We start from the raw sequence: 57,671 nt of genomic DNA, 5'->3' as shown, positions 1-57,671 counted from the left end.
ATGTTTGGGTGAACTGGTTTGAAGGAGAAGAAAACGGTTATAATGTGTGTTATTTTCATGAATGGCGGAAAGAGGACAGAATTGAATTACTGGATCAGGTTCCTGTTTTTTACATAACAGAAACGTTGTATAATTATATCGAAAATGACATGCACGATATTCCGAAGGCTTTGCTGGATTCCATTTATAAACGCACCTATACACGAAAAGGACACGAAAAGTCTGCACTCGATTATGCATGTGTAATAACAGATGGTAGTGATATGATGGTATTTGATACAATTGGTTATTCGATTCCAATTCGTAAAAGCAGAATCATTCCGAGACAGGAACAGCTTGTGTTCGATATGATTAAGGATACGAAACGACATCATTACAAGATAGAGAATAACAGCTATGAAAAAGAATACCATATACTATCTATGCCACCAGAGCTTATTTTTGGATTAACGAGAAGAGAGCGACAGTTAAAGCATTTATTGATGATGGGGCTTGATCAGCTGCGCACAACTAATAATTTGGAAGAATTGCGTTATTGGTTAACTGAATGGGATCCAAAAAGCTATCCATTTATTCGTTTTATGAATGAGGATGCAGTCTGGGATGCACTTTACAGTGGTGTGAAAGATGGCTGGAGTATCAATCATGAAGATTTATGCGGTAAGTTAATCAAAGGACAGCCTTATTTAGAGCAAATGTGGCAAGCGGAAAACAAAGAGCAAAATGCTTCTAAACAACAATAATGGAGTGGGAACGTTACAAAAGCGCGAGAAGGAGATGATCCCTCTCGCGCTTGTGTCATTTTCACATCAATAATGGATAGCCAATAGTTTCGATGAGAAAACTTATAAATCCTTACACAGGGAACTGCGTTTTTATTTTGGTCACTACAACATTTTTCAGATTATTTCAAATGCCAGTGTAGCATAATGTGTGCTAAAACCGTTGATTTCCACTGCAGGCGGACGCTTTCCGCGGGCATGGCTTGAGCCTCCTCGTTCGCTTCGCTTACTGTGGGGTCTCAAGGCTCATGCTATTCCCGCTGGAGTCGCCGCCTTCCGTTCCAATCAACGATGTAGTGCTTGGATTTAATGAATGATTAAATGATAGTGTATACTTCGGACTAAGTATAAGTTGAATGTTTATTAATTGACTTCGATGAATCAAAACGGTAAAGCAAACCACCGAAAATAAAAAAACATCCTAGCAACTGGAATACGCGAGACTCCTGCGGGAAAAAGGCCTCGATGAGACCCCGCAGTGCGTTAGCACAAGGAGGCTCATTAGCCGCCCGCGGAAAGCGAGTGTATTCCAGTTGCGGTAATAGAAGAGAATATTTTTTCTTCACACCTTTTTCCAAATATACAATTTTTCATTTCAAGATTCTGGAAAAGATTTTTGAAAGGTTGCACTAGCTTAATAAAATTACATCCCTGTTTTATTTTAGAATAACAATAGGGTTTGTAGTGTGCTAGTTACTCTTTTTTGATGAAAAATTATTCCGAAAGTCGAGATAGCAAGCTTAAAGTGAAACTTCATTCAATGGGAGTCTTGGACGTACCCGGTCAAACTGCGATAAAAGGTGCCCCATTCAGCGGGGCACCTTTACTATTTGCGTTTTTTTACTCTGCCAAGACCGACAGCTTTTTTTGCTTTGGCTAGTGTTTTGTTGGCAGTGTGCGCGGCTTTTTCTGCGCCATTGTCTAAGATATCATCTAATTCCTCAGAATCGATAAGTGCGTTGTATTTATCCTGGATGGGCTTCAACACACCAATGACTGCTTCTGCAACCCCTTGTTTGAAATCACCGTATCCTTTGCCTGCATATTTTTCTTCAAGCGTTTCAATCGATTCGCCTGTACAGCTGGAATAAATGGTTAAGAGGTTAGAAACACCAGGTTTGTTTTCTTTATCATATTTTACAATACCTTCCGAATCGGTTACAGCACTTTTTACTTTCTTTTCGATCTTCTTTGGTTCATCCAGCATAGAGATAAATCCTTTTTCATTTTCGTCTGATTTACTCATTTTCTTCGTTGGTTCTTGTAGTGACATGATTCGTGCACCAACTTTGGGGATACTAACTTCCGGAATTGTAAAGATGTCATTGTGTTTATTATTAAAACGTTGCGCAAGATTTCTTGTGAGCTCCATATGCTGTTTTTGATCTTCGCCAACAGGAACTTGATCTGTGTTATAAAGTAAAATGTCAGCTGCCATTAATGGTGGATACGTTAATAAACCAGCAGAAACAGCATCTTTTCCAGTCGACTTATCTTTGAACTGTGTCATCCGCTCCAATTCACCAATATAACTGATGGATTGTAATATCCAGCTCAATTGTGTATGCGCAGGAACTTCTGATTGAATAAATAATGTTGCCTTTTCCGGATCAATTCCTGAAGCAAGATACAATGCCGCCAACGAACGAATGTTATGACGCAGTTTTAATCGATCTTGTGGAACCGTAATCGCATGCTCATCAACAATACAGAAATAGCATTGATGATCATCCTGTAAGGGTACGAAATGCCGCATCGCACCTAAATAATTACCAATGGTTAGTGTGCCACTTGGTTGTATACCTGAAAAAATTGTCTTCAATTTAGCCAACTCCATTATTTATTTTTATTTTTTCATTAAAAAAAGCCCATTTATCCCTTATCGTAGGGACGAATGAACCGCGGTGCCACCCTGATTATCTTACAAGTTTGTAAGATCACTTTATGTTAACCTAAAAAGCTCCAAAGTCCACTTCCAATATACCTTGTTGCTTGTTCACACCAACCACAAGCTCTCTCTAAAACAGCGGGTTATTGTACTTCACCTTTTTCATTGCTTTTGTATAATTCTGCCCTAATTATACACGATATATAATACCGAACGCAAATAAATCCTTAGCACTGATAGGATATCTTAAAAATCCATGTTTTCTAATCCGTGCTTAAAAAATAAATAAGTGACAAATCTTTACAATATCATTCAAAAAACGATGCTTTTACTATATACTAGATGAATAATATGGAAATGGGAGTTTGATAGTAATGGGGGAAAAAAGATACAAGCTGCTTAGCTTCCTGGGTTTTATGCTGTTTTGTTTCCTGGTACCAATTACGATCAGCGCAGAGGAAACAGATGAACCGGAAGAAGGAGCGTTTCATCAAGAAAGAAAAACAAGTATTGAGCCGTTTGATACAGCGGTGACAATGAAACGTTTCACATATGATTCTGGCTACAATTTCGAGTATCCGGATGCAGTCAGAGGGATTTATCTTACTGGTAACTCAGCAGGTGGTAGCCGCTTTGATTCACTGTTGGATTTAGTCGAAAAAACGGATCTAAACACCATGGTCATTGACATTAAAGATGATAATGGGAATTTAACATTTAAACCGGAGAAGGGTTCCCCATACGAGGAATTTTCTAATAATTATATCGATGATCCGAAGAAAATGATGAAAAAATTGGAAGAGAAGGGCGTTTATCCGATCGCAAGAATTGTCGTTTTCAAGGATACGGAACTGGCAAAGAAACGACCTGACCTGTCTTTTAAAGATAATGGGAAAGTATGGGTGAACGGAAAAGGGGATGCATTTGTCAGTCCTTTTGAAAAAGAAGTATGGGAATACAATGTGAATGTTGCTAAAATGGCCGCAGAAATGGGTTTTCAAGAAATCCAATTTGATTATGTTCGTTTCCCGGAAGGATTCGAAACGAGGGATGACGATTTGGAGTATACCCTTGGAGATTATAAGGACGCTGATCTTAGTAATACGAAAAAGCGGGTACAGGCGGTAACAGACTTTGTTGCCTATGCACGAGAAGAATTAGGCAATTATGGCATTGATGTATCTGTGGATATCTTTGGCTATGCTGCGACAATCGAAGAAACACCTGGCATCGGGCAAAACTTTTCTAAGATTGCAGATAATGTAGACGTGATATCCTCCATGATTTATCCGAGTCATTGGACTTCTTATTTTGGCATTGATGTGCCTGATAAAGAACCATATAAGCTCGTAACGGAATATGCGAAAGTAGAAAATAAAGTATTGGGCGCGCTCGATACGGCACCCGTTTCGCGACCTTGGCTGCAAGACTTTTCAGCGCCGTGGTTGTATAGTGGTGCAACCTTTGAATACGGGAAACCGGAAGTAGAAGCACAAATCAAAGCATTATATGAAAATGGAATAGATGAATACTTGTTATGGAATGCAGGAAACACGTATACCAAGAATGTCGATTACATGATCGGAAAAGATTAAATGAAAAACGGAGCGCTTAATTGATAAAAGCGTTCCGTTTTTTTGACAGACAGGAGTACAAAAAGAAAGCGATTTAACAAATCAGGATTTATTCGTTATAATAAAGAAAGATTATGCAAGATGAAGGAGTCGAACTATGAATTGGTATGAAAAGTTAAATGAATACTTTCCAATCGAGGAAATGAAATCGAAAGCGCATATGGAAATGTTGTTGGAGGAAAAAGGGGATGTCTATTATAAAGACGAGAGTCCACTGCATGTTATGATGTATGCTGAATTCGATACATTTATTTTTATTGATTATGTCTGGGTATCAACAGAAGCAAGGGGTCAAGGAACTGGACATAAACTAATTGAGAAATTAAAACAGCGGAATAAACCGATTATTTTAGAGGTTGAACCAGTGGATTATGAAGATACAGATACAGAGAAAAGATTGCATTTCTATCATAGAGAAGGGTTTAACCATGCACATGCTATTGGTTATAATCGCCGTTCATTGGCAACAAATGAGGAAACACCAATGGAAATTCTTTACTGGTCTCCAAATGATGATTCTGAAGATGTGATTTTTGAACAAATGAAAAAGATGTATGAGCATATCCATACATATAAAGATGAAGAGCTGTACGGCAAGTCCTATCAGCCTGTCGATGAAGTATTAAGCTATGATGAAGAGAGCGGGAAAAAGAACATTTTAGATGATTTAAATAAAAATAAAAGATAATTTTTTCAAATAAAGTGTTTAACTGAAAATGAATAGGGGTACATTATATTTAGACGATAACATTTGGTTTTGTAAACATTTAAGAAAATGTTACATCTAGATCAAACTACCCCTACCTTTTACTTGACAATTGTAGTATAATTAAATTATAGGTTATTTAAACTTATTGTTATTTAATAAGTGCTTAAATGTTTAAGAAATGACCAAACACATATTTCAGAATGAGGAGTGAAGTTTCATGGTAACACTTTATACCTCACCAAGTTGTACATCTTGCAGAAAAGCAAAAGCATGGTTAGAAAAACATGATATCCCGTTTAAAGAGCGCAATATTTTTTCCGAGCCATTATCGTTGGACGAGATAAAGGAAATATTACGGATGACGGAAGATGGAACAGATGAGATTATTTCAACACGTTCGAAAGTCTTTCAAAAGTTAGACGTTAATATTGAACAATTGCCTTTAAAAGATTTATTCAGCTTGATCCAAAAAAATCCGGGTTTATTAAGAAGACCAATTATTCTTGATGAAAAACGTCTGCAAGTAGGGTATAACGAAGATGAGATACGTCGATTTTTACCAAGAACAGTACGTACTTTTCAACTACGAGAAGCGCAACGGATGGTTAATTAATTGCTGTACTGTATTTAACAGTATATGATTATATTTAAATAAAAACGCAGAGCCCGTGTCATCACAGGTTCTGCGTTTTTATCTTCTTTATATTATGAAGTGCGTGACAAACATAAAGAAATGGTTTACAATATCATATTAATATCATATTTGTTTATTAGATGCATATTTTATTTAATTGTCTTTTTATAGGCATATTAATTTCCAATTTGTATTGTGCTATCATACAATAGTAGTAGAAAGAAAAATGGATATGGTTAGTGAAGCAAAATAATGGGTAAGTGAATAATAATAGATAAATATATATTACTAGATAGCCAAGGTGAAGCCTGTCTCTTCTACCTAAATGTGAGTACTTTTTTAAGTATGAAACACCTAGACAAATGTATAAGGAAAACAAAATATCCTGTTTTTCTCATGAGAAGGGAGAGATTGAAGATGGAAATAGAGCGAATTAATGAAAATACAATCAAGTTTTATATTTCCTATATTGATATAGAAGATCGCGGATTTGAACGTGAAGAAATCTGGTACAATCGTGAGCGGAGTGAACAGCTTTTTTGGCAGATGATGGATGAAGTGAATTATAAAGAAGATTTTAATGTGGAGGGTCCATTATGGATCCAGGTTCAGGCTTTAGAAAAAGGTCTAGAGATTATTGTAACGAAAGCACAAGTATCCAAAAATGGAGAAAAACTGGAGTTGCAAACAGAAGAAGGCAATAAATTAGATTTACCTGTCGATAAGAAAGTGGAAAGCATGCTGGAAGATAAGTTTGGTAAATCCAAGGATGATGATGAAGCGGCGGAAGATATGATAGAGGAAAATATGTGGATCATTGTAAAATTCGATGACTTTGAAGATGTGATTCAGTTAAGTCATTACTTCCAAAACCTTGTAGAAAATGCTGAAGAAACACTTTACCATTATCGCGACGATTACTATCTGTATATGGAATTCTCGGAAGAAACATTGGATGATAATTTGCAGGAAGACATCATCAGCCAGGTTTTTGAATTCGCAACAGATTCTAATGTAACCATTCATTTATTGGAGGAATACGGTAAGAAGATATTTGAATCCAATACGTTTGAACAGGTCAGGTCATACTTTCCAGTGCAAATAGGCAACCCGAAATAATGGTTGCCTATTTTTTTGCGCTTTTTTTATTATCGCATTTATATAAACTGCGACATAAGAGCTGGTGTTTTCCGCTGCGTACCGTTGCTTTCCGCGGGCACGGCTTCAGCCTTCGACGCACAGGACGTTCTAGTGTAGGTGTTGCGACGGGACGTCGCGTACTTAACCTACCTCGAGAAACCCACTCTGTGGGGGCTTCAGACTCGTGCTATTCCCGCAGGAGTCAACGGCCCTCCGCTCTAAACAACCATCATAATAGTTGAAAGCAAACTAATATTGTACTGTTGTCACACCACCAAGTTAGCGAAGGAAATACACACAGACTCCTGCGGGACAGCGAAGACGATGAGACCCCGCAGCGTTCTTTGCGAGGAGGCTCAGCGCGAGCCCGCGGAAAGCGTAGTGTATTTCCAAAGCGAAGATAAGGCATATTTTATTATGTCGCAGTTTTACCTTATGTGTAAAAAACAACCCTTATTTTACAAGGTTGTCAAGCGAAGTTTTAGAAACATTCTAGGTTTAACTCGTCCAACTTTTTGAACGTATTTTATTGGTTAAAAAGTTTGAGTAAATAAAAAGGAATTTGTCCATCTCTGTCGAATATTGTTATTACGGAGGTGGTTTTTTGTTGCAAGCAAAATCAGATAAAGGAAAATTTGTTACGCTTGCCAGGTTAACGAGGACAGAAATTGATAGGATCAAACAAGAAAAGGAATTATTTTTCTGTCCAATATGTAAGGATCAGGTGATTATCAAAGCGGGGAGCAAAATGATTCCGCACTTTGCTCATCTGTCTATTAGTAATTGTCCATCACACGAGGGTGGAGAAGGCACCTATCATGAAAAGGGGAAGCTGCTGCTGTATCAATGGCTCCAGCATCAGCAGTTGGATGTTACATTAGAGGCTTATATCCCGGAAATTAACCAGCGTCCGGATATGCTCCTCCACTTGAATGGAAGGCGAATCGCAATTGAATATCAATGTGCACGCATACCGGTCTCACAAATCAAACAACGGAATGAGGGGTATAAAAAGGCAGGTATCATTCCGATCTGGATCATCGGCGCGAACCGTTTCAAGCGGCAGACAAAGCATCATATCAAGTTGGATCAGTTTATTACCCACTTCATTCATCAGTTTACTCACGCATTCCTACCGACATTGTTCTTCTTTTGCCCTATTTCCCTCCAGTTCATAACGATACAGGATTTATACTATACAAACATTCGGCAAACCATTGGTAGGATTAGCGCTAATTATCTCACACAAATGCATTTTCCGGATATATTTCGTCAACAGCCCTTTTTGCCAAGGGAAATATTTCAATTATGGAAAAGGGAAAAGCAGCGATTTCGTTTAAGGCAAAACAATCGTCTATATGGCAGAGAATTGGCATGGCACCAGTGGTTATACATCAAGGGCACGAACCGGGAATATTTACCGCCCATTATCCATCTTCCTGTCAAAGCACAATACTGGATGAAAACCCCTACATGGGATTGGCAAAGTAGACTCTGTTTGGAATTGCTTCATCCCATGCCAACCGGTCAAGTCTTTTCACTAAAGTCGTGTCAACGGCTCCTCCAACGACATCTATTCCACAGACATGAATTTCCTTTAATATCATCCGCTACAGATCCGATTGAACAATATCTTCAATTGCTAGTTCAATTAGATATCCTTCAACAATGCGCTTCCCACACTTTTAAAAAAATAAATACGATACCTTTCTATAAACATATTGAAGCAGCTTTAATTGGCGATGAGAGGCTGATGAATCAGTTAATGATGAAGAAGGAACAAAATACGAGCATGTTTCACTAATAATTCGTTATACTAAAGAATGTAGTGTATTTTTGCAGGAGTTTTTTTAAAATTCCCGAATTAACTTATAGGGAACAGAACAAAGGGAGGAATTAATATGGCACAAGGAACAAAAGCATTACCAAAAAGAAGCGAAGTACCAGAGGAGTATACCTGGGATTTGGAAGCTATTTTTGCAACGGATGAACTGTGGGAGGAAGAGTTAAAGGCATTAAAAGCAGCATTTCCAAAAGTGGAGGCATATCAAGGAAAACTGGCAGATTCCTCACAAACATTATATGAATTATTTAAGCTTCAAGATGAGCTTGCGGAGCGATTAGGTAAGCTGTTTACTTACGCACATATGCGATATGATCAGGATACGACGAACGATTTCTATCAAGGTATGAATGCGCGGGCTGAGAGTCTGCTTACATTGGCGTCCAGCTCGATGAGTTTTATCGTACCGGAAATACTTGCGATAGATGAAGCGAAGGTAGATGCTTTCCTGAAAGAAAACGAAGCGCTACAATTGTACAAGAAAACCTTGGATGAGATTACCCGTCAAAGACCACACGTGTTAAGTGAAAAAGAGGAAGCATTATTAGCGGAAGCATCTGAACCGATGTCGAGTCCTTCACAAACATTTAGCATGCTGAACAATGCGGATCTTACTTTCCCAACGATTAAAAATGAAGACGGGGAAGAGGTAGATCTCACTCATGGCAGATATATCGGCTTCCTCGAATCAAAGGATCGTGATGTTCGTAAAGCGGCATTCAAAGAGATGTATAACACGTATGGGAGCTTTAAAAACACATTTGCATCCACTTTGAGTGGCGATGTGAAATCGAATAACTTCTTTGCGAAGGTGCATAACTATGATTCCGCCAGACAAGCTGCACTGGATAATAATAATATTCCGGAACAAGTATATGAAAATTTAGTGGAAGCGGTAAATGAGAAACTACCATTACTGCATCGTTATACAGCATTGCGGAAAAAAGTGCTAGGACTGGATGAATTGCATATGTATGACTTGTATACGCCGCTTGTTCAGGATGTAGATATGAAGATTTCTTATGAAGAGGCAAAGGAATATGTCGTTGATGGTTTAGCTCCTTTAGGCGAGGAGTACATCAGCATTATTAAGGAAGGTTATGCAAACCGTTGGATTGACGTGGAAGAGAATAAAGGCAAACGCAGTGGCGCTTATTCATCCGGTGCATATGGCACCAATCCATATGTGTTACTAAACTGGCGGGATAGTGTAAATGATACGTTCACATTGGCACATGAATTGGGCCATTCGTTGCACAGTTATTATACGAGAAAATCACAACCATTCCGTTATGGAGACTATTCGATCTTTGTTGCAGAGGTTGCATCTACGTGTAATGAAGCGCTTTTAAATGAATATATGTTAAACAACTTGGAGGATGAGAAACAAAAGCTCTTTCTTTTGAACCACTTTCTGGAAGGATTCCGTGGAACTGTATTCCGTCAAACCATGTTCGCTGAATTTGAGCATGATATTCATGCGAGAATGCAAGATGGGGAAGCAATGACTGCTGATAAGCTTACGGAAATTTATTATAACCTGAATAAAAAATACTTCGGTGAAGCAGTTGTTTCTGACGAAGAAATCGGATTGGAATGGGCTAGAATACCCCATTTTTATATGAATTATTATGTGTATCAATATGCGACAGGTTATTCAGCAGCAACCGCGCTTGCAAATAAAATTCTGGATGGCAGTGAAGGGGCAGTTGAACGCTACCTTGACTTCTTAAAAGCAGGAAGCAGCGATTATCCGATTGAAGTACTGAAAAAAGCAGGCGTTGATATGACATCCAAACAACCAATTTTAGATGCGTTAGCAGTGTTTGAAGAAAAACTGAACGAAATGGAAAAAATGTTATTGAAATAAATGACAGGGGAAAACAGGATGAACCATGTGTGCATCCTGTTTTTTTATCGCAGTTTGGCGGGCAGTAAAACTCCCAGCTCAAAATAGGAACACCGAAAATTTAGGTGGGGGATAACTGCCCGCACAAGCCCTACAAGCAGGGAACAAAGACTAAAATCACCACTTCCAGTGGCACCGTCTTTGAAACCCACGTCGTGTGGGCCTCAACTAACATTCAGTGGAAAAACTCCCACTGAATGAAGTTTCACTTTACCTCATTCTTCGGTATACGCCTCTGTGTGTGAATGTATAAATGGCTAAATAGATAGAGATAAATAATAGTGGTAGCGTGAAATAAAGTGGGATCAGATTCATAAGCCCAAGGATATTTAATATAAAGGCAACAATAACAAGCAACAAAAACAGCACTGGGTATAAGCTTTGCAACCTTATTCACTCCTGTCTACGTTTGATTATATGTTAAGATATGTTTCTAAAATGTGAAGTAGAAGTGAATTTTTTGTGAAAACATGCACAAACTTATTGTCTTTTAATAATATCCCTGTTATATTTAACATGTAAGTTAAAACAAACAAAACCCCTTTGTTTGATCATGAACTTTCTCCCATCCCCCTTTGTATAAATACAAAGCGTGAGAATAAAGAGGATATACACTGCCCTGTATATCCTCTTTTTATTTATGTAAAAAAAATAGCCCTTTGCAAGGCTATTAGTATTACACTGATCTCTTGAAATAATATTTTATTGAAAATCAGTATAAGTGCAACTACACCTCTGTCATCGCCTTCCAGGCTTGTCACTCGGCTAGTTTTCTTTACACTGATTTGGAAAAAATATTTTATGTGAAATCAGTATAAGTGCAACTACACCTCTGTCATCGCTTTCCAGGCTCGTCACTCGGCTAGTTTTCTTTATATTTCCAGAAGGATCCGTATTTGACTGGGATTCTTTCTGCTTTTCGTTTTAGTTGTAGCTTTTTCATTTCTTTATCTGTCTTCGCAAGTGACCAATCATAGACAACGGAAATTTCCTTGTTTCCAACAACACCGTAAAAGGCCAGAAAGTCTTCCAGTGGCGGTTTTTCAGAAGGAATCGGATTTTTCTGTAGCATCTCCATTAATACACGTACATAAATGTCATAAGGATAAAGACCGGAAACTTTGATGCCTTCTTCCTCTGCCACTTGGTTGAAAAATACAATTGTAGGGATGTAATCTACTTCCATCTCCATTGTTAATTTTAAGTCACATTGTAAAGCTTTCTTTGCAGAAGGGGAGAAGAGATCGTTTTTAAATTCTGTGATATCCAAATTCGCTTCCCTTGCACAATCCACTAATACGTCTCTATCAGAAACATTTTGTTTACCAAGAAATAAATATTCCTGCACTTTACGCAAGAAAACCCTGCCCGCTTTCTTTCCTTGCAATTCAGCAGCTTTTATTGCTAAGGAAGCCTTCCATGGAAGGGAAACAGGATTATCAATCCACAGATCGCCATCACAGCTCATCCCTGTACGTTTTGCAGTTTTTTCCCAGATCTCTTTTAATTTTCTTGGTTCATGAAATTGATCTTTATTTAATGTATTTAAATGACCAGTTACAATCGGCCGTATTGTAAAAAATCGACCATATTCGACCGAAAGCTTCTTTAAGTATGGCTCTAAAGACCAGCATTCCGGACAAAGAGGATCAATAAAAACATAAACTTCAATTGGCTTTTGAACAAAATCAAAAAAGCTATATCCCGACGATGTGTTAGTACGATTTGAGCGATTTAGCCCAGTTTGATTACTCACATCGATTCTCCTTTCTCTTATTCCGGTGTATTCATCATATGATTTGCAGTCATGGATAATTTATCAAATATAGCTGTACGATAAGGCTCTTCAATCTCTGCTTCAATTAAAGCTTCTGACATACAATCAAGCCATGCATTCCTTCTTTCAGGTGTGATCACAAAGGGTAAATGTCTTCTTCTTAGCATTGGATGACCACGATCTTCATTATAGAGCTGTGGGCCACCAAAAAACTGTGTTAAAAATAATCGTTGTTTTCGTGCTGTCTCTGTTAAATCATCGGGAAAAATAGGAATTAATTTTGGATGCTTCCCAACCCGCTTATAAAATGCGGTAACAAGTCTATCTATCGAATCAAAACCACCAATGGCTTCAAATATGGTTCCAGGTTTTGTCATTATGATTGCTCCTTGCTTATTCAGTTATATATATTGTAGCAAGCCAGCGATAAGGGAGCAAACCAAATGAACTTTGGTGGATGACTATTTACCTATTGTTTGGAGCTAAAAAAGCGTTTAATTTTATTTGGTGTATGTTTTTTTTCGATCTGGTAGGTTTCTAGTAAGGAATGAAATGCCTTGATACCAATTGCTTCGCTAGGTGCTTCTACCTCCAATTCATAATCGGATTTTCCATTATACGTACTATAATCCAATACGACGAGGACATCATGGTGATGCAGCTCGCGACGTTCGGTAGTTAGGCTCCCGTAATAAATCAGATCGGCAGTTGAAATGCCCTTATTTGCTAGTTGTTTGGCAGTATTTTCTTTTTCATTGATATTTCCGGCTATCCAATCAAGGGCTTCTTGTTTCGTTAAGGCATCATGCGTCTCAAGTAAACCTTGTGGATGGGGCTCTTTCAATGTTAATTGATACTTTCCCTGCTTTTCTCTAATCCTTAGCGCACAACCATTTTGTTTGAGGAAAAAGTCCTCCGTTTCAAAATAATGATTTGTTTGTGTGATACCATTCTCAGGGAAAGGCAGTCCTTTTAAAATATGATTAAATTCTTCTTTTGTTAATAAATTTTTATATTCAATTTCAATTTCCTGTGTCATGATTAACCTCCGAATGGGACTTGCATCGTTTATTTATGAATATAACGGAGTTTATTTTAATATGCAAAGGTTAGCCATTATAATGAGATATGGTAAAATGGTAGTAGTAATTCCATGAAAAGAGAGTCGGGTGGTGTTGATGATGAATTGGGGAGCAATTCTTGCACCTTATGAGCAGGTAGTTGATGAATTAAAAGTGAAGTTAAAAAGAATGCGCGCACAATTTGAGAATGAATCCAGACATTCCCCAATTGAGTTTATAACTGGGAGGGTGAAGCCCATTCCGAGTATTTTAGAAAAGGCTGAGAAAAAGGAAATCCCATTTGAATACATAGAGAGAGAAATTCAGGATATCGCGGGACTGCGTGTCGTATGTCAGTTTGTAGATGATATATATACGGTTGTAAATATGCTGCGCTCGCGTAAAGATTTGAAGATTATGGATGAAAGAGACTATATAAAAAATGAAAAAGAGAGTGGCTATCGGTCGTTCCATATGATCATTGAATATCCGGTAGAAACCATCCACGGTCAAAAGACGGTGCTTGCTGAAATCCAAATTCGTACATTAGCCATGAACTTTTGGGCAACCAATGAGCATTCATTAAATTATAAATATAAAGGTCGCATACCAACTGCAATCAAAGCACGATTACAACGGGCGGCAGAGGCAGCTTTTAAATTGGACGAAGAAATGTCTACCATAAAAAAAGAAGTGAATGAAGCGCAACGAATTTTTCATCGTAAGTAGCGATGGGATTCCTACAAACAAAGCAGTATACAGCATAATGAGGGGATGAATCATAGTGAAGTTTGCAATTGTATCAAAGGGTGATGAGCGCTCCAATAATTTAAAGGCAACCATCAAGCAATATTTAACCGAATTTGATCTGGAATATGATAAGGAGGAGCCAGAACTCGTTATTTCTGTTGGTGGAGATGGTACATTTCTGGAAGCATTTCATCGGTATATTGGTCGATTGAGTGAAACAGCTTTTCTGGGTGTGCATACCGGGCATTTAGGATTTTATGCGGATTGGCTACCTGAAGAAATAGAAAAGTTGATTATTGAAATTGCTAAAACTCCGAGTCAAATTGTTGAGTATCCATTGCTGGAAGTGACGATTCGCCCGAAATCAGGGGGCGAGGAGGATCGCTTTCTTGCGCTCAATGAGACAACCATTAAAACGGCGGAAGGCTCGGTTGTATTTGATGTGGACATCAAGGGAGAGCATTTCGAAACTTTTCGTGGAGATGGGTTATGTATTTCAACGCCGTCGGGAAGTACTGCATATAATAAAGCACTGGGAGGCGGCATTATACATCCGTCTTTAAATGCGATTCAGTTAACTGAGATGGCATCGATTAATAATCGGGTTTTCCGTACGATTGGTTCCCCATTAATTTTGCCAAAACACCATACCTGTTTTTTGAAACCAATTGTAAATCGAAGTTTTCTGATTGGGATCGATCATTTTACAACAACTTATACGAATGTAAAATCAATCCAATGTCGGGTAGCAGACGAAACCATTCGTTTTGCCCGGTACAAGCCATTCCCTTTTTGGAAGCGGGTACGTGATTCGTTCGTTGCTGATGATGATATTTGATACGACAGTGCAGGTGAATGTTACATGAAATGGGTCATTGAAAAAAAGCATACAGGTATGCTGGTACGTGAATATTTGAAAGAAATCCATGGTTTCTCACGTCGGATCATAAAAGCGGTGAAATTTGATGGTGGGAAAATTATGGTTAATGGGGTCTCGCGAACTGTCCGATATGATTTAGCGGAAGGGGATATGCTACAGGTATTGTTCCCGCCGGAAAAGATTGGGCCTGGAATGGTACCGGAAGCGATGGATCTTAATATTATCTTTGAAGATGAAGATGTGATCGTTATTGATAAACCTTCTGGTATAGCGACGATTCCATCCTGTCATCATCCATCAGGAACCATTGCAAATGGGGTGTTGGCACATTACGAAAAAAATAACATTCCTTATACGATTCATGTGGTCTCGAGGTTGGATCGGGACACGTCGGGATTAGTTTTAATTGCTAAACATCGGTATAGCCACTCCTTGTTAGCGGACTTGCTCCAGGCTGGTAAAGTAAGCAGAACATATCAAGCGATCGTAGAAGGTACGATGGACAAGGTCGAAGGAGTGATTGATGCTCCGATAGACAGGAAGGAAGGTTCCATCATTGAACGCGCTGTTTGCGATACAGGCAAAAGAGCGATAACCCATTATCAAGTACTGCGACAATTTCAGCACTATTCGCTGGTGGAAATTAAACTGGAAACAGGCAGAACACATCAGATCCGCGTTCATTTTTCCCATGTTGGACATCCACTGGCAGGAGATGATTTATATGGTGGTTCTAAATCACTGATCACACGACAGGCTTTGCATTGCAGTGAACTTGTATTCCAACATCCGACATCGGATAAAATGATCAGATTACAATCACAACTGCCGTCTGACATTTTAGGAATGGTGTAGGGCTTCTAGGTCTCATCATAGATCGTAAATTTTTCTTCAAGCAGCGGTTGTTTTGATGGAACGTTCACGATCTTCTCCTCAGGTAAACGGAAGGCAGTTAAGGCATTGCCAAATACGCACCCTGTGTCAATGTTCACGGTTCTATGAACGAATCGAGGCGTTTTCACAGGCGTATGCCCATATACAATCCAGTCTTTTCCCTGGTAATATTGTGCCCAGTCCCGGCGAATTGGGCGTCCATCAGGGTGAAACGCACCGGACACATCCCCATAAAGGACAAAGCTTTCCACTTTCTTATCTGTCCGTCCAATTAAAGATTCCTTGATCCCCGCATGCGCCACAACAGCTTGTACTTCTGGTAGCTGTAAATACAGTGGCGCTTGCTCATATAATGTCATGAACATATGCCTGATTTCTTTTTGCTCCCGATTAGGAAGGGCAGTATATTCTGCGACCGTTGTTTCCAGCCCATGAAGGTGCATGACCTTGTTTCCGAGGAAATAACGATATAATTTATTGCAATGGTTTCCAGGTACATAATAGGCTATTTGTTTGTGTACAACCATATTATAAACAAGCTGAATCGTTTGTAATGAATCGGGGCCACGATCCGTTATATCGCCCAGGAATACAGGAAATCTACCACCTGGATGGACGTAGCTGTTTTGCTTTTTTTGATAGCCAAGTTGCTGTAACAGATTACATAATTCATCAAAGCATCCATGAACATCACCGATTATATCTACTTTCATTATTTTCGCCACCTTATTAGAAAACTTTGCATTCGCCTAGCTTCTGGGCGAGTTGCCTTCGTCTGCGATCATCGCCCTCGCAATGTCTTTATACATTTAAGACATTGCTAAAATATACGTTTTCATTAGTATACATGAATCGTATCATTTTACACCAATAAGTAAATAAAACCTTTACCCGTGATTGGGGAGTGAATTTTTCGGAAGGTGAATAAAAGTTTAACTTTGGATGAATTTGACAAATGTCTGTGTCTTGTTATAATGAGGGATGTGTTTCAAACAACTTAAATTACACCCTCGTTAGGTGAGGCTCCTATATGGAGGTAAGCTACTGCCCAGAAACGTCGAGAGACACCAATGGGTCAGCAGGAACTATCGACTTAAGGTGGTTTCTAATGTAGCCGGATGAATACAAGTTCATTCAAGCCATATAGTGCTAAAACTCTACGATGCAGGTTTATTTATTCATGACTTTAATGATAAACATCCTTCTTCGTGGAGGGTGTTTTTTATTATTTATCAATAACTCAGGAGGTGATGGGAATGGATAGTTCCCCTGACTCGAGAAGGATCAAATGTTGGAATTATAATTTAATCATCAACCGGGAAAAACAGTCCCATCCCTTTAAGCTGATTAGAAAATATTAGTTTTATTCAAGCGGTATTGGGTACATTATTAATAGAGACTCGTCTTTTTTGGTTGGAGAGGAAGTGGAATCGTGGAGAAGACAAAGGAGTATCAAGATCACTTAGTAAAACTGCAAACAACATTAGAAAATGAACAAATGGAGTCGTTTCGGGAAGAATTTCTGGATTTGCATCCGTACGAACAGGCAATGTTTTTTATGGATCAGCCGAAAAAGACACGATTAAAAATTTATGCTTATTTGTCTCCTGAAGAATTAGCTGACATCATGGAGAACATTGAAATTGAAGATACTGAAAAATTTATCACGGAAATGGATCCACGATTTGCATCAATGATATTTTCCGAGATGGCAGCGGATGATGCTGTAGATATTTTAAATATACTGGATAAAGAAAAAGTAGCCAGTTACCTGACGATTATGGATCAGGATGCAGCAGATGAAATTAAACAATTGATTCATTATGAAGAGAAAACTGCTGGTAGTATCATGACAACGGAATTTGTCGCCTTATATAAAACCCAGACTGTCAAAGAGGCGATGCGTGAATTAAAAACAATTGCACCGGATGCGGAGACCATTTATTATTTATATGTTTTGGATGATGCTAAGCGCTTAGCAGGTGTGCTTTCTTTACGTGACTTAATCATCGCGGCTGAAGATACAAAAATTGCAGATGTCATGAGCGAAAAGGTTGTAGCTGTTTCTGTTGCTAAGGACCAGGAAGAAATTGCGAAAATGATGCGGGATTATGATTTCTTAGCTGTTCCGGTGGTTGATTTTCAAAATCATTTATTAGGGATTATTACAGTTGATGACATTCTTGACGTTATGGATGAAGAAGCAAGTGACGATTATTCCAAACTAGCTGGGGTTTCAGACGTGCAAAGACCGGATGACAGCCCGCTTTCAGCTGCAAAGAAGCGGTTACCATGGTTAATTATTCTATTGTTTTTAGGGATGTTTACTGCAAGTTTAATTGATCAATTTGAAGAGACACTGGAGCAAGTAACACTTTTGGCTATATTTATTCCATTAATCGCTGCGATGGCAGGTAATACCGGAACACAATCACTTGCGGTTGCTGTAAGAGGATTGGCAACTGGTGATTTTGGTGGCCAAGGTAAAATGAAATTGATGCTTAGAGAGGCGACAACCGGATTGATTACAGGAACAACCTGTGGTGTCTTAATTACGATTGTAGTTTATTTATGGAAAGGCGAACTGTTTTTAGGATTTCTTGTTGGTATCTCTATCATGGTGACACTGACGATCGCAACCTTGTCCGGTTCAGTCATTCCAATTGTGATGGATCGGTTGAAAATTGACCCGGCAGTAGCTTCTGGGCCGTTTATTACAACCATCAATGACATTATATCGATTTCAGTTTATTTTGGTATTGCAACATCGTTTTTAGACTATTTACTGTAACAGATTGTAAGGGGCATCAGAAATGATGCTCTTTTTTTGATGGCATTTCACTTTACACACTTATAAAATGGGTTCATATACTAGGCTGAGGAATTGAATAGGAAGGAGATATTTTAAATGGGAAAGAAACAATTTGCCAGAGACCCATTGCTTTATATTCATCAGCCATCTATAGGAACACCAGAAGCGCCAATGCAATCGGATTACAGGTCTCCAAGGACCATGCAAACAAATGCACCTCTCAAAGCTAATACGGCTCCTACAACCGTAGCAGAAAGCAACACGAATAAACAGGACCCGATAAAGAAAGTGCCCAAACAGCCGATCAGAAAAACAGCATTTGAAAAACAATTTAATAAAACAAAACAGGAAGACAATACGGCAGAAGCAACCCAGGATGATGAATCCATTCTAACAGATGCAGCAATGTTAACCGAAGATGCAACTAATATCACCGAACCGGTAAAATTTAAAGACAGGTCATTAAAAGATAAAATATCTTATTTTGCTGATGCACCTGAATTCGCGCCGAAAATGCGATGTGAAGTAAAGACAGAAGCAAGAACATATCGTGGTTACATTGTTGATAGGCAAGAAGATATTGTTTATATGCGCACAGGGAAACGGACCTCGAATACAAAAATACCCGTGGAAAAAATCATAGATATTCGGATGTTGGGGTTCTAATTCTTGTTTATTGTAGAAAAAACACCGGGGAGTGTAATCTTAACCCCGGTGTTTTTTTAATGAATTAATTGAAAGCATCAATTGCTGGCAGGCACGTAATGTGACAGAAGCAATTGGCATCGACAGTAATACAAATACCAGTAGCACGTAAACAGCCGGTATATTGATCTACCGGGTTATGGGGATTGTTATTGGCATCTTCCGGATCTCTTAATAATTCCAGAACTGCACAGCAATCATCCATCACCTTTTTAACTCGGAAATAGTAACTTCCCATCACATCTGAAATATTACTCGGATGTGCACCATATCCTTTAAACGGCGAACAACCCTCCTGACAATATAACAGGACTGGAACAGTGTCTAAGCCGTTACCATTATCTGTTTCACCTAACAAATCACTGATTGACTGCTCACAGCTCGAATCACAGCAATTCTCGACGACATCGCTTTGAGCATTTGCGATTTCTTTTAAAACATCGCAAACACAGCTACCAGTATCATATTCTTTTCCACAACTACCCATGAATTATTACCCCTTTCAAAATATATTGACTTAGTTGTCTTTAATACAATATGTGCGAATGGCCAGTTTGTGTAGGCGTTCATGGATAGAATTTTGGAATATATTTAAAGTTTTCCGGGCGAATGACTATACGAAAGTCAGATCTGTACATAGGCTGATAACGACCCAACTTACAAAAGGAGTGATAACAAGATGTCTGAAAGAAAACAGGTTATCCACGTAAAAGATCTCATCATTCAAGCGGACCATGTTTATGTAGAACGTGGCAGGAGAGGGAATGAACACCAACACCAGGAACACGTTCATGGGGAGCATGAGCATAGGGAATCATCCAATGAACATCATCACCATGATTATGAAAACAAGGAATATGATCGGAGACGAAGCGGACCGTTTGGCTGGTTTTAAATATTCATCATACGAGGCAGCTAGCTGTAGCTGCTTTTGTTTTTTCTAAAATAGGATTATTTTAATGAAAAAAGGGTATAGATAGTAGGACAGAAAATAAGCATTGCTTCCGAATAGATATAGTATTACTAATTATCTGATGATTGAGGAGGGGACTTTAATGGGATATATATTGCCTGTACAACCGTTTCAATACAATGATTATCAAAATCGAATCATCGAAACAAAGCAAAACCCGCAATTTATTGATAAACCATTTAAAGTAATTTTAGAAAAACAACATCAGGAAATAACAAAAGAATATGAACGAATCAATAAAACAATGTATCGAAATGTACTTCCCAAAAAAAACGATCAAAAAGTGTTTGCGAGTCTTACAGGAAAAGGCAGTAAATTCAACGAAAGTGTATAGAATCGGTTCTAAAAGGGAGCAATGCGCTGAATATGATTAAATTAATTTTTATTCTTTCTTTCTCCCTTGTTTTTCAATAAATGACTGTAAAAAAAGTGGTTTATCTTTCATATATTCGGCGTAAAATACATCTTCGGGCTTCTCATAACCCTGTTTTTTTAATTCATTGTAAAGCCAGTCGATAGATAAATGAAGTTCCTGTAGGTTGTCGTTAATGATTTCACCATCTGAAATTAAAGTTGCTGATAAATTTACATCTGCTGATGGTGCCTTTATATCCGCTTTTGTTGTTGGTTGATATTCGGATTTCTTCAACACGGACAAGGTACCATTAGATTCCATAATGGCATATTCAACTTCCTGTATTGAAAAAGTGTCTTTTGCCCGTAGTAAATGCAACACTTCACCAATATCAATTTTATTCTTCCTCATTTCTTCCCGGATTAATTTCCCTTTATGAATAATAATGGATGGTTTTCCTTCTAGTACAAACCGTGTGCCTTTAAATTTTTGTGTGATGATCTCGACCATGTATAACAAAACGCCCCACACAACAACAACATAACCAATTTCGAACAGACCTGCTTCCTTGTCAAATAGGGCATTACCGACAAGTTCACCCATAACGATTGCAGCAATAAAATCAAATGGTGTTAATTGGGACATCTGTGTTTTTCCGAGGACTTTCGTTAATATAAATAAGGCTGCAAATCCAAATAGTGTTTCGAATAACATTGGCAGCATACTTTCCATTTGCATGATCCCCTTTTTTAACATTTACTTTTTAGGATAACCTTAAAAATAAATGTCATGCATAGGATAAATGGAAAAAAATAAGGATTCCCCGTGAAATAGGGAAACCTTATTTTACAATTGCTTTATCATTGTCACATGTGGAATACCTGCATCCATAAATTCACCGGATACGACTTCATAGCCGAGTCGCTTATAAAATGCAATGGCATGTGTTTGTGCGTTCAACTTAGCTTTTGTATAACCTTTTTCTGTAATGGCTGCTTCCATTGCTTCTATCATATGAGAACCATGTGATTTTCCACGATGGTCTTTTAATATACAAATGCGTTCCAATTTACCATAGTCATCAGCAAAGCGCAGACGGCTTGTTGCAATGACCTCGTTTCCTTCATAACCAATGAAATGGGTAGATGTTTTGTCATACTCGTCGAGTTCTTCTTCCGCTGGCACTTTCTGTTCTTCAACAAAAACAACCATTCGAACGTGATAGGCTTGCGCTAATTCCTCTTTTGATTTTACCGTTTTAATGTTCACATGAATTCCTTCCCAAATACGAACGTTTCATAAACAGTCCATGAACCATTCTCTAACTGATATAATAGTTGGAAACGATCAATCGCATCTTCATATTTATTGTCTCTCATCTTCAAGCTACCAAAAACATCTGAATACTCGTCATGCTCTAACGCTTGTGCAAGTGTAATGTGTGGTACAAAGTTATACGCACCATTTCTCGGGAATTCTCCCTGGTTTAATTTTTCATTCAAATCGATTAATGCCTGGATAGGCTCAACCTTCAAATAAATCGTATTGGTTACCGGAGCAAAGGTACTTACTTTATTAATATTGATGGTAAAGGGCCTTGTTTCGTTTGCGATTTTCTTAAGTTCCGGGACAAGCGCTTCAATCAGCTCATCTTCGGCTTTAAAAGATTCCTTCAATGTAATGTGCGGCGGAATTAACGCATAATGGGGATCATAACGTTTTCTGTATGAGTTCGCTTCATCTTGTATTCCTTTTGATGGAAATAATACGATGCCGTAGTTTGTCATTAGTAAAACCTCCTAAAGATATTTTTAACATGTTATCTGTATAGTGTTTAGTGATGATGGATATAAGTACAAGATTTACTCTTCATTATAACAAATATATCAGATAAATAGGAACAATTTAATAAAAAACATTAGAAAAATTGGCATTCGCCAAGCCTTGTATGGTGAATGCCTTCGCCTGTGCTTAAGCAGATAGGGAAGTTATTCGAACATTGTCATTAAAACATTTGGTAAATCTTTTTGCCAATACTTCCAGGTATGTGTGCCATCTTCTAATTCCCGATAGGTATAGCTCGCACCTTTAGCGGTTAACGCCTTACTTAGCTCCCGGTTAGGTGTAACAAAATCAAGCGTCTGTCCGTTTGTTGTTTTGACAGCCGTTTCCGCTGTACCGATCGTATGATAAATATCAATCGCATGAATGTTTGACGTCTGTTCCACAGCATCGATCACGGTTTGATCAACATAAGGAGATTGCATCATCACTTTACCGAATGTGTTCGGGTATTTCAATGCCGTCATTAATGCTAATGTGCCAGCTAGCGAGTCACCGATTAGTGCTCGTGATTGCCCCATATGATAGGTAGGGAGTATATCATCAAGCAAAGGTACCACCTCATGGACAAGGAATTTGATATAGTCGGCTTGTTGCTCCCCATTCGGATGGTACTTCTTGCTGCGGTCAAATTTATCTCGATAGTGTATGCCGACAAATACGGTATTTGTTATTTCGTTATTGGCGTGCAGTTTATCACTTAGTGTTGCAATGCGCCCCATTTGATAATAATCATTTCCATCCTGCATTATACAAATATTATATTTGTATAATGGGGAGAATGCCTCTGGCTGATATAATGTTAATGTAAGGCTTTCAGCTAAATATTTACTTTCAATGATTTCTTCCACCATTTTTCCTTTTCTTCCCATTAATATACACCTCAGGTTCGCCATAATTATTCAATTCATATTATATCATTAATTTGCTTGCTCTAACAATTGCTTGGTTTGCAGCTGGTAATAGTCACCTTTTAATTTCATCAGCTCATCATGGCTTCCTTGTTCGATGATTTCCCCATGGTCCAGCATAATAATCTTATCCGCTTCCTGGATCGTATTGAGGCGATGCGCGATAACAAAGCTTGTTCTACCGTGCATCAGTCGTTTTAATGCTTCCTGAATTTTTAATTCGGTGATCGTATCAATATTACTTGTTGCTTCATCTAAGACAAGGATGGATGGTTCAGCAATTAATGCCCTTGCGATTGTTAACAATTGCTTTTGTCCCTGACTGATACCACTGCCATGCTGATCGAGAATCGTATCATATCCGCTCGGCAGTTTGATAATGAAATCATGTGCATTGGCATCTTTTGCTGCATGAACCACTTCCTGATCTGTCGCATCCAAACGACCATAGCGAATGTTATCCCTGATGGTTCCTTGAAACAAAAAGGAATCCTGTAATACAAATGCCATATGTTGCCTTAAACTGGACCGTTTAATATCCTTCAAATCGACCCCGTCTAGTGTCAATTTCCCACTGTCATAGTTGTAAAAACGGGCAATTAGATTAATAATCGTTGTTTTGCCTGCCCCGGTATGCCCAACAAATGCCACCGTTTCACCAGGGTGCGCTTCTAAACTGAGATCCTTCAAAATCGTTGTTTCCTCGTAACCAAAAGAAACATGGTCAAAGACAAAATGCCCCGTGGTGTCAGACAAGTCCACTGCTGTACTCTCATCGGTTTCCTCTTGTTCCTCATTCATGACATGAAATACCCGCTCCGCACCCGCGATTGCCGAAAGCAGGACGTTGAATTGGTTGGAGAGTTCATTTAACGGTCTAGTGAATTGTCGTGCATATTCGGTGAAAATAACAATAACCCCAACCGTAATGTGTCCGTTGATCGCCAAAATACCACCAACTAACGCAATCATTCCAAAGCTTAAAAAGTTCAGCATGTTCATTACTTTAGGGATAAATCCGGCAATTGTTTGCGCCCAGAAACCCGTATGCTGCAGTTTGCTGTTTTTCTCTTCAAACTCATCGATAACACGTTCTTCCTGTGAAAAGGTTTTGACAATATGCTGACCGGAAACGATCTCTTCTACATAACCATTCAGATCACCGAGATCCTTTTGTTGCAATTTGTATAAGGGACCAGTACGCTTCGTAATCCACCTCATTCCGAGAAACATAAACGGAATCACACCCATGGTTACCAACGTTAAAAGGGGACTTAGTATCAGCATGACTACAACGGTTCCGATTAGTGTAATCACGCTGGAAAAGATTTGGATAACCGATTGATTCAATGTGTTATTGATATTATCCACATCATTTGTCACCCTGCTCATTAATTCTCCCTGTTGTCGTTTATCAAAAAAGGAAATCGGCAGGTGATGGAAATGATGAAATAAATCATGCCTTAAATCGTATACCGTATTTTGTGCAATTCCAACCATCCAGAAGTTCTGCAGGAAAATGGACAGGGAATGGAATAAATAAACCATTAGTAAGCCAAGCAATAGCATACCTAATCCGGCTGTCTGCTTCGTCACAATAAAATCATCAATCGCCATTCCAATTAAATAGGGTCCAAGCAGTGCCAGACCAGAACTTACGATCACCATCAAAATGACGAGGAAGAGCTTGGCTTTTTCTTTTGCCATATAAGACCAGATTCGTTTAATGGTTCCCGCGGTGTTTTTCGCTCTCTTTTTTTCTTTTTTATCGATGTTTTCTAAAGGAATCCGTTGATATTGAAAAGGTTGTTTTAATTTATTGAACGGCATTGGTATACTCCTTTCCAAATTGTGATTCCACAATTTGCACATAAAGGTCCGACTGTTTAAGCAATTCATGATGGGTGCCGGTTTCCAGTACTTTTCCTTCATCCATCAATAAAATTCGGTCAGCATTCATCGCAGTGGATACTTTTTGTGTAATAATGAATGTTGTACAATGATAGTCCTGAATGGCATCTAGCAGCCTCGATTCTGTCGTCAGGTCCAGCGCACTTGTACTGTCATCGAGCATTAATATTTTTGGTTGACGAATCAAGGCGCGGGCGATTGAAATGCGCTGTTTTTGTCCACCTGACAGGTTAACCCCTTTTTGTCCGACCTTCGTATCATATTGCGCGGCAAGTTCTATAATTGTATCATGAATTTGCGCATCTTTAGCCGCTTGGATGATCTCGTCTTTTGTTGCATGTTGCTTTCCCCAAGCGATATTATCGGCAATCGTGCCGGTGAACAACAGGGGACTTTGAGGGACATATCCAATGCTTGCTCGAAGCTGTTCCATTGTATAATCCGTAATGGCTTTTCCATCAATCATAATGGATCCTTTGCTCACCTCATACAATCGGGGGACGAGCTGGAACATCGATGTTTTTCCAGATCCTGTCGCACCAATGATCGCCAATTTTTCCCCGGCACCTACACGAAAAGAAATATCTTTTAAGATTGTTTCGTTCGTATTTGGGTATTTAAAGGAAACGTGGTCATATTCCACATCTCCATGTTGCACTGCCATGTGTTGATCTGCCTCGAAACGGTCATTTTTGTTCACCTTGACTGTAAGGACATTGCTGATCCTATCCGCGGAAGCTTTCGCACGAGAGAAGCCCATAATAATGAATGTGAACATCGAAACCGACATGGATACCCTTAATGCATAGTTAACAATCGCAACCACGTCACCGACAGAAGTTTCTCCGGCAACCGATTGGATGTTACCGAACCAAATAATGAAAATCAGGCTTAAGTTCATGACAAATAAGAGAATGGGGGAGGACGCCTCGACAAAGCGGAACGTCTTTTGAGTAATATCTGCCAAATTTCTATTTGCTTTTGTAAACCGGCTCTCTTCATGATTTCTACGCAGAAATGCCTTGATTAACCGCATACCAGCAAGGTTCTCTTGCATTACACGGTTCACATTGTCCACACGCCGTTGTACCTTATCAAATAAAGTTGTTGAAACTTTGAGTACCCAGAGAATAAAAGCAACCAATAACGGTACGGTAATAAGGAAAATAAGTGCAAGTTTTGCATTCACAATAAATGCCATTACCACACCACCAATTACAATCAGTGGTGCCTTAGACATAATCCGGAGCACCATGAAAATCGTATTTTGAATCTGTCTGACATCATTTGTAAACCTTGTAACCAGTCCGGAAGTCGGATACTGATTTAAATTCGCAAACGAAAACTGTTGAATCTTACGAAATAACTTTTCCCGGATATCATAAGCAAATCCGAAGCTTACATGTGAAGCAAAGAACGAATTTAATATACCTGCAATAAACGCCAGAAAAGCGAGGCCAATCATAATGCTGCCCCACATTACAATGTTATTGATATCCTGATTGACAACACCATCATTAATCATCTTTCCGAGGAAAAAAGGAAGGAGCAGTTCGACACCAAGTTCAACCAGCATTAAAGAAAAAGCCAATACCATGTGGAGTTTATATGGTTTTAAAAATGATAATACAAGCTTCACGTTATACCTCCATATTAAAAAAAGAACGATTTTAGTACCTTTATAATAGCAAATGTAGCTTGGTTTATCCAATAACTGTTTCGGAATTCGAAATAGTTTGGGGTCTGTCCCCTGATGCTCTAATGTGTTAAAGTGCTGGGGTGGATTTGTGATATTAATAAGAGAGTGAATCAAGGGCGAGGGAAAATATTCTATATGAAGACAAAAAGCGCCAAACGCTGATCAACAACGTTTGGCGCTCTGGCTATGATTCCGATTGGGCTCGAACCAACGACCTCTACCCTGTCAAGGTAGCGCTCTCCCAGCTGAGCTACGGAATCGTATGTAATAACGACAATACTTACTATATCCAATCTACCTGGTTCTGTCAATAGAAAAAACAACAAAATTCGCAAGGTGCTCATGAAGATGCAAAGCGAACGAAAAAGGTGCTCTTGTATGTTATCGATGTAGGGATATGTACCAACGGATCAAACAAAACTTATAATGGTCTGACCCGAGATTTATCGGGAAAGGGCAGCCTATCCTTTCCCACACCAACAATCAATTGAAGAAAGTCTTATATATGGCGGTTTTATATGGAGTGTTGCATGTAATATTGAAATTTACGGTTCTTATTTTAGTAGATATTCCCGTTTTTTATTTCATCCAACGCGTTTGTCAACGTATCGATTTGGGCTTGCATTCTTTCCAACTTCTGATCCAATTCTTTCTGTTCCTGCTGTTCTTGCTTATCTTCAATTTTTTCTTCTTCAATCGCTTCTAATAGCGCTAAGATACCAAGCGCTTCGCCTATAGTACTGAAAACAGACGCTATCAGTTCGAGTTTAATACTTAAATCTAATGGCGACTGCTCAGTTTGTTGTTCAGCACTCTCATCATTTTCCCCCATCTGATCGCCCCTCTGTATCAGGATTGATGAGCTTCATACTAAATATATGCTGAAGCGAAGTATTCATACGTATTTTTTGACGGGGGAACTTATTTAATAAGTAGACCAGCAGCATCCAAATCATGACATGCTGCTTCGATTTTATCGTTTGAATCTGCTTCCAGTGTGTGTAAATGAATACCTGCTGTTAAGGCAGATAAATAAGTGGCTTTGCTATCATTTATTTTCTTGACAAATTGGTTTACTTCCGCACGATTGCTTACCCTAATCGACGCCGTTATATCACCATATACCGCATGTTCCACAATGACATCTTTCACGGTAACGCCATGATCGACAATGATTTGTAATTCTTCCAGCGTTTGCTCGGCTGTATGATTACAGACAATGACACTGCGCCGTACATCCACTTCGTTTTGGTTTAGTAGCATGTATCCTTGACTTGTCGCAATAATGGGTTCATTTTTAGCTTTTAAAATAGAAACGTCCTGGACGATAACTTGTCTACTCACATTTGTTTGCTTTGCAAATTCACTGCCGGTAATCGCGCGGTTGGTTTCTTTTAGTCTATCCATAATTAGCCTCTGCCTTGCTTCAGAGGACATTTTCGTTTGGTCTTTCATCATAATCCTCCTCTTGATACTTTCATCTTTCAACAAAATTTTCCACCATTCGAAAAAAATCTGCTTGCTATTATAATAGTCTTATGTAAATATAGATGTCAAGACACCTAGATAGATATCTGTAAATGTTTAGTCGTTTTAATGTGAATATTTTCACGAACTATGCATTCCTATACCACATAAAAATAATATAAGGAGTTATGATGATGAATCAATTAAAATTACGTACACAGCTGGAAACTTTTTTGTTAGAGGATATTGGAGACCAGGATATCACCAGTCAAAGTATCTTTCCGTCTGATAAAGCAGGAAAGGGCGTATTTATCGCAAAAGCGGAAGGCATTATTTCCGGGTCAGAAGTGATCAAAGCGGTCTACCACTTATTGGATCCATCGATTGAAGTTGTTGCTCATAAAGCCGATGGGGAACGGGTTACCAGTGGGGAGAAAATCGCTGATGTGGCTGGACCAATAACGCATTTACTCACAGGTGAGCGGGTGATTCTGAATATCATACAGCGGATGAGTGGAATTGCGACGATTACGAATCAGTGTGTAGAAGCGCTGAACGATGCTACGATCCAGATTTGTGATACTAGGAAAACAATGCCTGGGCTGCGCATGTTTGATAAATATGCAGTTACCTGCGGTGGTGGGAAAAATCACCGGCAGGGATTGTATGATGGTGTCATGATTAAGGATAACCATATTTCTTTTGCAGGATCGATTACGGCAGCGGTCGAATCTGTTCGGGGGCAAATCGGTCATATGGTAAAAATAGAAGTGGAAACAGAAACAAAAGAAGAAGTACTTGAGGCAGTTGCCGCGGGAGCCGACGTGATCATGTTTGATAATCGTTCACCAGAGGAAGTCAGGGAATTTGCTACATACGTTCCGGAGACAAGCGTAACCGAGGCTTCTGGAGGAATTACGCTGGAAAACTTGGCATCTTATCAGGACACGGGGGTCCAGTATATCTCGTTAGGATTTTTAACCCATTCTGTACAGGCATTGGATATTAGCTTTCAAAGAGGGCAATAAAAAATGAGTGGATCAGCAATTAGTTTGTTAGGTTGGAAGTTTAGCAGGCTTAGCGCATTGTTTTTAGGGATATTGTTTTTGACTGCATGTGGGAACGAAGCGGCTTCTGGTTCGACAGTAAACGATTCGATTCAAACCACAATCATTGGTGGTCGAACGGGTGGCGCGTGGTCTGTGTTTACAGAGGGCGTTGCAGAATCGGTCCGGCGGGAACATGATGGAGCCATGATTACAGTGGAACCCGGCGGAATCGTGGAGAATCCGCCAACAGTAGGTACAGACACTGTTCCATACGGCATGTCTTATGCCATGACTGCATACGCTGCTTATCGCGGTGAGGAACCGTATGATAAATCCTATGAAGATATCAGGGCTGTCAGTGTGGTTGTCCCAGCTAATTATTATCAATTTATCGTCAAAGCAAACACGCCATATGATTCTTTCGAGGCGCTCATTGAAAATAAGGCAGCCCTTCGTTTGTCTGTGGATCAAAAAGGATCAGCGGGTGAGATTATTACCCGATATATTTTAAAGGAATATGGGATTACTTATAACGATATTATCTCCTGGGGTGGATCTGTTGATCATTTAGATGATGCCAAGACATTTGAACTGATGGCTGATAACCGGATTGATGCGACGGGGGACGCTGTGTCCGTGCCTTCCAGTGATATTATCGAAGCATCGACAACCATGGATCTTAAACTGTTCTCCATCAACCCAGAGATAATGGAAGCAGTGTCAGACGATCTTGGAATGGAGACAGGTACGATAGAAGCGGGGAGTTATCCGTTTGTAGAGGAAGATAAAGATACAGTAAATACACCAGCTATTTTAATTGTACATAAAGATGTACCGGATGAAGAGGTTTATGAGGTAACCAAATCGATTTATGAAAACCTCGACTATTTGGGGACGGTACATAAAGAGTTTAAAAACTTAACAGAACAAAAAATGATGGATGTGGGACAGGTTCCACTACACCCAGGGGCGGAAAAGTTTTTCCGAGAAAAGGGGTTCATCGATTAAGCGAGTCTATTTCATCCTACTTTAAAAACAATAAGAGCACTTGCCGGAGAAAGAAGGTTTTCGAGTCGTGGATTTTTTTAAAAATAGTGTAACCGGATGGTTTACGGAAGGGGATAAACGTGAATTATCCGGGATTTCTTTTAAAATAGTTGGCATTACTGCATTTGCTTTATCGATATTTCAAATTTGGGCCGTTGTCTGGGGAAAATTAAATCCAATTAACCAAATGGCGATACATCTGGCGTTTATATTAGGATTAACCTTTATGATATATGGCTATTCTAAAAAAACAGGATCCAGTCGCATGCCGACATGGGGCGATTATGCTTGTACAATCCTTGCCTTTGGGGCAGGAATATATTTCACAGTCCATGCCGAGCGAATTGCGGAAAGAATTCCGATCATGCATCCTCTAACCTATCTTGATCTATTCTTTGGGGTGGTGTTTGTCCTTTTAAGTATTGAAGCAGCGCGTCGGGCGATTGGTTTTCCAATTATCGTTATTGTCTTTATCGGTATCGCTTATGCTTTAGGAGGCCATCATTTAAACGGACTATTGGCACATCGGATGTTTCCGCCTGTAGAAGTTTTGGATGATTTAGCCTTTAGTTTTAATGGACTATGGGGTTCACCAATTTCAGTGGCAGCTTCTTTTGTGTTTATGTTTATGTTGTTTGGAGCATTTTTAAATCATGCAGGAGCAGGAACTTTTTTCTTCCAGCTTTCAACCGCAATTGCAGGTAGGTCGAAGGGAGGGGCTGCCAAGGTAGCGGTACTGGCCAGTGCATTGTTTGGTTCGATATCCGGAAGTCCGACAGCAAACGTGGTGACGACTGGAACTTTTACAATTCCTGTAAGCAAGCGCACGGGCTATAAGCCATCATTCGCTGCAGCAGTAGAAGCTGCTGCTTCTACTGGGGGAAGTATTTTACCACCGATTATGGGGTCATCTGCCTTCCTAATGGCAGCTGTAACCCAGATATCATATGGGGCGATCGTCATTGCTGCGATTATTCCAGGTGTGCTTTACTATGTTTCCTTGCTTATTATGGTCCACTTTGAGGCATTGCGATTGGATTTACCGCGTGCGGCCAGGGAAGACATCCCGCGTATTGCTAATGTGTTGAAGGAAGGCTGGTACTATTTTATTCCTTTAATTGTTTTAGTCTTGTTCCTTGTTCAAGGTTACAGTCCTTCTAAAACGGGGCTTTATGGGATATTATCCGTTATCATGGTTAGCTGGTTTAACAAAAATTCACGAATGGGTATCAGGAAAATCATGATTGCGATGGTCGATGGCGCCAAGTCGTCGATACCGGTAACAACAGCTTGTGCAGCGGCAGGACTCGTTATAGCCGGTATTATGTCGACTGGGCTTGGTGGGAAATTAACCAGTATTGTCCTTGGATTAACGGAAGGGATGCTGCTGCCTACATTGGTATTCGTGATGCTCATTTGTATTATTTTAGGCATGGGGATGCCAGTTGCGGCCGCCTATATATTAACAGCAATGTTAGCGGCACCAGCATTAATGGAATTAGGGGTTTCTGGCCTGTCTGCCCACTTGTTTATTGTATACTTTTCCATATTTTCAGCGATTACGCCTCCTGTTGCTGTGGCCGCGTTTGCGGCAGCCGGGATTGCCGGCAGTAACCCTAACCAAGTAGGACTGGAGGCTGTTAGGTTGGGATCAGTCGGTTTTATTGTTCCGTTCCTATTTGTGCTGGAACCAGCCTTGCTGATGGAAGGTTTGGTCGTCGAGATCGTTGTATCGATAATCACTGCGATCATTGGTGTGATCACACTCGCAGCAGGTGTGATCGGTTGGCTGGTTACAAGTACCACTATTCTGGAACGAATCCTTTTACTAGCAGGTGGTTTATTAACCATGTATCCTGGTTTCGTGTCAGATGGTATTGGTATCGGATTGGTCGTTTTGGTCTTAGCAATGCAGCGGAGGCGGATGGGTATGATTTCCCGGGAAATTTCGCGTGATGAACGTGTGCTGGGGGAAAGGACCAGTGAAGGGTAGTAGAGAAAAAAGGGTCAATAGCCATCTATGAATATTTGCCTATTGACTCTTTTCTTTTACAATTGCTTCATCTTTTTCAATCGGATGGATGGCAAGCTTATCTGTTACCCTTAAATCAATATGACAATAACCATTCGGGTTCTTTTCCAAATAGTCTTGGTGCTCATCATCCGCCAAATAAAAGTTATCTAAAGGCTGTACTTCGGTGACAATCTCATCTTCATAGGAAGCCTGTTGCCTATTGACAGCTTTTTTAATGATGGTAGCATCTTTCTCATCCTGAAAATAAATACCGGTGCGATATTGGACGCCAACATCATTCCCTTGTTTATTTTTTTAGGTCGGATCAATGACAAGAAAAAGGTCATCCACTAATGTTTCCAAGTCAATCCGTTCAGGGTCATAGGTGACTTCTACAGCTTCAACGAATTTGTCATCACCTTTGATTACATCCTGATAGCTGGGATTTTCTTTGGTTCCATTGGCATAGCCTGATGTGACGTCAGATACACCATAAATATTGTTCTAATGATTGAAAAGTAATAACTCCATTTGAAAGCCTCATAAGTATCCATTCAATAACCTCATACCAATACATAATGATGTAAGAGTTAAGGCAGAATATATGCTAGGAGGTGTTTTTATTAATGGGTAAAGATAAGAAGCATCAAACAAATAACGGGGTCAGTGATGAACAAGCAGTACGAAAAAATCTAACTAAGGAATTTGATCATGAATTCGCCAATGAACCGTTAACCCCAGCTGAAAAATATAATAATAAGAAAACAAAAAAGCGGCAGTAAATCTTCATTTTCAACGATAGAAATATGGACTCGGGGTATGTATAATAAAAATGAGTTTGGGACGTTAACCCAAACTCATTTTCGTCAATGGAGTACTGTGAACTTGTTGCTTGCAATTTTACTCCACAGCAGCATTTTTCTCCGCTTTTTTGGCCTTTTTATTTTCCATTGCCTGAATAATAACGGCTCCGGAAGCATCACCTGTTATATTTACCGATGTTCGGAACATATCCATAAAACGATCAACGCCCGCGATGACGGCAATCGCTTCGAGTGGTAAATTGACAGTCGTTAAAACCAATGTGAGCATCACCAGTCCGGCACCGGGGACTCCTGCAGTTCCAATGGATCCCAGCGTGGCAATAAGCACGATCGTCAGCATTTGTACAAATGATAAGTCAATGCCATAGGCTTGTGCTGTAAAAAGTGCGGCAACACCTAAATAAAGGGAGGTGCCATCCATATTGATGGTTGCACCTAATGGTAAGACGAAACTTGATATTTTTTTCGAAACGCCTAATTGATCCTCAGAGCATTTGATCGTAACGGGTAAGGTCCCACCACTGCTTTGTGTCGTGAACGCGACTAGGCTTGCAGGCAGAATCCCTTTGAAAAATCGTAATGGACTCATTCCTCCAAGCACTTTCACACCGATGGAATAGGTGATGATTGCATGCACAATACAACCGACAGCGACTACGGTAACCAGCTTAATTAAAGGAAGCAACACGGAAAGCCCATATTCTCCTATGATTGGTGCCAACAAGCCAAATACACCAATTGGAATTAGTTTCATGATGATCCAGGTAATTTTATACATAATTTCTGCTAGGCCATCAAAGAATTGATAAACAGGTTCTGCCTTTTTTCCAACCATCGTAATACCAAGACCGATAAATAGAGCAAAGAAAATAATTTGTAGGATATTACCGCTTGATAGACTTTCCAGCGGATTTGTTGGAATAATCTCCAATAATACATTGACAACACCGCCAGTTTCAGCAGTTTCTGGAATGTCGCCTGTCGTGGAAATATCAACGCCAGCACCAGGCTGGAATAAAACCCCAGCAAGTAGACCAATGCCAACAGCAATAAAGGTGGTAACTAAATAATAAACAATCGTTTTCCCGCCAATTCTTCCAAGTGTTTGCATATCACCTGTACTGGCAACCCCCACGATAAGTGAAGAAACAATTAATGGAATAATAATAAATTGAATAAGACGTAAAAATAGGATGCCAAGCGGCTCAACAATTCCAATACTTGGTCCAAATAAAATTCCAGCTATGATAGCGATTACAAAAGCAATCAGGATTTGCGTCAGGAGACCTATTTTTGGAATTCGTTTCACAAATGTTTTCCCCCTTCATAAATATGAATGTAAATTTTTTTAGTCTTGCTATACCTCCTTCCTAAAATTGTAAAAAGATGTATAACAATAGCGTCTTATTAAATAAATATGAGGTACAAATACAAATAAGAACGTATTAATATTCTGTACAAAATGTCTTTTGCCAGATATAAAAAAGATAAATAACCATCAAAGCAGAAAATTTCGACATGATACATACATGAATCATTCCCCCCGTTTTTCAAATAAGGGGTTTACATTACTATCGGCATGCGATATAGTATGTGTATTATATCGTAAGACGATATAACGTATCGCGATATTGGTTGGAAGGAAGAGATATCATGGAGGATAGGGAACATATCCCATTAACAGAAGCAGTTTATTATATTTTACTAGCGCTTCAAACTCCAATGCATGGTTATGGAATCATGCAGCATGTAAAGGAGATTAGTAATGACCGGGTAAATTTGGGACCAGGTACACTTTACGGGGCAATTAAAACGCTGCTAAAAAAAGAGTGGATTCAATTAGTAACGCGTGAGGAAGCGAGTCGGAAGAAGGAATATGAACTGACAGATACAGGAAAGGCAATTGTTTTTGCTGAAATCGATCGGTTGCAGGAACTGCTAAATAACGGAAAAAGAATCATGGAGGGTAAGGAAAATGACCATTAAAAAGATAAAGTTCTTCAATAACTTTCAAAAGGAAGAAAAATGGATTAATGAAATGGCTGCAAACGGTTTTCAGTTAATTGGCTATTCATTTTGTCGTTATACTTTTGAAAAGGGGAGTCCTGGAGAATACGATTATTGTATTGAATTACTTGAGGAATTGCCTAACACTGAAAAGAGTAAAGATTATCTGGAATTTATGGAGGAAAATGGGATTGAATGTGTGGACACCTACTTTCGTTGGGTATACTTCCGAAAAAAGGCAACAGGTGAACCGTTTGAGATTTACACAGATAACGAGTCGCGGATCAAACATTTGCAAAGAATCGTTAATTTGATAGCAACAGTTGGGATGGTAAATTTGGTCATAGCAATTTTAAATTCTTTTATTTCCATGTTTAATCTATATGTTTCCATACTGAACTGGTCTGTTGTCATTATTCTTGCACCGTTCCTCTTAGCATATATGAGAAATATGCGTGCGCTGAAGCGTGATATGGAATTATATAATAAATAGCTATTTACTAGGTTTGACCCGAATCAGTAATATGGAATACCTTTTTCGACCCGTGTATTTTCGTAGTTATATAACTAACGATATGCTATTAAAAGTAAAAAGTTTTTGACATTATTCATAAAATATGATATTACATTTATGAGATTAGCACTCTTGCTGATAGAGTGCTAAAATAGGAAACAGAATAGTAGAAAAGGGGAGTATATAAATATGGCGAAAAAGGAATTTAAGGCTGAATCGAAACGCTTATTGGACATTATGATTCATTCTATCTACTCACAAAAGGAAGTATTTATACGCGAATTGATATCAAACGCAAGTGATGCCATTGATAAAATCTATTATCAAGCATTGACAGATGATAGTATGAATTTTGATAAAGAAAACTATTATATCGAAGTGATTCCTGATAAAGAAACACGTACATTAACAATAAGAGATACAGGAATTGGAATGACCAAAGAAGAGATGGAATCAAATCTTGGTACCATTGCGAAGAGTGGTTCTTTAGCATTTAAAAAGGAAAATGAAATAGAGGATGGCCATGATATTATTGGACAGTTTGGTGTAGGCTTTTATGCGGCTTTCATGGTTGCTGACGTTGTTACTGTTAGAAGTCGGTCACTTGGAAGTGGTGAAGCATATAAATGGGAATCTGAAGGGGAAGACGGCTATACAATAGACCCCGATACGAAAGCAGAAGTTGGAACTGAAATTATATTAAAAATGAAAGCAAACACTGAAGAGGAGGATTATGACCAATACTTAGAAGAAGAGCGTCTTCAAGGCATTATTAAAAAGTATTCCGATTTCATCCGCTATCCAATTAAAATGACAATTACCAAGAGTAAGCCAAAAGAAGATAGTGAAGAATACGCAGACTTTAAAGAAGAAGAAACAATTAATAGTATGGTTCCTATTTGGCGTAAAAACAAAGATGAACTGGAAGATGAAGATTATGAGAACTTTTATAAAGAGAAACATTATGGTTTTGATAATCCATTAAAACACATCCATACAAGGGTGGATGGCAACATCCGATATGACGCCATTTTATATATTCCTGAAACAGCACCATACGACTATTATTCCACGGAATATGAAAAAGGACTTGAATTGTATGCTAATGGCGTGTTAATCATGGATAAATGTGCAGATTTGCTCCCGGATTATTTTAGCTTTGTAAAAGGTATGGTAGATTCTGAAGATCTATCATTGAATATCTCTCGCGAAATGCTGCAGCACGACCGTCAGCTGCAATTAATTGCCAAAAATATTAATAAAAAGATTAAGCAAGCACTTAAAAAGTTGCTTCAGGATGAGCCGGAAACCTATGGAAAATTCTATAATGCTTTCGGACGTCAATTAAAATATGGTGTTTACAGTGAATTTGGGGCGAACAAAGAAACATTGCAGGATTTACTGCTATTTTATTCCTCTATAAAGAAGAAGCTGGTCTCTTTAAGTGATTATGTTTCCAGAATGCCCGAGGATCAGAAATATATTTACTACGCTGCAGGCGAATCTAATGAACGGATTGAAAAGTTGCCACAAACAGAAATGGTTGCGGATAAAGGATATGAAATTTTGTATTTCACAGATGAAATTGATGAATTTGCGATTAAAATGATTAACGAATATAAAGAAAAAGAATTCCGCTCTGTTTCCAGTGGTGATCTTGGAATTGATACAGAAGAAGAGGATAACAAAGCAAAAATGGAAGAGGATGAACATCAGGATATGTTCAAGGAAATGAAAGACCTTCTTTCCGGTAAGGTAACCAATGTGAAAGTATCCAAACGGCTTAAATCCCATCCCGTTTGCTTATCAACTGATGGACAAATTTCATTGGAAATGGAAAAAGTGCTGCAATCCATGCCTAACAATCAAAACGTGAAGGCAGATAAGATCCTGGAGATCAATAAAGACCATGCAGTTTACGATGCATTGAAAACAGCATATGACAACGATCAGGAGAAGTTCGGACTGTATACAAGTCTATTGTATAACCAAGCTTTATTAATCGAAGGATTGCCTGTAGCAGATCCAGTTGACTTCACGAATGATATTTGTAAAATTATGGCTTAATCAATCAAGAAGCTATCCTTTATGTTATAAAAGAAGCATGAAGGATAGCTTTTATTTCAGTCAAGGAATGATTCAGACAATAAAAAGGACTGAACAGCAATGAAGCCATTCAGTCCTTATTTAAAAAATTACTTGTTTATTTAAAAGATTTTGCACCGATATAATGATCTTGCCAATAGTCATAGCCCATATTGGTTACTTCTACACCAGTTTTCTCAGTACCAGCATGAATCATTTGATTGTTACCGATATAGATACCGCTGTGTGAAACGCCACTTTTATATGTGTTTTCAAAGAATACAACATCACCAACACTTGGATTGTCTACAAATGTTCCATTGCTAGCCCACATGTCAGCATGGGTTCTATTTAAGCTAATACCCTCTTGAGCGAATACATAATTGATAAAGCCACTACTGTCAAAACCTGCAGTAGTTGTCCCACCGAACGTGTATGGTGTACCTACCAAGCTTTGGGCAGTAGAAACAATATCAGAATTTGAAACATTTGATGCGCTCGTAGTTGAAGCTTTTGTTTGCTGTTTAGGAGCATCTACAATTGTCAGATCCTCTTTTTCAGTAGTAGAAGTTTTTATTGCTAGTGCTTCTTTAGTTGCTGGTCCTACTTTACCATCAACTGAAAGACTACTATCTTTCTGGAAATCTCTCACTGCTTTGTCTGTTTCTTGACCAAAGATACCATCTGGATTGGCTGTATAGCCTTTATTGTTTAATGTTGTTTGTACATTTTTAACTGTTTCTCCACGATCACCAGTTAAAATGGTGCCCGAATTTACAGTGGGAGTTTCCTCTTTTTCAACTTGTTGGGTCACTGGAGCGTTATTTGAATTGTTTTGACTTGCTTCCGAATCCGGACCACCATGAGCGAAAACACTTCCAGACAATATCGGTGTCAGCGCGATTGCCGTTACGAAAGTTGTTGAAACAATATATTTTTTTACAGAATGATTAATCTTAAACATTATGTATCCCCCTATTTGAAATTTTATCAACGCTTTCTATTCTAGCAAAATAAATACATTGTGAGGTTAGAGTAAGGCTACAATTCAGCGACAAACTATTACAAAGTATGACAAAGTGTAATCTTTTTTTGAATCTATCTTTGAAAATAAAGCGGAATTTAGTTGGAAGTGATTGGTTATATAGGAGGTTTTGGATATATAAAAAGAAGAGACAGAACATTACCCAATATTACATATAGGGGACAAATGTAATGTTGGGCCATGTTCTGTTATAAATCAGTCAATTAGGATAGTTCCCAATTGACTTCTTCTTGCCCCGATTCTCTTAACATCGCATTCGCTTTCGAAAATGGTTTACTGCCAAAGAAGCCCCGATAGGCTGACAATGGGCTTGGATGAGGGGATTTAATCACATAATGTTTGGATGTATCGATCAGTTCCTGTTTCTTTTGTGCGGCACTGCCCCACAATATATAGACGACTGGTTTATCTTTCTTATTCAATGATTCGATAACCTGATTCGTGAAATTTTCCCAGCCCTTACCTCTATGTGAATGTGCTTGTCCTTGTCGTACAGTTAGAACAGTGTTTAATAGAAGAACACCTTGTTTCGACCAATCTACTAAATATCCATGGTCAGGAGGGGAAAATCCTAGATCATCCTCTAATTCTTTAAATATATTTTTCAGCGAGGGTGGTTGTTTTACACCTGTTTGTACGGAAAAGCTGAGTCCGTGTGCCTGTCCAGGACCATGGTAAGGGTCTTGTCCTAATATCACCACTTTCACATCATGAAAAGGGGTGTAATGAAGCGCGTTAAAGATGTCATCCATTTTCGGATATATAGTATGTGTTGTATATTCATGCTTTAAAAATTCTCTTAGTTTTAAATAATAGGGCTTCGTAAATTCATCCTCCAGAACAGGTTGCCAATCGTTTGTTAAAATTTGTTTATGCATTATATCCATCCTTCCTTCACGATGATGTTTATTCTATTCATATAAATCTAGCTTATCATATGAAACATTCAGCAAAAAATCCGAATGAAAAATGGTTTTAGTAATTTCTAAAGTCATCTCAATAAAAGCATAGCATATTTTAGTTTACTTCTCTTTCCGTTTCAAGTTGCTCGAGGTACAATAGAAATATATTTTATATAAATACTGCGATTAATCTCAGGTATGTTTTTGAAAAGGGGAAAAATGTAATGTTAACGAACGTAACGGGCAATATACATAAATTAGTAATCCAGTTTCCTGATGGGATGGGGGAAGTAAATTGCTATTTAATAGAAGGAAAGCACGGGTATACAGTAATTGATACGGGTACGGATTCGAAGGAAGCAAAGGATGGCTGGGAAAAAGTACTCGCATCCGGAATAGCAATCGAAAAAGTGGTGCTGACACATGCGCATCAAGATCATATTGGGCTTGCAAAATGGTTCCAACAGGATGTAGGTGTACCTGTAATTGTATCTGATTTGAGCTACGAAGAAATGAAGAAAAATCGTGTTTCAGGTCTTAAAGATAGATTAAATCAATTGGTGATCAAGCACGGGGGACAAGGTCTGTCGGATCATATGAAAGACGAAGCATCTATTTATGATTTCGAACCGGATGGATTGTTTGAAAACAATCAGGAAATTCAATTGGGAGACGATTTTTACCAAGCGATTTGGACACCGGGGCACGCACCGGATCATTTCTGCTTTTATCACAAAGAGAAAAAAGTGATGATCATCGGCGATCATATGTTAAAGGATATTAATCCAGTGATTGGTCTTTGGTCAGGGGAAGAACAGAACGTGTTAAAGGATTACTTTGCGTCTTTACAAGTAATCAAAAAATATCCTTCCGATATTGCCTTGCCTGGACATGGCGATCCGATTCTCCATTTAAATGACAGGGTAGAGGAGATAAAGCATAAACATGAGCACCGTCTTGAACAAGTTTTAGCGTCCGTGAAGGACAAAGCTAAAACTGCGAATGATGTATGCTACGAAATTTATGGAACGGTCAATATTATACTTAATTTGAGTTCTTTTATGGCTACACTTACTAGATTATTGTATTTGGAATCGATAGGAAAAGTTGTCCGGAAAGAAGTAAACGGCAAAGTTTCGTTCGAATCCTGTTAATGCACTGTAAGGTCAACCATCAAAGGAGGGCTTTTACCCATTTACATTTCCTTAAAAATGTATTACAATAAGTCTTACTATTAAAGGTAAGTAAATTCATAGGGATTAGAGGGAATGTAAATGGAACAAGTTGCACATACACTTCATGATCGGAATCTTAAACAACCAACAACGATCGTAACAAAGCTTAATCCTATCCAAAAGCCTTTTGTATGGATTGGCGCGATCGCCGCGATTATATTATTTGCAATGATCTTGGCTACTTCAGGTTCTGTTCAAGCTATTCTATATTTGCTCGGTATTGCTTTAGGTGTCACATTGCTGCATGCGCGCTTTGGTTTTACCTCCGCATTCAGGAGGCTGGTATCCGTCGGGAATGTGCAAGGATTACAGGCCCACATGATTATGCTGGCAGTTGCTACAACACTATTTGCCATTATATTGGGTACTGGTTTCAGTTTTACAGGAGCAACACCGACAGGATTCGTATCGCCAATAGGTGTCAGTATCATTGTTGGTTCATTCATATTTGGTATCGGGATGCAAATGGGGAATGGTTGTGCTTCCGGTACACTGTATAATTTGGGTGGCGGTAAATCATCGATGATTTTAACATTGATTGCCTTTATTGCGGGGTCTGTCTTAGGCGCTTATCATCTCGGATTTTGGTTGGATCTCCCATCACTACCACCGATCTCATTAGCAGAGTCAACGGGCTTAGGTTATTTTGGAGGGTGGATCGTTCAGCTTTTAGTGTTCTTTGGAATTTATGGGGTAACTGTTAAAATTGCTAGAAAGAAAAACCCACCACAAATGAAGCCGCTCGCTACGACAAGCGGGTTCAAGAAAATATGGCGTGGGGCATGGCCATTAGTGACAGCTGGTGTTGTACTTGCTGTACTCAATGCACTGGTACTATCTGTACGGGGAGAGCCATGGGGGATAACGTCAGCTTTCGTACTCTGGGGATCTAAGTTTTTACAATTTTTTGGCATGGATGTCGCAAGCTGGTCTTATTGGCAAGGGGATACACAAACGCTGAAACAAACAGTACTTGCGGATTCCACTAGTGTCATGAACTTTGGTATTATACTTGGTGCATTTATTGCTGCATCTTTCCAAGGTAACTTCAAACCAGGAAAAATCAAACCAGGTGTTGCTGCCTCATCGATTATCGGTGGACTGCTGATGGGGTACGGTGCTAGACTTGCATTTGGTTGTAACATTGGGGCATATTTCAGTGGGATCGCTTCATTCAGTTTACACGGATGGGTCTGGATGGTAATGGCACTTGCTGGATCTTTCATCGGTTTATATTGCCGGAAAATATTCGGCCTAGGTAATCCAAGCAAGAATGATTCGTTCTGTTGATGGGCTTTTGCCATAAATACGATTTTAATAATGATGCGTCGGTGCTGATTAGCTACCGTCGCATTTTTATGAGATCTTATATCGTCTGTTTGAAGGGAATTGAATAATTCCGCTTCCAGATCAAAGATGTTCGTGCAATCTTTTTTTAGATAGTCTATTATAGAGAAACATATACATAACAAAGGGGAAAGAAATTAAAGATGAATACCTTAGAAAAACAGCTCAATGACCAACCTAACCCAAAACGCTTTAATAAGGTATGGATGGTTCTGATATTAGGATCACTCACCGCGTTTGGGCCATTATCAATGGACATGTATTTACCTGCGCTTCCGATTGTAACCAATGACCTGCAGACCACTGCATCGCTTGGACAATTAAGTATAACTGCCTGTTTATTAGGATTAGCAATCGGACAACTGCTGTTTGGACCGTTAAGTGATATTCAGGGCAGGCGCCGTCCACTCGTGGTTACATTAATTATTTATATCATTGCATCCGTTCTCTGCGCATTTAGCCCTAACATTTGGATGTTTGTCGGTTTACGATTTATTCAAGGCTTTGCGGCAGCAGCGGGAATTGTTATTGCCCGTGCATCTGCACGAGACATGTACTATGGTAAAGAGCTAACGCAATTCATCGCATTGCTTGCGTTAGTGAATGGGGCTGCCCCCATTCTCGCTCCAATATTTGGTGGTGCGGTTTTAAATTGGGTCTCTTGGCCTGCGGTATTTCTCATTTTGGGTTTGATAGGGTTTCTCATGTTTCTTGCGGTCATCTTTTCTTTACCTGAGACGCTTCCAGTAGAGAAACGATCAAAAGGTGGCATATTAGCGACCATTAAAACGTTTCGTGATCTATTGAAGGATCGTGTATTTATGGGAATTGCGTTGGCGCAGGCTTTTGTTACCATGAGTATGTTTGCTTACATAGCTGGATCGCCATTCGTTTTGCAAAATATTTACGGGGTGTCGCCACAACAGTTCTCCTTGATATTTGCGGTGAACGGTGTAGGTATCATTATTGCTGCTCAATTAACAGGGAGATTAGCGAATAAAATCGAGGAAGCGAAACTATTATTGACCGGCATTATCATTTCATTTATTGGTAGTTGTTTGTTGTTACTTGTTGTTCTCTTAAACCTCTCATTTTGGATTTTACTTCCAGCGTTATTTCTTGTTGTGTCTAGCGTTGGAATGGTGAACACGACTTGTTTTTCGCTTGGTATGCAACGCCAAGGAAAGGCAGCAGGAAGTGCTTCGGCATTTCTTGGCATCCTTCCTTTTGGTGGTGGCGCCCTCGTTTCACCACTTGTAGGAATGGGCGGAGATCATACAGCCGTCCCAATGGGAATTGTTATCTTTGCATGTAGTATGATGGCTGCTGTGATTTATGTAACGATGGTGAAAGTAAAAGAGAAAATTTAATGATAGGGACAGTCCCCCATCGCTTTAACGCGTTAGCGTGGTGGGGGACTGTCCCCGTTATATCGTCCGTAGCAACAGTTTCTTCAACAGTGGTGCGAAATGTTCTGGGAGTTCTGCGACACTTGGAATCATCAAGCGTTCTTTTCCGTAAATGTTTTTCATCGTGATATCTTCCTGTTCATCGATTTCGCCATCTGCTAAAAACATGCCGATCACTTCGATGCCTTTTTTGCGTGCTTCTGCAACAGCGACGTTTGTATCTACAATGCCATTCTGATCATAATTGTAGGCGGCAGGTTCCCCGTCTGAAAATACGAGCAGGAACTTATTTTTTTCTCTTCTTGCTGCCAGTTCTTTGGTTGCGACGCGTATGCTAAAGCCATCTCGGTTATCTTCCTCTGGTTCCAGCTGCATGATGTTGGCTCCGGTGTTTTGATAAAGGGAGTCATTGAAATCATGAACAATATGAAAAAAGTTTGGCTGGTAATCGTCCTTTGCATCATTGGCGTCTTCCCAGAACCCGACGATGGAGTGGGGGATGTTTAATTTGGTTAACACTTCATGAAATAGGACAATACCGCGTTTTGTTTCGTCCATTTTATTGTGCATGGACGCGGAACAGTCAACAAGCAGCGTGAAAACAGCATCAATGTCTTTTGATTCCTCGGATTTTTTGTAAAACACTCTTGGATTTTCGTCGAGGACGAGTGGAAGTAGCTTCTTTGATAAGCGACCAATAATTAAATCTTTACGTGGCGCATTCTTTTTATGCTCCAGCGTTTTTTCTATTGTAGTTGCGAGCTTTCGTTTGTAAGCATCGATACCATTGACGTACTTTTGATAAAGTTGCCGATCCGCTGTAGACGGGGTCTGTGCATGTTTGACAATCTGCTTAGCATTTTTATTTTCTTCGCCATAACTAGTCTCACTGTGATCTTTGCTTTTCCTACCTGCTTTCTTTTCGAGCGACGGCAGTTCGGAAAAGTCATTTTGATCACTTTCACCTGAAGTGCCTTGTACAGTTCCCATGGCTTCATTGCCGTCCTCGGTTTCCCTTGTATCACCACCCATGATGGATGTTTTGGTCCCGGATTCGAGTTCGAATTGCAGGAACATTTGTTTTCGATCGCTATTTTCATTTTCCCGATGCCAAGTGGAAAAGCGCTCATCAATGAATTCATCCTGATCATTGATATCTTCTTTATCCTCATTTGCTAGTTCGTCGGTTCGTGTGAGCTCATCAAACAATGTATTTTCCTCAAACCGATTGATTTTAGAAATAGGGAAAGTGAAAAAGTCATTCATGTTATCTTGATAGTTTGACTCTAATTGGGATACAATTTGCATAGCAATCTTCGTAATATCCGCCGTTCTTTTCGCTTCGAATATTTCATAGAGGAGCGGTTTTAATTTTTCCAGCTCATTAAGCTGTTGTTTATGCGCCTTCGGGAAACGTGGATCTGGTGTATCTGCCTGAAGCAGTAAGTAAATCAGACAAAACAATTCACCAAGCTGGTTATCTCGTTTCAAGCTTGTAGCGGCGATTTGGTTCGTGAAAAAATGCTTCAGATACCTTTTCCGGTTAGTGAAATCTCTTTTCGTACCGGGGCGGTCTTTTTTTATGATTTCTTCCAGACGCAAATCTTCGAGTAACGTTACGAGCTGCGCAGCGAATTTCGGCAAACTGGATTCATCGATATCCTGCAAATAGGTTTTCAAGACCTGGACATCTGAATAATGAAGTGTGCCAACGGTTCTGAGGAAAAGATCTGACTTATATCCGGATTCCTTGATCACTTGGTTCTCTACATCCCACATGCTGCTGCCGGTTACAATATTATTTGTTATATCGATATAGGAGCCAAAGGAATATTCGAATTTCAAATCCGGGTTACCGGACAGGACGGTGGACAGATCCTGTAGTAATAAAAATAAACTTGTATCCACACTGGTATCGATCCACTGGTTGAACCTCATATAGCCTCCTCCTTTCTAAAAACGAAAACATGACTTCTTTTTGTTATAAGCATTTCCTTTAAAAATAGGTTTCTGCTAAATTGATTACAAATTCCTTTTCCCGTTCTTCTTCCAGCTTGTCCACAATCGATCGTAAAATGGCACGTTTTGCTGGAATGAGTTGGCTTAAATCACATGCATCAAGCAAGGCGCGGATTGAGGCGGCGTCTTCTGACAGCTTTCCTTGGGACACCGCACGAATAAGGTCAGTGGACAATTTTACAAAAAGATTGATGGTCGTTTCGTCGGTTAGGGTTGTGTTTGTCTGAATCAAATGCTTTAATTGTTCCCCCTCAATATATGGAACGTCAATCACAATAAAGCGGTTTTTCAATGCTTCATTCAGCGGGACCGTACCAACATATCCCTCATTGATCGCGGCAATGACATTAAAGCCTTCCTTCGCCGTGATAATTTCATTTGTAAACGGATTGGTAACCGTTCTGCGGTAATCTAACACACCGTTAATGAGTGGCAATGTCTCCGGTTTAGCCATATTGACTTCATCAATATATAAGAACGTGCCATTATTCATTGCACTTGTTACGGGACCAGGCACAAATTCGATGACTTGTTTTTCATCCTCATAGGCCAATGTTTTAAAGCCAAGCAAACTCTCTGCGTCCAGATCTACCGAACAGTTCACACTGAACATTGGCTGTTGAAATAAATGGGATAACGTCTCGCCAAATTTCGTTTTTCCTGAGCCTGTTGGTCCCTTGAGCAGAATATTTTTCCCCATGCTTAAGGCGACAATCGCATCGATTAGTAATTCTTGATGTGGCGGCACGTAACCACCTTCTCGGATTAATGTTGTAAATGTATCATCATTTTTTCTTTGGTTTGCATTTAGAATTTCAGTAATGTTTTCTGGTAAGTTGTAGTTTGTATTCATGGTGATCCCCTTTCCTCATAACAATTGTAAGGGTTATATGCGGGTAAGGCAAAAGATTGGGGGCATATACTTATTCTTTATTTTTTATATATTTTTTTATGTTCGATGCCACCTTTTATAAATTCATTTCGATTGTAGCTATGAAGTATAACTTTTTAAGGAGTGGCGTGGAAATGAATTCAAGAACTATTAGCCGAGTATGGAAAGAGCACTGCTTCACTACCAGCTAGGTAATGGATCCGTTATGAGGGACCATGGTGAAGTGCAAAAGTGTTTTGCAAAATTTTACGCCTCTAGCAAGGCTCCAATCGCTCCGACATATGCCCCTTTATCCAGAAATAGGGGGTTAAAGTCCACCAATTCTTGGAAAGTCTTGATGCATGTTTTTAACGGTTGGTTGCCGTTCAATGTGCTACCTGTAAACACCATGCTCTTTAACTGATGCGCAGTAGTGGCCTGAGATGCAAGCAGTATGAGGGTTTCGCCAATCATCCTAATCAGACTTGCGATATGATCTGCTGTAGACGCATCTTCATTGAGGTGTGCTTTTCCGAAATTAGCTGCAGTTAGACTGCCTGTTAGGGGAGATGGACTTGGTGCATAGATATCTCTAATTAACAGATCACTGTTTTGGGATTGTCCTTGTGCAGCCAATTTGAGCAATTGGTTAAAGTTATTTTCTCCAGAAATAAGTTTCCCCAGACCCATCAATGTGCCACCACCAATGCCACTTCCAAGCAAGCGCTCAAAGGAATCTGGCATCACATGAAAAATAGAAGTTCCTGTTCCGATATGAACTTGGATAAACTGATCAGGAGCATGTTTTCTTTCTTTTGTTAATAAATAACGCGTTCCAACTACAGTCGCCTGAAATTCATCAACATGTTGATGTTTCTGTTGCAGCTTCGATTGTACATGTGCACTTTTGCCACCGGCCAGCATCAGCTTGGCATCTGGGGCTAACATTTGCAACCAATCCAAACAAGCAGAAATTTCTTCTATTGGATAGGTTTTTGTATGTAAATTTCTGTTTTCCTCATAAGCAATTTTAACAAGCGATCCGTCAGCATCTATTCCAATCCTGTTCATCCTTATCCATCCTTTGCTACTTATTATTGGCAATTTTATCGGGCTTCCAGTAACCATCTTTTATTAAAAAAACGAAAAAATTAACGATCGATAACCCCACAATTGCTAGAAACATAAAGAAACTTGCTGTGTCTCCACCCAGGCCATATTCATCAACAATATATCCGCTCATGTAGAGCATGATGGCAGATATAATGGATGAAATAAGCCCAATACTAAAAAGAGTAAAAAGATTAGCAATCTGCGTTTTTTGAAAAACAATGATCAGTAATAACGTCAAAAGAATAATAATAAAAGCAATGAAAATCGGTTGTAAAAAAACAAATTCCGCTGACTGGTTCATAAGTTTTCCTCATTTTTTTAAAAAGTTACTTGATAATTTAAAAAATATATTTCTTATGTTTATATTAGCACAATTTAGCGATGATGGGTTAATTGATTTGGAAGGTATTGAAGTAGGAAGAAGTCTTCGTCTTTTCAATATATTCCCACTTGAAAACAAACAAATGTTCTTATATAATAAAGGAACAAGCGATCCCATAAAGGAGTTATTAAAATGATGTATTTCATGAATCGTTCGCTACACGACAAAGAAAAAATTATGATCTATTATATGGATAGCGACAATCGGGTCACGCAAAGGATTATCAGGGTAATTCAGATGGAAGTTCATTCCATTGTAGCTTTTTGTTATTATCGTAGGCAGATCAGGACGTTCAGATTAAATAATATTTTGTCTGTTGGACCAACCAAAAAAGGGGTAGGTGCGTAGCATGGTTAACGATCGTGGAACACGGAAATGGACTTCAATGATGCTCCCGGAGCATAATCAAATGCTAGAAGCGCTCTGGAAAGAAGACGAAAAGAAAATAAAGCCAATCTTGGATGAGCAGCAGAAAATAGAAATTGATCGGATACTGCAGCTTGCATTAATGGATGGTCTTACTGTAGAAATTACGTATTTTATGGATCACAATTACCATACGATTAAGGGCAAGCTGCTGAGGTTTGATCCATTAAAAAACGATTTGAAATTGGATTCTGAAGAAAATGATATATACCTGCACGATATAATAAATATAACGATATTGTAGCTAGGTGGGGAAGAAAAAGGGTAAAAAACGATCGCTTATTATGCTTGTTTTTGTATTTATTTTGCGACGCGTTGTTAGATGATTTTTTGAGTGGGATAAAAGATTTCTGATATAGTGCAATGAATGGCTTCGGAATTTGTAATTCTACAGTCATTCATTGCGTTGTTTCATGTTAATATATAAATTGGATATATTTAACAGCGTGAGATAGATTTATGATGCAACGATTTCATCTAGCTGGTTACAATAGTTGAAAGTGCTATTTTCCGTTTTAACACATGCAGATTAATGATTAAAGGAAGTGACAGTAGTGACAGACAATGCAGCAATACAATTTAAAAACGTAAATTATTCTGCAGGTGGAACCCATATTCTAAAGGATATTACCGGTGTTTTTGTAAAAGGTAAAATTACAACATTGGTCGGTCCTTCAGGCGCAGGAAAGACAACATTGTTCAAGTTATGTAATGGATTAATACCCCCGGATTCAGGTGAGATTTATCTTCATGATAAGCATATTGACAGCTATGACCCAGTGAAATTACGCCTTGGTGTAGGACTTGCACTTCAGGATGCGACGATGATCCGCGGCAGTGTACGAAACAATCTTGCCCTTCCAATGGAACTTCAGGGAAAGCAATTGGCAGAAGAACATGCAAATGAACTGATGGAAGTTGTTGATTTGGATAAACAGTTATTGGATCAGGATGCGAAAGAAATATCTGGCGGACAACGCCAGCGGCTATCAATTGCGCGAACCCTTGTGAATAATCCTGAGATCCTACTGCTTGATGAAATCACTTCTTCACTTGACCGTGTATCAAAGAAAGATGTTGAAAATCTTATTATGAAAATTAATCGTGATTATGGAACGACAATTATTTGGATTACACATAGCATTCATCAGGCGCGCACGATAGGTGATTATACGTGGGTTATGATGGACGGGAGTTTGATGGAATCAGGTGAAAGTGGCTTATTGGATAATCCCGAAAACAATGCAGTCAATCAATTTGTGAAAGGGGAAGTGGAATGAGTTATCTTACATTATCGTTCGCACTTATTTTCGTCATTATTCCGCTCGTTTTATCTAAAACACTTCACCTTGGATTGGAGAAGGATACGTTAGTTGCGGCTATACGTTCTATTGTGCAATTACTTATTGTCGGTTATCTATTGCAATATGTGTTTGATGCCGAAAATATATTATATATCTTACTGATGGTATTGTTGATAATTGGTGCAGCAACACAAAACGCCAGAAAAAAGGGAGCCGCGATTAAAGGAATTACGTGGAAATTGGTGATCACGTTTATCACGATAGAAGTTCTGACGCAAGGGATTTTACTCGGCTTGAGTATTACACCAGCAACACCACAATATATTATTCCGATCAGTGGTATGATTGTTGGAAACTCAATGGTACTTTCCATTCTCTTTCTTAATCGATTCACATCGGAAGTAGAAACGCATGAGAACGAAACCGAACTTATTCTATCTCTTGGTGGAACGCCCAAACAGGCGATTCATCGCCAACTTACTGATTCCATCAAAGCTAGTATCATTCCAACAATTGAAAGTCAGAAAACGATTGGATTAGTACAGCTTCCGGGTATGATGAGTGGTCAAATCATTGCAGGTGCAGATCCAGTACAAGCAGTTCAGTTTCAATTGCTTATCTTGTTTCTAGTCATGACATCAGCAATTATAACGAGTATCATGCTTGGTTATCTATCTTATCCAACATTGTTTAACCAGCGGATGCAAATGTTGGTAGGGAAAAATAATAAGGTTTAAAGGTTAAATAATAAATAAAAACAAGCGCAGCAGGGGTTAGCTTTGCTGCGCTTGTTTTTATCTTAGGAGGATGTCCATGATCCACCATTAATATGAATGGCTTGTCCGGTCATATAAGATGACTCATCTGCTGCAAGCATGACATATGGCCATGCATGTTCAGATGGCTGACCAGGTCGGCCCATTAAGCTATCTTGACCAAAGTTTTCTACACCATCCTCATCAAAGGAAGATGGAATAAGTGGTGTCCATACCGGTCCGGGAGCGACTGTATTTGCTCGAATGCCTTTCTTAGCAAGGATTTGGGCAATACTCCTTGTAAAGGCGGTAATGGCACCTTTAGTTGCTGAATAATCCATGAAGATCGGATTTCCACGATAAGCGTTAATCGAGGAAGTACTGATAATGGCATCACCAGCCCGCATATGGCGCAGCGCTGCTTTGGTTAAATAAAACTGGGAAAAGAAGTTCACTTGGAATACTTCCTCAAATTGTTCCGTCGAAATATCTAGGACATCTTCCTGTACATATTGGATAGCAGCATTGTTTACCAAAACATTAATTTTACCAAATGCTGCTACTGTCTTTTCCACAAGATCAATACAGTGATCTTCTGCTTTAATATCTCCAGGTAATAGTAAGCACTTTACGCCTTCTGCTTCTACCAATTGCTTGGTTTCTTCAGCATCATCATGTTCATCTAAATAGGAAATCGCCACGTTAGCGCCTTCCTTCGCATATAAAATGGAAACCGCCCGACCTATACCACTATCGCCACCAGTAATTAAGGCACTCTTTCCTTTTAGCTTATCCGAACCTTTATAATTCGTTGGTTGCGCTGGTAATGGCTCCATTTTTGATTCGATACCAGGTTGTTTGCTTTGTCGTTGTCGAGGCGTACGACCCTTTTGCATTTCTCTAGGATCCATAAGAAAATTACCTCCTTGATTAATTTGAGTTCTTTATGGCGTCACTATAAGCAATACCACTTTTTAAAAGAAAACAAACATGAAGGAGAAGCCAAAGGGTTTATTCGCGAAGTTTTTCAAAATATAAATGATGATGAAGGGAACAGCCGGCATTAAATAATGTGCCACAGGATGGGCAAGTATTTTCGTTGTTCATATATTCATGGATGGTTAATTCTGTTTTACAATTTCCGCACAGAATTGCTTTTTGATCAAAATCCTTCGCTGGCCAAACGGTATGTTGTCCACAACCATGCTCTTCGTGGCAAAGGTAGCAGGGGTAGTAGGTATTACAACAATAAAATTTTATCGCGATCAGATCTTTTTCCGAATGATAATGTTTACAACGCGTTTCTTGATCTATTGCACCTTGAATATCAAATTCACTAATTTTCATATAGGATGCTCCTTTAGCTAGCAAAGTAATTTTCTGTAATTGTAACATAAAGAAAAAAACCCAAGGTGATGATCTGAGGGAACTTAACTGGATTCAGATGTTCATGTCTCAAAGTTGTCACACTTCTATTATTCACATAAATAAAGTGTGCTAAATTGCTAACCCTAACAGTGGATAAGCGTATATAATTTTATTGTAACTAATATCCAAAAATGAAAGGGTAGATAAAAATGGATCGATTAAAAGATAAAATTGCTATCATTACGGGTGGAGCATCAGGCATGGGTGCATCCATGGTGAAATTATTTGCTGATGAAGGTGCGACGGTGATTGCCGCGGATATTAATGAAGAAAACTTACAAAAAATCGCAGCGTTAGACAATGTAGAAGGAATGAAATTAGATGTTTCTTCCGATGAAGACTGGGCAGTATTAACAAAGGCAGTTGTTGATCGATATGGTCGCATCGATATTTTAATCAACAATGCTGGTATTTCCTCTGAAAAAACGCCCGATCAAATTACAGAGGAAGATTGGACGCTCATGCATAAGATCAATTCATTTGGACCATTTCTCGGAATTAAACATGTTTCAAAATATATGAAAGAAGCAGGTTTCGGTTCGATTGTAAATACGTGTTCCTATACAGCAATTATTGGTTCTGGCTTCAACCATTATTCTGCATCAAAAGGTTCTCTACGGGCGATCGCACGAGCAGCGGCGGCGGACTTAGGAAGGTTCAATGTTCGTGTAAATACCGTATTCCCAGGTGTGATTGAAACGCCAATGACCGCTACACTCACGGAGTATAAAGATGCTATGGATATGCTGGTCAATGCGACACCAATGAAACGTTTAGGAAAACCCGAAGAAGTTGCCAATGCTATATTGTTCTTTGCAACAGATGAAGCGTCCTACATCACAGGCGGCGAATTAGTCATCGATGGTGGTTATTCCGCGCAGTAATATATTGTTCACTTAGTGAAAAACAACTGCTTGACGGGTGCCGTTGGAGTAGTTGTTTTTCATGATCATTTCTCATTGTTATATATGTTTCGACAAAAAGACATCGCATGTGACAAAACTGTCGTATAATGAGAAAATAAGATTAAGAAAAATTCTGGGGGTTTGTTTGATGTCATACATAGACGATAGTTTAGCATTACATACCGATTTGTACCAAATTAATATGGCAGAAACATATTGGGAAGACGAGATCTGCAAACGAAGAGCAGTATTTGATTTATATTTTAGAAACATACCATTTGGCGCTGGTTTTGCGGTCTTTGCGGGATTGGAAAGAATCATGGATTATATTAAAAATTTCCGATTCAGTGAATCTGATTTAACCTATTTAAAAGAAGAAATGGGTTATGGTGAGGATTTCCTTGCATATTTAAAAACTGTTCGGTTTAATGGGAATCTGAAATCGGTATGTGAAGGGGAAATTGTCTTTGAAAATGAACCCCTTATACGAGTAGAGGCCTCCTTAGCTGAAGCACAATTGATAGAATCAGCCTTACTTAACATTGTGAACTACCAAACATTGATTGCAACGAAGGCAGCAAGAATTAAACATATCGTCGCCGATCAGCCTTTGATGGAGTTTGGAACAAGAAGAGCACATGAACTTGATGCTGCTATTTGGGGAACAAGGGCAGCATTCATAGGCGGATTTGGTGCTACAAGTAATGTAAGGGCAGGGAAATTGTTCGGTATTCCGGTATCAGGGACACATGCGCATTCCATGGTACAAGCATATAGAGATGAATATACTGCTTTTAAAAAATATGCAAGAAGACATAAAGATTGCGTCTTTCTGGTGGATACGTACGATACAATACGATCTGGTGTACCAAATGCGATTAAAGTAGCGAAAGAACTTGGAGACAAAATCAATTTTGAAGGGATTCGTTTGGACAGTGGTGATATGGCTTATCTTTCCAAAGAAGCCCGCGTCATGCTGGATGAAGCAGGATTTAAAGATACAAAGATATATGCATCCAATGATTTAGACGAGTCGACGATTTTAAGTTTACAGGCACAAGGTGCAAAGATAGACGTTTGGGGTGTTGGGACCAAACTGATTACAGCGTATGATCAACCAGCATTAGGCGCTGTGTACAAGCTTGTTGCAATTGAAGATGAACAGGGAAACATGCAGAACACCATTAAAATATCAGGCAATCCGGAAAAAGTAACGACGCCAGGTGTGAAGAAGCTTTATCGAATTATCAACACATTAAACAATCGTGCAGAAGGGGATTACATCACGTTAGAAGATGAACATCCAAATGAAGAGGAACGGCTGAAAATGTTCCATCCGATACACACGTATATTAGTAAGTATGTAACTGATTTCACTGCGAAAAAGTTGCACCATGATATATTTGTTGACGGGGAATTAGTTTATGAAAACCCGAGCCTTTATGAGATGCAGGCTTATGCAACAGAGCAACTCGACTTATTTTGGGAAGAATATAAACGGACAATTAATCCGGAAGATTATGCGGTCGATTTAAGTCAGAAAACATGGGATAACAAAATGGACACGATTAGAGAAGTTAGAGAAACAGTGAAAAAAAGAATGGGAAATTAAGGTCGTTTCTAATGCTTTGTCATGGGACAAATTAGGCATTCACCAGCCTTTCTGCATAATTGTCTTCATTCAATTATGCAGAAGAAAACAGGTATATGCTTTCTTAACTGCCAGGGAATAACAGGATGTGAAGCAAGTGCAAAATAAATTTAAAAAGACAGTCATTTTATGCTTAAGCTTATTGCTTTTGACTGCCTGTGGGGTGCAGGACATATGGGATAATGATCCGCATATAGATGAAAGCCGGAATGCTGAGACCTCTAAGATCACCTCCATCTCCGATTTGACGGATACAGACCATTTTCGTAATGGCGCACTGGAACATATTCTGGAAGGGGAAATAAATAGACATGGGGATGCGGTAGGCTTTCATTATGACGGTTTGCCATCGAAACAGGGAAAAGTAATTCAAGGGACAGAAACAAAACCAAACGAATTTGGTGTATATGAAGCAAAGATTGAAGTAAATGGTACCGCTAAAACATCGAATGGCGGAAAGTCTACCTTATTTCCAGAGGATTGGAATGCCCAACAAGTCGTTGATGCGATTAATGAATCCTTTAATGAGAAAACGTTAGTATCCGGGAATACATATGAAGGATTGACGTCAGACGGTATGGTGATCCGGATGTATCTTGACGAGCAGGATAGAATTATTTCGGCATTCCCGGTTTATTAAGGAGCGTGATCATGAATGTATCAAATTAAGGAAATTCCTTTAAAAAATGGCGCTATGAGACGAAAAAGCTTGGCCATTTATTTTGATGATCCAGCCATGGCAATTGTTGGTGAGTTTTTAATGGCTGATGCGCCAATCATGAATGCCGCTATTCTTAATGAAATTGATGGTGTCTTGGATGGAGAAACAGATGATGCGACGTCAAGCGGCAATCGTTGTAAATTGGAAGTTAAGTCGGATAAAACTTTGATCTATGATCTATTTGACGAATTTGACGGTGTTGATGCTTACTTACCGTGTGAGATAGATACGCGGAAGTTAAGAGCGTTGATTGTGATGTGGTTGGATGAATTAGCAGCATTTAAAAAAAGAATGAATGATTCTGATACGAAAAGTTAATGTAGGCTGTTTTCTAAAAGATTGTTATGAAAACCGCCTTCATGTAAAAGGGACTTTCATCCAGTGGAAGTCCCGTTTTTAGATGTTACCTTGAACGTGCGATGAAAAGTTTATGTGAAAAATTAGACACAAACACTTCACAAGAAAATACGGGTCAGGGTTAGTAAATATGGTATAATGATTCCTGGTTAAGAAAGGGTTTGCAGGAGTGTCTGTCCGCTAAATCTATTAAACTTATTACGTTTTAGGGGGAAGTAAAATTGGATTGGCTTATACATAATATGCCGATTATTTCGGTTGCGCTAGGGGTTGCACTGCTTTTATTTCTGAATATGAAATTGAAGCTTAATAGTGTCGTTGCGCTGATTATTTCAGCTATATTTGTTGGGCTGTTAAATGGCATGCAATTAACGAGCATCGTGGATACGATAAAAGCAGGACTTGGAAGCACGCTAGGGAGCTTGGCGCTGATTATTGGTTTTGGTGCGGTATTAGGTAAGTTGATGGTTGATTCAGGTGCAGCTCAACGTATCGCTTCCACATTGTTGGACAAGTTTGGTGTGAAGAACGTAGAGTGGGCGCTTATTGTTGTTGGGGCCGTTTTTGGAATTTCTGTTTTTTATGAAGTTGCGTTTATCATTTTAGCGCCTCTTGTAATTAGTATTGCAATCGAAGCGAAAGTGCCATATATGCGGCTGGGAATTACAATGGTGGCGGCAACAACACTGGCACATAGTTTATTCCCGCCTCAACCAGGACCGACTGCACTTGTTGATGCATATGGTGCTGACATGGGCATGGTATATATTTTGGGAATTATCGTTTTTATACCAGGCGTGATTGCTGCGGGGATTATTTTACCACGGGTGTTGCGTAATTTAGATCATCCTGTACCACCACTTTTGGAGAAACCAAAAGAATTTACGGATGAAGAGATGCCTGGATTTGCGATCAGTTTAATTGTTCCATTAATTCCAGCGATCATGATTACAGCAGCAACTATTTTTAATATTTTCATCAAAGAGGACACATTATTCCATGAAATCATTAATTTCCTGGGAAGTGCTGAGGTCAGTTTGTTAATTGCAGTTTTAGTAGCTGTTTACACATTCGGTTTGCGTGTTGGTCGGAAGATGCCGGAAATTATGGGCTCTTTTTCAAAAGCAATTGAAGGAATTGCGATGATCATCTTTGTTGTTGGTGCCGGTGGCGCATTCAAAGAAGTCATTCTGGACTCTGGTGTTGGTGACTATATCGCTTCAATGATGGCGAATACAACGATATCACCATTGATTATGGCGTGGTTTATTACAGCATTGCTCCGGGTTGCAACAGGTACTGGTGTGGTTTCTGCGATTACAGCAGCAGGGATTGTTGGTCCGCTGATCCATACCTTCGATGTAAGCCCTGTATTAATGGTGCTAGCAACGGCTGCAGGTAGTAACACGATCACGCATGTGAATGATGCATCGTTCTGGCTGTTTAAAGAATACTTTAACCTATCGATAAAGGAAACATTTAAAACATGGGGATTGCTGTTACTTACAACCTCAGTTGTTGGTATTTGTGTTGTCATGTTACTTAGTTTGTTTATTTAACAAATATATTAATAAACCCCATATGTCTAAATTGAACTGCCCCCTGTCAAGTAGACAGTGGAAATAATAAAATAATTTAGGCGGCCATAGTCCTATATTCTATAGGGCTGTGGCCATTTAATTTGT

At 39.1% G+C, this 57,671-nt stretch carries 56 protein-coding genes, 1 tRNA gene, 1 pseudogene, 1 riboswitch and 1 other annotated feature (1 of these 60 running past the window's edge); of the genes and pseudogenes, 33 read left to right on the top strand and 25 right to left on the bottom strand.

Features of this window, described 5'->3' with window-relative positions:
* On the top strand, window positions 1–743 hold the 3' portion of the coding sequence (locus tag JOC34_RS19620) for a YjbA family protein (protein WP_205138489.1). Its footprint begins 16 nt before the window's first position; only the last 743 of its 759 coding nucleotides appear in the window; its start codon lies beyond the left edge, outside the window; the stop codon is at window positions 741–743.
* A gap of 865 nt (window positions 744–1,608) precedes the next feature.
* On the opposite strand, the gene trpS is transcribed toward JOC34_RS19620, so the two are convergent.
* Entirely contained in the window at window positions 1,609–2,604 is a 996-nt protein-coding gene (gene trpS / locus JOC34_RS19615; RefSeq protein WP_205138488.1) for a tryptophan--tRNA ligase, read from the bottom strand.
* A 61-nt stretch (window positions 2,605–2,665) separates the two neighbouring features.
* Window positions 2,666–2,845 (bottom strand) — a binding site (T-box leader).
* Window positions 2,846–3,044: 199 nt separating this feature from the next.
* On the opposite strand from trpS, the gene JOC34_RS19610 reads away from it, so the two are divergent.
* The 6 genes from JOC34_RS19610 to pepF all read left to right on the top strand — a co-directional run bounded on the left by JOC34_RS19610 (window position 3,045) and on the right by pepF (window position 10,500).
* On the top strand, window positions 3,045–4,265 hold the full coding sequence (locus JOC34_RS19610; RefSeq protein ID WP_205138487.1) for a putative glycoside hydrolase: 1,221 nt from the start codon (window positions 3,045–3,047) through the stop codon (window positions 4,263–4,265).
* Window positions 4,266–4,401: 136 nt separating this feature from the next.
* On the top strand, window positions 4,402–4,992 hold the full coding sequence (locus JOC34_RS19605; protein WP_205138486.1) for a GNAT family N-acetyltransferase: 591 nt from the start codon (window positions 4,402–4,404) through the stop codon (window positions 4,990–4,992).
* Window positions 4,993–5,230: 238 nt separating this feature from the next.
* Entirely contained in the window at window positions 5,231–5,626 is a 396-nt protein-coding gene (gene spxA / locus JOC34_RS19600; RefSeq protein WP_205138485.1) for a transcriptional regulator SpxA, read from the top strand.
* A gap of 438 nt (window positions 5,627–6,064) precedes the next feature.
* Entirely contained in the window at window positions 6,065–6,766 is a 702-nt protein-coding gene (gene mecA / locus JOC34_RS19595) for an adaptor protein MecA (protein ID WP_205138484.1), read from the top strand.
* A gap of 625 nt (window positions 6,767–7,391) precedes the next feature.
* Window positions 7,392–8,591 carry a competence protein CoiA gene (locus tag JOC34_RS19590; RefSeq protein WP_205138483.1) on the top strand — a complete coding sequence of 400 codons (1,200 nt, stop codon included), beginning with the start codon at window positions 7,392–7,394 and terminating at the stop codon, window positions 8,589–8,591.
* A 97-nt stretch (window positions 8,592–8,688) separates the two neighbouring features.
* The gene (gene pepF, locus JOC34_RS19585; RefSeq protein ID WP_205138482.1) at window positions 8,689–10,500 is read left to right on the top strand and encodes an oligoendopeptidase F; all 1,812 of its coding nucleotides are present in this window, start codon (window positions 8,689–8,691) and stop codon (window positions 10,498–10,500) included.
* A 901-nt stretch (window positions 10,501–11,401) separates the two neighbouring features.
* Here the strand turns inward: pepF and JOC34_RS19580 are convergent.
* The 3 genes from JOC34_RS19580 to JOC34_RS19570 form a co-directional block, all read right to left on the bottom strand.
* On the bottom strand, window positions 11,402–12,295 hold the full coding sequence (locus JOC34_RS19580; protein WP_205138481.1) for a DsbA family protein: 894 nt from the start codon (window positions 12,293–12,295) through the stop codon (window positions 11,402–11,404).
* Between the two features lie 17 nt (window positions 12,296–12,312).
* Window positions 12,313–12,693: a globin domain-containing protein gene (locus JOC34_RS19575; RefSeq protein WP_205138480.1), complete on the bottom strand. Its 381-nt coding sequence runs from the start codon at window positions 12,691–12,693 to the stop codon at window positions 12,313–12,315.
* Between the two features lie 92 nt (window positions 12,694–12,785).
* Entirely contained in the window at window positions 12,786–13,355 is a 570-nt protein-coding gene (locus JOC34_RS19570; protein ID WP_205138479.1) for a CYTH domain-containing protein, read from the bottom strand.
* Between the two features lie 142 nt (window positions 13,356–13,497).
* Here JOC34_RS19570 and yjbM point away from each other — a divergent pair, with 142 nt between their 5' ends.
* From yjbM to JOC34_RS19555, 3 genes are read left to right on the top strand one after another with little or no spacing between them, the layout of a single operon-like run.
* The gene (yjbM, locus tag JOC34_RS19565; protein WP_205138478.1) at window positions 13,498–14,106 is read left to right on the top strand and encodes a GTP diphosphokinase; all 609 of its coding nucleotides are present in this window, start codon (window positions 13,498–13,500) and stop codon (window positions 14,104–14,106) included.
* Between the two features lie 55 nt (window positions 14,107–14,161).
* Complete coding sequence (locus JOC34_RS19560; RefSeq protein WP_205138477.1) at window positions 14,162–14,965, top strand: NAD kinase; 804 nt, start codon at window positions 14,162–14,164, stop codon at window positions 14,963–14,965.
* A gap of 24 nt (window positions 14,966–14,989) precedes the next feature.
* A complete protein-coding gene (locus JOC34_RS19555; RefSeq protein ID WP_205138476.1) occupies window positions 14,990–15,862 on the top strand; it encodes an RluA family pseudouridine synthase in 873 nt (290 codons plus the stop codon).
* Between the two features lie 5 nt (window positions 15,863–15,867).
* Here the strand turns inward: JOC34_RS19555 and prpE are convergent, their stop codons facing one another.
* Window positions 15,868–16,614 carry a bis(5'-nucleosyl)-tetraphosphatase PrpE gene (gene prpE, locus JOC34_RS19550; RefSeq protein ID WP_205138475.1) on the bottom strand — a complete coding sequence of 249 codons (747 nt, stop codon included), beginning with the start codon at window positions 16,612–16,614 and terminating at the stop codon, window positions 15,868–15,870.
* 289 nt (window positions 16,615–16,903) lie between these two features.
* Window positions 16,904–17,076: riboswitch (M-box (ykoK) riboswitch) on the top strand.
* A 257-nt stretch (window positions 17,077–17,333) separates the two neighbouring features.
* On the opposite strand from prpE, the gene mgtE reads away from it, so the two are divergent.
* Window positions 17,334–18,692 (top strand): magnesium transporter, encoded by a 1,359-nt coding sequence (mgtE, locus tag JOC34_RS19545; RefSeq protein WP_205138474.1) that lies wholly within the window; start codon window positions 17,334–17,336, stop codon window positions 18,690–18,692.
* Window positions 18,693–18,809: 117 nt separating this feature from the next.
* A complete protein-coding gene (locus tag JOC34_RS19540; protein ID WP_205138473.1) occupies window positions 18,810–19,379 on the top strand; it encodes a CotO family spore coat protein in 570 nt (189 codons plus the stop codon).
* Window positions 19,380–19,443: 64 nt separating this feature from the next.
* Here the strand turns inward: JOC34_RS19540 and JOC34_RS19535 are convergent, their stop codons facing one another.
* Window positions 19,444–19,905 (bottom strand): CotY/CotZ family spore coat protein, encoded by a 462-nt coding sequence (locus JOC34_RS19535; RefSeq protein ID WP_205138472.1) that lies wholly within the window; start codon window positions 19,903–19,905, stop codon window positions 19,444–19,446.
* Between the two features lie 192 nt (window positions 19,906–20,097).
* Here JOC34_RS19535 and JOC34_RS19530 point away from each other — a divergent pair, with 192 nt between their 5' ends.
* Together JOC34_RS19530 and JOC34_RS19525 are read left to right on the top strand one after the other, a co-directional pair.
* The gene (locus JOC34_RS19530) at window positions 20,098–20,313 is read left to right on the top strand and encodes a hypothetical protein (protein WP_205138471.1); all 216 of its coding nucleotides are present in this window, start codon (window positions 20,098–20,100) and stop codon (window positions 20,311–20,313) included.
* Between the two features lie 160 nt (window positions 20,314–20,473).
* The gene (locus JOC34_RS19525; protein ID WP_205138470.1) at window positions 20,474–20,725 is read left to right on the top strand and encodes a hypothetical protein; all 252 of its coding nucleotides are present in this window, start codon (window positions 20,474–20,476) and stop codon (window positions 20,723–20,725) included.
* A gap of 48 nt (window positions 20,726–20,773) precedes the next feature.
* Here the strand turns inward: JOC34_RS19525 and JOC34_RS19520 are convergent, their stop codons facing one another.
* The 9 genes from JOC34_RS19520 to JOC34_RS19480 all read right to left on the bottom strand — a co-directional run bounded on the left by JOC34_RS19520 (window position 20,774) and on the right by JOC34_RS19480 (window position 28,570).
* Window positions 20,774–21,478 carry a YetF domain-containing protein gene (locus tag JOC34_RS19520; RefSeq protein ID WP_205138469.1) on the bottom strand — a complete coding sequence of 235 codons (705 nt, stop codon included), beginning with the start codon at window positions 21,476–21,478 and terminating at the stop codon, window positions 20,774–20,776.
* A gap of 114 nt (window positions 21,479–21,592) precedes the next feature.
* Window positions 21,593–22,015 carry a GNAT family N-acetyltransferase gene (locus JOC34_RS19515; protein WP_205138468.1) on the bottom strand — a complete coding sequence of 141 codons (423 nt, stop codon included), beginning with the start codon at window positions 22,013–22,015 and terminating at the stop codon, window positions 21,593–21,595.
* On the bottom strand, window positions 22,012–22,533 hold the full coding sequence (locus JOC34_RS19510) for a YjcG family protein (protein WP_205138467.1): 522 nt from the start codon (window positions 22,531–22,533) through the stop codon (window positions 22,012–22,014). Before JOC34_RS19510 ends, JOC34_RS19515 begins: the two co-directional genes overlap by 4 nt.
* 201 nt (window positions 22,534–22,734) lie before the next feature.
* The gene (locus JOC34_RS19505; protein ID WP_205138466.1) at window positions 22,735–23,460 is read right to left on the bottom strand and encodes an alpha/beta hydrolase; all 726 of its coding nucleotides are present in this window, start codon (window positions 23,458–23,460) and stop codon (window positions 22,735–22,737) included.
* 48 nt (window positions 23,461–23,508) lie between these two features.
* Window positions 23,509–25,329, bottom strand: a complete 1,821-nt coding sequence (locus JOC34_RS19500) for an ABC transporter ATP-binding protein (RefSeq protein WP_205138465.1) — start codon at window positions 25,327–25,329, stop codon at window positions 23,509–23,511.
* A complete protein-coding gene (locus JOC34_RS19495; RefSeq protein ID WP_205138464.1) occupies window positions 25,316–27,049 on the bottom strand; it encodes an ABC transporter transmembrane domain-containing protein in 1,734 nt (577 codons plus the stop codon). Before JOC34_RS19495 ends, JOC34_RS19500 begins: the two co-directional genes overlap by 14 nt.
* A gap of 247 nt (window positions 27,050–27,296) precedes the next feature.
* Window positions 27,297–27,369, bottom strand: a tRNA-Val gene (locus JOC34_RS19490).
* Window positions 27,370–27,668: 299 nt separating this feature from the next.
* The gene (locus JOC34_RS19485; protein WP_205138463.1) at window positions 27,669–27,941 is read right to left on the bottom strand and encodes a hypothetical protein; all 273 of its coding nucleotides are present in this window, start codon (window positions 27,939–27,941) and stop codon (window positions 27,669–27,671) included.
* An 89-nt stretch (window positions 27,942–28,030) separates the two neighbouring features.
* The gene (locus tag JOC34_RS19480; protein ID WP_205138566.1) at window positions 28,031–28,570 is read right to left on the bottom strand and encodes a 3H domain-containing protein; all 540 of its coding nucleotides are present in this window, start codon (window positions 28,568–28,570) and stop codon (window positions 28,031–28,033) included.
* 200 nt (window positions 28,571–28,770) lie between these two features.
* Between JOC34_RS19480 and nadC the strand changes: the two genes are divergently transcribed.
* From nadC to JOC34_RS19465, 3 genes are all read left to right on the top strand, one after another.
* Entirely contained in the window at window positions 28,771–29,604 is an 834-nt protein-coding gene (gene nadC / locus JOC34_RS19475; protein ID WP_205138462.1) for a carboxylating nicotinate-nucleotide diphosphorylase, read from the top strand.
* 3 nt (window positions 29,605–29,607) lie between these two features.
* Complete coding sequence (locus JOC34_RS19470; RefSeq protein WP_205138461.1) at window positions 29,608–30,633, top strand: TAXI family TRAP transporter solute-binding subunit; 1,026 nt, start codon at window positions 29,608–29,610, stop codon at window positions 30,631–30,633.
* A 67-nt stretch (window positions 30,634–30,700) separates the two neighbouring features.
* Complete coding sequence (locus JOC34_RS19465) at window positions 30,701–32,665, top strand: TRAP transporter fused permease subunit (protein ID WP_205138460.1); 1,965 nt, start codon at window positions 30,701–30,703, stop codon at window positions 32,663–32,665.
* Between the two features lie 39 nt (window positions 32,666–32,704).
* Here JOC34_RS19465 and msrA read toward each other — a convergent pair.
* Window positions 32,705–33,184 (bottom strand): annotated as a pseudogene (gene msrA / locus JOC34_RS22070) (peptide-methionine (S)-S-oxide reductase MsrA).
* Window positions 33,185–33,312: 128 nt separating this feature from the next.
* Between msrA and sspO the strand changes: the two are divergent.
* Window positions 33,313–33,468: a small acid-soluble spore protein O gene (gene sspO, locus JOC34_RS19455; RefSeq protein ID WP_205138459.1), complete on the top strand. Its 156-nt coding sequence runs from the start codon at window positions 33,313–33,315 to the stop codon at window positions 33,466–33,468.
* 118 nt (window positions 33,469–33,586) lie between these two features.
* Here the strand turns inward: sspO and JOC34_RS19450 are convergent, their stop codons facing one another.
* A complete protein-coding gene (locus tag JOC34_RS19450) occupies window positions 33,587–34,819 on the bottom strand; it encodes a cation:dicarboxylate symporter family transporter (RefSeq protein ID WP_205138458.1) in 1,233 nt (410 codons plus the stop codon).
* Between the two features lie 344 nt (window positions 34,820–35,163).
* Between JOC34_RS19450 and JOC34_RS19445 the strand changes: the two genes are divergently transcribed.
* The 3 genes from JOC34_RS19445 to htpG all read left to right on the top strand — a co-directional run bounded on the left by JOC34_RS19445 (window position 35,164) and on the right by htpG (window position 38,098).
* Window positions 35,164–35,496 carry a PadR family transcriptional regulator gene (locus JOC34_RS19445; protein WP_205138457.1) on the top strand — a complete coding sequence of 111 codons (333 nt, stop codon included), beginning with the start codon at window positions 35,164–35,166 and terminating at the stop codon, window positions 35,494–35,496.
* The gene (locus tag JOC34_RS19440; protein ID WP_205138456.1) at window positions 35,486–36,010 is read left to right on the top strand and encodes a DUF2812 domain-containing protein; all 525 of its coding nucleotides are present in this window, start codon (window positions 35,486–35,488) and stop codon (window positions 36,008–36,010) included. Before JOC34_RS19445 ends, JOC34_RS19440 begins: the two co-directional genes overlap by 11 nt.
* A gap of 210 nt (window positions 36,011–36,220) precedes the next feature.
* A complete protein-coding gene (gene htpG / locus JOC34_RS19435) occupies window positions 36,221–38,098 on the top strand; it encodes a molecular chaperone HtpG (protein WP_205138455.1) in 1,878 nt (625 codons plus the stop codon).
* Between the two features lie 136 nt (window positions 38,099–38,234).
* Here htpG and JOC34_RS19430 read toward each other — a convergent pair whose 3' ends face one another.
* Together JOC34_RS19430 and JOC34_RS19425 are read right to left on the bottom strand one after the other, a co-directional pair.
* Window positions 38,235–39,080, bottom strand: a complete 846-nt coding sequence (locus JOC34_RS19430; protein ID WP_205138454.1) for a C40 family peptidase — start codon at window positions 39,078–39,080, stop codon at window positions 38,235–38,237.
* 284 nt (window positions 39,081–39,364) lie between these two features.
* A complete protein-coding gene (locus JOC34_RS19425; RefSeq protein ID WP_205138453.1) occupies window positions 39,365–40,039 on the bottom strand; it encodes a uracil-DNA glycosylase in 675 nt (224 codons plus the stop codon).
* A gap of 248 nt (window positions 40,040–40,287) precedes the next feature.
* Between JOC34_RS19425 and JOC34_RS19420 the strand changes: the two genes are divergently transcribed.
* The 3 genes from JOC34_RS19420 (at window position 40,288) to JOC34_RS19410 (ending at window position 44,015) form a co-directional block, all read left to right on the top strand.
* Window positions 40,288–41,217: an MBL fold metallo-hydrolase gene (locus JOC34_RS19420; protein ID WP_205138452.1), complete on the top strand. Its 930-nt coding sequence runs from the start codon at window positions 40,288–40,290 to the stop codon at window positions 41,215–41,217.
* A gap of 120 nt (window positions 41,218–41,337) precedes the next feature.
* On the top strand, window positions 41,338–42,588 hold the full coding sequence (locus tag JOC34_RS19415) for a YeeE/YedE family protein (RefSeq protein WP_205138451.1): 1,251 nt from the start codon (window positions 41,338–41,340) through the stop codon (window positions 42,586–42,588).
* 200 nt (window positions 42,589–42,788) lie between these two features.
* The gene (locus JOC34_RS19410) at window positions 42,789–44,015 is read left to right on the top strand and encodes a multidrug effflux MFS transporter (protein ID WP_205138450.1); all 1,227 of its coding nucleotides are present in this window, start codon (window positions 42,789–42,791) and stop codon (window positions 44,013–44,015) included.
* Window positions 44,016–44,072: 57 nt separating this feature from the next.
* On the opposite strand, the gene JOC34_RS19405 is transcribed toward JOC34_RS19410, so the two are convergent.
* From JOC34_RS19405 to JOC34_RS19390, 4 genes are all read right to left on the bottom strand, one after another.
* Window positions 44,073–45,992, bottom strand: a complete 1,920-nt coding sequence (locus JOC34_RS19405) for a vWA domain-containing protein (RefSeq protein WP_205138449.1) — start codon at window positions 45,990–45,992, stop codon at window positions 44,073–44,075.
* A gap of 58 nt (window positions 45,993–46,050) precedes the next feature.
* Entirely contained in the window at window positions 46,051–46,926 is an 876-nt protein-coding gene (locus tag JOC34_RS19400; protein WP_205138448.1) for an ATP-binding protein, read from the bottom strand.
* Between the two features lie 285 nt (window positions 46,927–47,211).
* Window positions 47,212–48,015, bottom strand: a complete 804-nt coding sequence (gene coaW, locus JOC34_RS19395; RefSeq protein ID WP_205138447.1) for a type II pantothenate kinase — start codon at window positions 48,013–48,015, stop codon at window positions 47,212–47,214.
* Window positions 48,016–48,031: 16 nt separating this feature from the next.
* Window positions 48,032–48,358: a hypothetical protein gene (locus JOC34_RS19390; protein WP_205138446.1), complete on the bottom strand. Its 327-nt coding sequence runs from the start codon at window positions 48,356–48,358 to the stop codon at window positions 48,032–48,034.
* A gap of 213 nt (window positions 48,359–48,571) precedes the next feature.
* Here JOC34_RS19390 and JOC34_RS19385 point away from each other — a divergent pair, with 213 nt between their 5' ends.
* The 4 genes from JOC34_RS19385 to JOC34_RS19370 all read left to right on the top strand — a co-directional run bounded on the left by JOC34_RS19385 (window position 48,572) and on the right by JOC34_RS19370 (window position 50,906).
* The gene (locus JOC34_RS19385; protein ID WP_205138445.1) at window positions 48,572–48,787 is read left to right on the top strand and encodes a hypothetical protein; all 216 of its coding nucleotides are present in this window, start codon (window positions 48,572–48,574) and stop codon (window positions 48,785–48,787) included.
* Window position 48,788: 1 nt separating this feature from the next.
* Entirely contained in the window at window positions 48,789–49,109 is a 321-nt protein-coding gene (locus JOC34_RS19380; protein WP_205138444.1) for a YolD-like family protein, read from the top strand.
* Between the two features lie 310 nt (window positions 49,110–49,419).
* A complete protein-coding gene (locus JOC34_RS19375; protein ID WP_205138443.1) occupies window positions 49,420–50,145 on the top strand; it encodes an ATP-binding cassette domain-containing protein in 726 nt (241 codons plus the stop codon).
* Window positions 50,142–50,906: an ABC transporter permease gene (locus JOC34_RS19370; RefSeq protein ID WP_205138442.1), complete on the top strand. Its 765-nt coding sequence runs from the start codon at window positions 50,142–50,144 to the stop codon at window positions 50,904–50,906. The genes JOC34_RS19375 and JOC34_RS19370 overlap by 4 nt, the downstream gene beginning before the upstream one ends.
* A gap of 62 nt (window positions 50,907–50,968) precedes the next feature.
* Here JOC34_RS19370 and JOC34_RS19365 read toward each other — a convergent pair whose 3' ends face one another.
* Window positions 50,969–51,835, bottom strand: a complete 867-nt coding sequence (locus tag JOC34_RS19365) for an SDR family oxidoreductase (RefSeq protein ID WP_205138441.1) — start codon at window positions 51,833–51,835, stop codon at window positions 50,969–50,971.
* A gap of 100 nt (window positions 51,836–51,935) precedes the next feature.
* Window positions 51,936–52,271 (bottom strand): CHY zinc finger protein, encoded by a 336-nt coding sequence (locus JOC34_RS19360; RefSeq protein ID WP_205138440.1) that lies wholly within the window; start codon window positions 52,269–52,271, stop codon window positions 51,936–51,938.
* Window positions 52,272–52,501: 230 nt separating this feature from the next.
* Here JOC34_RS19360 and JOC34_RS19355 point away from each other — a divergent pair, with 230 nt between their 5' ends.
* The 5 genes from JOC34_RS19355 to JOC34_RS19335 all read left to right on the top strand — a co-directional run bounded on the left by JOC34_RS19355 (window position 52,502) and on the right by JOC34_RS19335 (window position 57,545).
* On the top strand, window positions 52,502–53,236 hold the full coding sequence (locus JOC34_RS19355) for an SDR family NAD(P)-dependent oxidoreductase (protein ID WP_205138439.1): 735 nt from the start codon (window positions 52,502–52,504) through the stop codon (window positions 53,234–53,236).
* Between the two features lie 169 nt (window positions 53,237–53,405).
* On the top strand, window positions 53,406–54,869 hold the full coding sequence (locus JOC34_RS19350; protein WP_205138438.1) for a nicotinate phosphoribosyltransferase: 1,464 nt from the start codon (window positions 53,406–53,408) through the stop codon (window positions 54,867–54,869).
* A gap of 136 nt (window positions 54,870–55,005) precedes the next feature.
* Window positions 55,006–55,548 carry an EndoU domain-containing protein gene (locus tag JOC34_RS19345; protein ID WP_205138437.1) on the top strand — a complete coding sequence of 181 codons (543 nt, stop codon included), beginning with the start codon at window positions 55,006–55,008 and terminating at the stop codon, window positions 55,546–55,548.
* A gap of 15 nt (window positions 55,549–55,563) precedes the next feature.
* Window positions 55,564–55,947 carry a hypothetical protein gene (locus JOC34_RS19340; RefSeq protein WP_205138436.1) on the top strand — a complete coding sequence of 128 codons (384 nt, stop codon included), beginning with the start codon at window positions 55,564–55,566 and terminating at the stop codon, window positions 55,945–55,947.
* 260 nt (window positions 55,948–56,207) lie between these two features.
* Window positions 56,208–57,545, top strand: a complete 1,338-nt coding sequence (locus JOC34_RS19335; protein WP_205138435.1) for a gluconate:H+ symporter — start codon at window positions 56,208–56,210, stop codon at window positions 57,543–57,545.
* Window positions 57,546–57,671 lie beyond the last annotated feature (126 nt).

The organism is Virgibacillus halotolerans (assembly GCF_016908515.1).
Taxonomy (GTDB): Bacteria; Bacillota; Bacilli; order Bacillales; family Amphibacillaceae; genus Virgibacillus_M; species Virgibacillus_M halotolerans.
Note: the sequence above shows the minus strand (reverse complement) of the source record. Positions and strands in the feature narration are given on the sequence as shown.

What these genes read in the sequence shown, in the direction of transcription:
- JOC34_RS19610 (WP_205138487.1), top strand. Translation starts at nt 3,045, where the DNA reads ATGGGGGAAAAAAGATACAAGCTGCTTAGCTTCCTGGGTTTTATGCTG.
- JOC34_RS19605 (WP_205138486.1), top strand. Translation starts at nt 4,402, where the DNA reads ATGAATTGGTATGAAAAGTTAAATGAATACTTTCCAATCGAGGAAATG.
- spxA (WP_205138485.1), top strand. Translation starts at nt 5,231, where the DNA reads ATGGTAACACTTTATACCTCACCAAGTTGTACATCTTGCAGAAAAGCA.
- mecA (WP_205138484.1), top strand. Translation starts at nt 6,065, where the DNA reads ATGGAAATAGAGCGAATTAATGAAAATACAATCAAGTTTTATATTTCC.
- pepF (WP_205138482.1), top strand. Translation starts at nt 8,689, where the DNA reads ATGGCACAAGGAACAAAAGCATTACCAAAAAGAAGCGAAGTACCAGAG.
- JOC34_RS19575 (WP_205138480.1), bottom strand. Translation starts at nt 12,693, where the DNA reads ATGACAAAACCTGGAACCATATTTGAAGCCATTGGTGGTTTTGATTCG.
- JOC34_RS19570 (WP_205138479.1), bottom strand. Translation starts at nt 13,355, where the DNA reads ATGACACAGGAAATTGAAATTGAATATAAAAATTTATTAACAAAAGAA.
- yjbM (WP_205138478.1), top strand. Translation starts at nt 13,498, where the DNA reads ATGAATTGGGGAGCAATTCTTGCACCTTATGAGCAGGTAGTTGATGAA.
- JOC34_RS19555 (WP_205138476.1), top strand. Translation starts at nt 14,990, where the DNA reads ATGAAATGGGTCATTGAAAAAAAGCATACAGGTATGCTGGTACGTGAA.
- prpE (WP_205138475.1), bottom strand. Translation starts at nt 16,614, where the DNA reads ATGAAAGTAGATATAATCGGTGATGTTCATGGATGCTTTGATGAATTA.
- JOC34_RS19540 (WP_205138473.1), top strand. Translation starts at nt 18,810, where the DNA reads ATGGGAAAGAAACAATTTGCCAGAGACCCATTGCTTTATATTCATCAG.
- JOC34_RS19535 (WP_205138472.1), bottom strand. Translation starts at nt 19,905, where the DNA reads ATGGGTAGTTGTGGAAAAGAATATGATACTGGTAGCTGTGTTTGCGAT.
- JOC34_RS19530 (WP_205138471.1), top strand. Translation starts at nt 20,098, where the DNA reads ATGTCTGAAAGAAAACAGGTTATCCACGTAAAAGATCTCATCATTCAA.
- JOC34_RS19525 (WP_205138470.1), top strand. Translation starts at nt 20,474, where the DNA reads ATGGGATATATATTGCCTGTACAACCGTTTCAATACAATGATTATCAA.
- JOC34_RS19520 (WP_205138469.1), bottom strand. Translation starts at nt 21,478, where the DNA reads ATGGAAAGTATGCTGCCAATGTTATTCGAAACACTATTTGGATTTGCA.
- JOC34_RS19510 (WP_205138467.1), bottom strand. Translation starts at nt 22,533, where the DNA reads ATGACAAACTACGGCATCGTATTATTTCCATCAAAAGGAATACAAGAT.
- JOC34_RS19505 (WP_205138466.1), bottom strand. Translation starts at nt 23,460, where the DNA reads ATGGGAAGAAAAGGAAAAATGGTGGAAGAAATCATTGAAAGTAAATAT.
- JOC34_RS19500 (WP_205138465.1), bottom strand. Translation starts at nt 25,329, where the DNA reads ATGCCGTTCAATAAATTAAAACAACCTTTTCAATATCAACGGATTCCT.
- JOC34_RS19485 (WP_205138463.1), bottom strand. Translation starts at nt 27,941, where the DNA reads ATGGGGGAAAATGATGAGAGTGCTGAACAACAAACTGAGCAGTCGCCA.
- nadC (WP_205138462.1), top strand. Translation starts at nt 28,771, where the DNA reads ATGAATCAATTAAAATTACGTACACAGCTGGAAACTTTTTTGTTAGAG.
- JOC34_RS19470 (WP_205138461.1), top strand. Translation starts at nt 29,608, where the DNA reads ATGAGTGGATCAGCAATTAGTTTGTTAGGTTGGAAGTTTAGCAGGCTT.
- sspO (WP_205138459.1), top strand. Translation starts at nt 33,313, where the DNA reads ATGGGTAAAGATAAGAAGCATCAAACAAATAACGGGGTCAGTGATGAA.
- JOC34_RS19445 (WP_205138457.1), top strand. Translation starts at nt 35,164, where the DNA reads ATGGAGGATAGGGAACATATCCCATTAACAGAAGCAGTTTATTATATT.
- JOC34_RS19440 (WP_205138456.1), top strand. Translation starts at nt 35,486, where the DNA reads ATGACCATTAAAAAGATAAAGTTCTTCAATAACTTTCAAAAGGAAGAA.
- htpG (WP_205138455.1), top strand. Translation starts at nt 36,221, where the DNA reads ATGGCGAAAAAGGAATTTAAGGCTGAATCGAAACGCTTATTGGACATT.
- JOC34_RS19430 (WP_205138454.1), bottom strand. Translation starts at nt 39,080, where the DNA reads ATGTTTAAGATTAATCATTCTGTAAAAAAATATATTGTTTCAACAACT.
- JOC34_RS19425 (WP_205138453.1), bottom strand. Translation starts at nt 40,039, where the DNA reads ATGCATAAACAAATTTTAACAAACGATTGGCAACCTGTTCTGGAGGAT.
- JOC34_RS19420 (WP_205138452.1), top strand. Translation starts at nt 40,288, where the DNA reads ATGTTAACGAACGTAACGGGCAATATACATAAATTAGTAATCCAGTTT.
- JOC34_RS19415 (WP_205138451.1), top strand. Translation starts at nt 41,338, where the DNA reads ATGGAACAAGTTGCACATACACTTCATGATCGGAATCTTAAACAACCA.
- JOC34_RS19410 (WP_205138450.1), top strand. Translation starts at nt 42,789, where the DNA reads ATGAATACCTTAGAAAAACAGCTCAATGACCAACCTAACCCAAAACGC.
- JOC34_RS19405 (WP_205138449.1), bottom strand. Translation starts at nt 45,992, where the DNA reads ATGAGGTTCAACCAGTGGATCGATACCAGTGTGGATACAAGTTTATTT.
- JOC34_RS19400 (WP_205138448.1), bottom strand. Translation starts at nt 46,926, where the DNA reads ATGAATACAAACTACAACTTACCAGAAAACATTACTGAAATTCTAAAT.
- coaW (WP_205138447.1), bottom strand. Translation starts at nt 48,015, where the DNA reads ATGAACAGGATTGGAATAGATGCTGACGGATCGCTTGTTAAAATTGCT.
- JOC34_RS19390 (WP_205138446.1), bottom strand. Translation starts at nt 48,358, where the DNA reads ATGAACCAGTCAGCGGAATTTGTTTTTTTACAACCGATTTTCATTGCT.
- JOC34_RS19385 (WP_205138445.1), top strand. Translation starts at nt 48,572, where the DNA reads ATGATGTATTTCATGAATCGTTCGCTACACGACAAAGAAAAAATTATG.
- JOC34_RS19380 (WP_205138444.1), top strand. Translation starts at nt 48,789, where the DNA reads ATGGTTAACGATCGTGGAACACGGAAATGGACTTCAATGATGCTCCCG.
- JOC34_RS19370 (WP_205138442.1), top strand. Translation starts at nt 50,142, where the DNA reads ATGAGTTATCTTACATTATCGTTCGCACTTATTTTCGTCATTATTCCG.
- JOC34_RS19365 (WP_205138441.1), bottom strand. Translation starts at nt 51,835, where the DNA reads ATGGATCCTAGAGAAATGCAAAAGGGTCGTACGCCTCGACAACGACAA.
- JOC34_RS19360 (WP_205138440.1), bottom strand. Translation starts at nt 52,271, where the DNA reads ATGAAAATTAGTGAATTTGATATTCAAGGTGCAATAGATCAAGAAACG.
- JOC34_RS19355 (WP_205138439.1), top strand. Translation starts at nt 52,502, where the DNA reads ATGGATCGATTAAAAGATAAAATTGCTATCATTACGGGTGGAGCATCA.
- JOC34_RS19350 (WP_205138438.1), top strand. Translation starts at nt 53,406, where the DNA reads ATGTCATACATAGACGATAGTTTAGCATTACATACCGATTTGTACCAA.
- JOC34_RS19340 (WP_205138436.1), top strand. Translation starts at nt 55,564, where the DNA reads ATGTATCAAATTAAGGAAATTCCTTTAAAAAATGGCGCTATGAGACGA.